This is a genomic window from Amycolatopsis pittospori (assembly GCF_013870525.1).
In the GTDB taxonomy this organism is placed as follows: Bacteria; Actinomycetota; Actinomycetes; order Mycobacteriales; family Pseudonocardiaceae; genus Amycolatopsis; species Amycolatopsis pittospori.
On sequence record NZ_JACBXD010000058.1, the window covers coordinates 1 to 50,032 of the forward strand.

Consider the following 50,032-nt stretch of genomic DNA (forward strand, 5'->3'; position numbering starts at 1 on the left):
GGTCCGCCCGTGGCAGCAGGACCGGCGCGACGAACCCGACGCGACCCGGTTCATCCCGCGCACCCCCGGTGTCCCGATGGGATCGCGCTGGCCGGTCGCCGACCCCGACGTCCTCCGCCCGTACGACCAGCTCGCCACGCAGGTCATGCCGGCGATCAAGGACGCGCCGCTGGTCAAACCGCGGCCGGGGGAGACCGGCGAACAGGACGTCGCCGCCCCGGCGAAGGCGCCGTCGATCGCGAAGGCCAGTGGCCGGATGGCGATCGCGTCGCTGATCAGCCGGATCACCGGCTTCGCCTGGAAGCTGCTGCTGGTCGCGGCCATCGGCGCCAAGGTCGAGAACGACTCGTTCAACGTCGCCAACACGATGCCGAACATCATCTTCGAGCTGCTGATGGGCGGCGTGCTGTCCAGCCTCGTCGTCCCGCTGCTCGTGCGATCGCAGGACGACAAGGACGGCGGCGAGGCGTACACCCAGCGACTGGTCACGGTCGCCGGCACGCTGCTCGTCTTCGGGACGGCCATCGCGGTCTTCGCGGCACCGCTGATCACCAAGCTCTACGTCGACGACAAGGGTCAGGCCAACCCCGAGCTGGTCACCGCGTTCGCGTACCTGCTGCTGCCGCAGATCTTCTTCTACGGCGTGTTCGCGCTGCTCTCGGCGGTGCTGAACGCGAAGAACGTCTTCGGCCCGACGGCCTGGGCGCCGGTGATCAACAACTTCGTCGTCATCTTCACGATCCTCGTGGTCTGGATCATGCCGGGGAACATCTCGACCGATCCGGTGTCGATCACCGACCCGAAGGTGCTGACGCTGGGTCTCGGCGTGACCGCGGGCATCGTGGCGCAGTCGGTGCTGCTGATCCCGCCGCTGCTGCGGTCCGGGTTCAAGTTCAAATGGCGCTGGGGCATCGACAAGCGGATGAAGGAGTTCGGCGGGCTCGCTCTCTGGACCGTCGGCTACGTCGCGGTCAGCCAGGTCGGCTACACGATCACCACCCGCGTCCTGACCAGCGGTTCGCAGGGCGGTGTGACCGCGTACAGCAACGCCTGGCTGCTCTTCCAGCTGCCGTACGGCGTCATCGGCGTCTCGCTGCTGACCGCGATCATGCCGAGGATGAGCCGCGCGGCCGCCGACGGCGACCACAAGAAGCTGATCGGCGACCTCTCCTACGCGTCCCGCATCTCGACGGTGATGCTCGTGCCGATTTCGGCCGTCATGACCGTTGTCGGCGGTTCTGTCGGTATCGCCCTGTTCACCTTGGGCAAGGGCTCGGTCGAGGACGCGTCGCGAATGGGCGAGGCGCTCGCCATCTGCGCGTTCGCGCTGCTGCCGTACGCGCTGGTCATGCTGCAGATGCGGGTGTTCTACGCGATGAAGGACGCGCGGACGCCGGTGCTGATCATGATCGTGATGACCGTGGTCAAGGTGCCGCTGCTCTACCTGTGCCCGGCCCTGCTGTCGCCGGACAACATCGTGCTCGGCGTGATGATGGTCAACGGCCTCACGTTCGTCGTCGGCGCGATCCTCGGTCAGGTGTGGCTGTGGGTGACGCTCGGGAATCTCCGGAGCAAGCGGGTTCTCGGGGTGATCCTCTTCACGCTCGTCGCGAGTGTGCTCGGAGTGGGCGCGGCATGGCTCGCCGGGCAGATCGTCCCCGACTCGTTCGGGCCTACTTTCCAAGCCTGGGTGAAACTTTTCCTGCAGACGGCGGTCGGGATCGTGGTGTCGTTCGGCGTGCTCATGGCCCTGAAGGTCGAGGAATTGAAGCCCGCCACGGCGAGGATCACCCGGTTGATCAAGCGCGGGTAACGATTCACGCACGGATGGCGCGCGTTCACGCGTCGTATTCTGGGTACCCTCGGGGCGGGAGCTACGCGGGAGAGTGCGGTGGATACGAGACGGAGCGAACAGGCAGGGGAGGCGAGCCAGGTGGGCATCCGGGCCCAAGGCGGGTCGCTGGCCCCTGGCCGGGTCGTCGGTGACGGCCGGTATCGCCTGCTCGCACAGTTCGGGGTGGACGAAAGAGCCGCCGCGCACCTTTGGCGTGCCCGCGATGGGCAGCTGAAGCGTGACGTGGCGCTGACCCTGCTGGTCGGTGACCCGGCGGACGCGGAAGCCGCGAGGCTCGCGCGCCGGACACTGGAGCGGGCGGCGCACGCGTCGAAGTTCGGTCATGGCGGGGTCGCGCGCGTCCTCGACGTGCTGAGCCTCGGTAGCGGCGTGACGTCGAGCGAAGGTCTACTCGGGGTCGTCGTGGCGGAATGGACCAAGGGCAGCGACCTGGTCGACCTCGTGTCGCAGCGCCCGGTGGCGCCCGCCGCCGCGGCCCGGATGGTGCAGGCGCTGGCGGAAGCCGTCGACCACGCGCACCAGAACGGTCTCGTCCTCGGCCTCGACCATCCGCAGCGGCTGCGGCTGACCCCGGACGGCGCGCTGAAGCTCGCCTTCCCCGGCCCGCTGCCCGAAGCGACCCTCCGCGACGACGTCAAGGCACTCGGCGCTGTCCTCTACCTGCTGCTGACCGGCCGATGGGCACTGCCCGGCGGGCCCGCCGCGATCCCGGCGGCGCCGCACGCGCCGACCGGACGCGTCATCCCGCCGCGGTCGCTGGTGCCGACCGTCCCGGTCGAACTGTCCTCGCTCGCCGTCCGCACCATCGAGGACGGCGGCCACGGGGGCATCCGCACCAGCGCGGCCATCCTCCGGGTGCTGGACCAGGCCGCCGAGGCCGAGGAACGCACCCAGCTGATCAAGGCCGTCGGCGAGGAAGAAGCCCCCGCCGAATCGGACGGCACGGTCTGGACGACGAAGAAGCCGGTCAAGGACGTCGCGCGGCGCAAGAAGCTGGCGTTCGGCGTGACCGTGCTGGTCGTCGCGACCGTGGTCATCCTGGCCTGGGGCGGGATGATGCTGATCAACCTGTTCCAGGGCGAGTCGAAGTCGAGCGGACCGCAGATCAACGTGGCCCAGCCGTCGTCGTCGCAGGTGGCGCCCCCGCCGGGAGAGCAACCGCCGCCCGCCCAGCCGCCGCCAGCGCCCGCGCTGGGCGCGCCGGTGAAGCCGTCCGCGGTCACCGTCTACAACCCGGGCAGCAAGGGCGACAGCCCCGGCCGCGCCAGGAACGCGACCGACGGCCAGGCCGGCACGTCGTGGAAGACCGACGAGTACGACAAGCAGTTCCCGGTCCTCAAGGACGGCGTCGGGCTGATCGTCACCTTCAAGGACCCCATCAACCTGAGCCAGATCAAGATCGACGCGGGAAGCCCCGGCTCGAAGGTCGAGATCCGCTCGGCGGACAAGAAGAACCCGAAGATCGACGAGACGAAGGTCGTCGGGAACGGGGAGCTCGCCGCCGGCGAATCGACGATCGCTTTGCAGCAGCCGCAACAGGGTCAGTACTTCATCATCTGGATCACACAACTGGGTGAAGATGAGGACGGCAAGTTCGTCACCGAACTCAAAGAGCTGACGTTCCTGCCTGCGGGGTGACGCCGCACACCGGGTCAATGTCTTCGAGGCGCGCGCTATCGTCACCCGCCCGCGCACGTCGCGTTCGAGTGACACGGCCCTGTCAGTAGGCTCTCCCGGGTGACAGCTGCAGCTCCCACGGACGCGGATCTCATAGCGGCGCACGCCGCTGGGGACCCGCACGCGTTCAGTGAACTGGTCCAGCGACATCGAGACCGCATGTGGGCGGTGGCCCTGCGCACCGTGCGGGATCCGGAAGAAGCCGCGGACGCCCTGCAGGACGCCTTCATCTCCGCGTTCCGCGCGGCGGGCAACTTCAGGGCCGAATCGCAGGTCACGACGTGGCTGCACCGCATCGTCGTGAACGCCTGCCTCGACCGTATCCGGCGCCGTCAGGCCAGACCGACCGTCCCGCTGCCCGAGACCGGGCAGTTCAACGAGCCCGCCTCGCCTCGCGACTCCATGTCCGAGCGTGAGACGAGCCTCGTGGTCAAGGAAGCCCTCGACCTGCTTCCCGAAGAGCAACGTGCCCCGATCGTGTTGGTCGACGTCGAGGGATACTCCGTCGCTGAGACGGCGAAGATGCTCGGTATCGCCGAGGGCACGGTCAAGAGCAGGTGTGCTCGAGGTCGCGGAAAGCTCGCGAAGGTTCTCGGACATCTGCGGAACCCCGATGCGATTGCGAACGTCCCAACTCACGAAAGCAAACGAGAGCGCGCTACCCCGAAACGGGGTGCCAGGCGTCCTCAGGGCACGCCGGGTGACGGGGAGGGACGATGACAGACGAGAGCAGGGGGATCGGTGGGACCGTCGGTCCGCCGTGGTCTGTCGATGTGCTCGCCGACCTGCACGCAGGCGTGCTGGACGAGCGGGAGGCGGCCGAACTCTGGCCGCTGGTGAACGCCGACCCCGAAGCACTGGCGATCATCGAAGCACTTGAAGCGACCACGGCCGACCTCGCGGAACTCGCGAACGAGCCGGTCGCACCGATGCCCGCGGAATTCGCGGCACGGATCGACGCGGCGCTGGCCGCCGAGATGCAGACCCGGCAGGCGTCGCCTGGGTTTCCGGGCGCGCCCCAGGGGCAGGCGCAGGTCGCCCCGGTGGTGGACCTCGCGGCTGCACGGCGGCGGCGGAACAAACGGATCGGCTGGGGCGCGGGGATAGCGACCGTTGCCGCGGCGGCCATCGCCGCGGTCGCGATCGTCGTCCCGACTTCGCAGCAGTCGAGCCCGGACGGCGGCGTCGCACAGCCTCCGCCCGCTCCCGTCGGCCCTTCGGTCGGTGGGGACGGCGGCGGTGCCGAAGCACTCGTCGGCAAGGCGATCGGCGTCCGCGACTTCGGTTCGCTGAAGACCGAAGAGCGGCTCGACGTCTGCGTCGAGGCCGCCGGTCTGGATCCCGACGTGCGACCGGAGGGCATCCGGCCGGTCAACGTCGCGGGCAAGGACGGCGTGATGGTGATCTACACCACAGGCAAACTCGCCCAGTTCCGCATAGTGGCCTTCGGTGCCGACTGCGGCCCGGGCAACCCGGCGATCCTGTTCGACAAAATCATCGGACAGAAGTAGCCGGCCGAAACCTCACTGGTCCCTCGCTCCCCACCAGCCTCGATATCGGGGGAGCGGGGGACCTTTGCTATCGCGCTAGGTTTTCTAGCGGCGCTAGAGGTCGGATGTCATGGCTGCCGCAATCGTGGAGAAGTAGCGGCGGTCACCGCCGGGAACACCGCCACCTACGATCGTGTTGAGCCTGGTGAACAGGTCACTACGAGCGGAGGTCCACGGGTGGCTGCCGAGGAGATCAGGAACCTGATCATTGTGGGATCGGGTCCTGCGGGGTACACCGCCGCCGTTTACGCGGCACGAGCACAACTCGAACCGCTGGTGTTCGAGGGCACTCAGTTCGGCGGTGCGTTGATGACGACGACGGAGGTCGAGAACTTCCCCGGCTTCCGCGAAGGCATCCAGGGTCCCGACCTCATGGAAGAGATGCGCGAGCAGGCCAAGCGTTTCGGCGCCGACCTGCGCCAGGAGGACGTCGAGTCCGTCGAGCTGACCGGTGACGTCAAGTACGTCGTCGCGAACGGCAAGCGCTACGCGGCCCGCGCGGTCGTGCTCTCGATGGGTGCCGCGGCCCGCTATCTGAACGTCCCGGGTGAGCAGGAACTGCTCGGCCGCGGTGTTTCGGCCTGTGCGACCTGCGACGGCTTCTTCTTCCGCGACCACGACATCGTGGTCGCCGGCGGCGGCGACTCCGCGATGGAGGAGGCGACCTTCCTGACGAAGTTCGCCAAGTCCGTCACGATCGTCCACCGCCGCGAGGAGTTCCGCGCCTCCCGGATCATGCTGGAGCGGGCCCGCGAGAACGAGAAGATCAAGTGGGCGCTCAACAAGCAGATCACCGGGGTCGAGGGTGAGGGCAAGGTCGAAGGCCTGAAGCTCAAGGACACGGTGACCGGCGAGGAGTCCCAGCTGGACGTCACCGGTTTCTTCGTCGCGATCGGCCACGACCCGCGCAGCGAACTGGTACGCGGCCAGGTCGACCTCGACGAGGACGGTTACGTGGTCACCAAGGGCCGGACGTCCTACACGAACCTGCCCGGCGTTTTCGCGGCCGGCGACCTGGTGGACCGCACCTACCGGCAGGCGATCACCGCCGCCGGTTCGGGCTGCGCCGCCGCGATCGACGCGGAACGATGGCTGGCGGAGCACGCCGGTGTCGAGACCGCTCAGGAGACCCCCGAGCTGGTCGGCGGCGGCTACGGCGCCACCGCCAACTGACCTTCGCAGCATCCCGTTCACCACCCCCAGGAGGAGACACCATGGCCAACACCGTGACGGTGACCGACAAGACCTTCGTCGACGACGTGCTCACGAGCGACAAGCCCGTGCTGGTCGACTTCTGGGCGACCTGGTGCGGCCCGTGCAAGATGGTCGCCCCGGTGCTCGAGGAGATCGCGGCGGAGAACGGCGAAAAGCTGACCATCGCGAAGCTCGACATCGACGCGAACCCGAACACGGCGCGTGACTACCAGGTGATGTCGATCCCGACGCTGATCCTGTTCCAGGGCGGCAAGCCGGTGAAGCAGATCGTGGGCGCCAAGCCGAAGGCCGCGCTGCTCTCGGACCTCGCCGACGTCCTCTGATCTCGCGTTTCACCTGCCGAAACCCGGGGCCTGCCCAGGCTCCGGGTTTCGTCGTTCCGGAGACCGGGTATTTCCGAGGGTCACGGGAACATGATCATGGCCCTCGGACGGGTTCCACGAACGGGGACTTGACGCACCGACCGGGCCTCCGCGCTCACCGAGAGTTCACAGGGCACAATAGAGCACCGGGGTTCTCCCCGCAGAGTTTTCACGCCGTGCACCGAGCTCGATTCGGTGCCCCAAAGGAAGAGCGAGGAGTGCATGCGGGTACTCCGCCGCGGTGACGCCGGACCGGACGTCGCCGAGATCAGGTCCACGCTGGCGGCGATGGAGCTGCTCCCGCCGGTGACCGAATCCGGGGAGTACGAGGTATTCGACACGCCGATGGAGCACGCTGTACGGGCGTTCCAGCAGGGTCGTGGACTCATCACCGACGGTCTGGTGGGTCCCGCGACCTATCAGGCGCTCCGTGGCGCGGGCTTCCACCTCGGCAGCCGCCCGCTCGGCTTCATGTTCTCGGCCCCCTTGCAGGGTGACGACGTCTTCGCTCTTCAGGAGCGGCTGACCGAGCTCGGTTTCGACGCCGGCCGCCCGGACGGGCACTTCGGCGCGCAGACCGAGCGCGCGCTCAAGACCTTCCAGCGCGACATGCGCCTGACCGCCGACGGCATCTGCGGTCCGGCCACCATCCGCGAACTGCACCGCCTTTCGTCGCCGCGTGCCCGCGGCGGCCGCCCGGTCTTCCTGCGCGAGCAGGAGCAGGTGCGCCAGGCCGGTCCCCGGCTGCGCGGCAAGCGCATCGTGATCGACCCGGGCCACGGCGGCGAGGACCTCGGCGTCGTCGCCGGCGAGCTGCGTGAAGCGGACATCGCCTGGGATCTGGCGCGGCGGCTCGAAGGCCGCATGCAGGCCACGGGTATGGAGGCACTGATCTCGCGCGGCCCGAACCAGAGCCCCAGCGAGGGTGAGCGCGCCAAGTTCGCGAACGAGGCGGGCGCCGACCTGTTCCTTTCGCTGCACAACGACAGGAACCCCTCGCCCAAGGCGCAGGGTGTCGCGAGCTTCCATTTCGGCACCGGCAACGGCACCACGTCGACCGTCGGTGAGCTGCTGGCGGGCTTCATCCAGCGCGAGCTGGCCGCCCGGACGGGCATGCTCGACTGCCGCACGCACTACAAGACCTGGGAGATCTTCACCCGCACCCGCTGCCCGGCGGTGCGGATCGAGATCGGCTACCTGACCAACCCCGAGGACAGCCGCAAACTGGCCGACCCGGCTTTCCGCGACGTCGTCGCCGAAGGCATCTTGGTCGCCGTGAAGCGTCTGTACCTCCTCGGCGAAGGCGACCAGCCGACCGGCACGTTCACCTTCGCGGACGTCCTGGCCCACGAACTCGCCAAAGCGGAGTAGCCAGTCCTCCACACCCGCACGCGGGCGCACTTCCCCCTGCCGACGCGCTCGGCACAACCGGTTGTGTGCCCCCTCGCCCGACCACGCCACCCCTAGAGCCGACCGGTGCGCAGCCCCCGCCCTTCCCGGGGGGGCGTCCCCAGGTCCAGCCTACCCATCCACAGATTTTCCACCGCTCCTATCAGCGATCTGTGGATAACTCGGCGGGTTACCCACAGCTGTCCCCAACCCGGGGGATGGCTGCTGCGCGCACCTGAAAACTCTGCTAGAGCGGTGCGGTGAAGGGCGGAGCGGGGACGCTCAGGCGCGACCCAGGCTCGGTTCGGCGGTCGTGATGGAGACCTGGCCGAGCAGCCGCTCAAGGGCCGCCTCGACGTCTTCCTTCCACGAAATCGCCGACCGCAGTTCCAGCCGCAGCCGCGGCCAGCGCGGGTGGGGCCGGACGGTCTTGAACCCGACGCTCTGCAGGAACGCCGCGGGCAGCACGCAGCTGTGCCCGCCGTCCGGGTCGGTCTCGTCGGGCTTGGCGTCGCCGAAGGCCTCGATCGCGCGGACACCGCGTTTGGTCAGATCCTTCGCGACGGCCTGCACCAGCATCCGGCCGAGTCCGCCGCCCTGGAATTCGGGAAGGATCTGGAAGGCGGTGAGCAGCACCGCGTCCGGACCGGGCGGGGAAGTCGGGAAGGCCAGCGACCGTGGCACGGCGTTCGGCGGCGCGTAGAGCACGAAGCCGACGGGCAAGGTGTCGCTGTAGACGATCCGGCCGCAGGAACCCCACTCCAGCAGAACGCTGGAAACCCAGGCTTCCTTTTCGACCTCCGTCGCGCCGTACTCCTCGGCCTGCGCCTTCATATGCGGCGCCAGCTCCCAGTACACGCAGCGGCGGCAGCTCTTGGGCAGATGCTCCAGGTTGTCCAGGGTTACGCCCACGACGCGACGCGACACCGACAACCTCCCTGAACGAACTGACAACCCTACGCAGCCTTGTCCCGAGCAAGGCTCGCCGAAGGGGTCCTGATCGAGGATAGGCCGATGTGATGAACACCGGAAGGCCAGGGCCCCTCAAGGGAGGGTGGTTACACTCGATGGAACTACCAGTCGGTAGCGACTATGTCCACTTCGAAGCACGGGTGAAGCGCCTGATGACCGAGAATCGCCCTGTCCGGCCGCAGACCGGCCGACACAACCTCGACCCGCATCTCGACCGCTACGCAGCTCGTACGGCCGGAATGACTGCTTCCGAGATCAGGGCCTTGTTCGCGGTAGCCAGTCGCCCCGAGGTGGTCTCGCTCGCCGGCGGGATGCCGAACCTCGCCGCGCTCCCGCTGGACACGCTGTCCACACAGGTCGGCGAGCTCATCGCCGAAGAGGGCCTGGTCGCTCTCCAGTACGGCTCCGCGCACGGCGTCCCGACGCTGCGCGAGCAGATCTGCGAAATCATGGCCCTCGAAGGCATCAAGGCCCACCCGGACGACGTCGTCGTGACCGTGGGCTCGCAGATGGGCCTCGACATGGTCACCCGGCTCTTCTGCGACCCGGGCGACGTCGTCATCGCCGAGGGACCGTCGTACGTCGGCGCGCTCGGCTCCTTCGCCGCCTACCAGGCGAACGTCGTCCACGTCGCGATGGACGACCACGGCCTGGTCCCCGAAGGACTGCGCGCCGCGCTCGAAGAAACCAAGAAGTCCGGGCAGCGGGTCAAGTTCCTCTACACGATCCCGAACTTCCACAACCCCGGCGGCGTCACGCTGGCCGTCGAGCGCCGCGCGGAGATCGTGGAGATCTGCCGCGAGAACGACATCCTCATCATCGAGGACAACCCGTACGGCCTGCTCGGCTTCAGCGGACAGACGTACCCCGCGCTGCGCTCGATCGACCCCGACAACGTCGTGTACCTGGGCTCTTTCTCGAAGACCTTCGCCTCCGGCCTGCGGGTCGGCTGGGTCCTCGCGCCGCACGCCGTCCGAGAGAAACTCGTACTCGCCGCCGAGTCCGCGACGCTTTGTCCGCCGACGCTTAACCAGTTGATCGTGTCGCGATACCTCTCGACTCACGACTGGATGGGTCAGATCAAGACCTTCCGCGAGAACTACCGGGAGCGCCGGGACGCGATCCTGTCCGCTCTCGATCAGCACATGCCCGCGGGCTGCACCTGGACCAAACCCGATGGCGGATTCTACGTCTGGATGACCGTCCCCGAAGGCGTGGACACGAAGGCGATGCTGCCGAGAGCCGTCACCGCCCGGGTCGCGTACGCCTCCGGAACCGGTTTCTACGCCGACGGTTTCGGCAGCAGGCAGCTGCGCCTTTCCTACTGCTATCCGACGCCGGAGCGGATCCGCGAAGGCGTCCGGCGGCTCGCCGCGGTGCTCGAGTCCGAAATGGACCTCGCCCGGACCTTCGGTAACGTGGGCCGACGCGAGATCTCGGGACCGCAGAATCCCTCTCCGGACACGGTCTGATCGGCCGACCGTCCGCAACCAGACTTAAGGAGTCCTCGGTGGTCGACCGCACCGTTGCCGTGCTCGCAGGTGGGCTTTCCCACGAACGCGACGTCTCCCTCCGCTCCGGGCGCCGGCTTTCGGCCGCGCTGCGGTCGGAAGGTCTCGTCGTCGAGGAGTGGGACACCGACGCCGGCCTGCTGGAGCGTCTTCGCACCCAGCGCCCCGACGCGGCCGTCGTCGCCCTTCACGGTGGTGAAGGGGAGAACGGCTCGGTCCAGACGGTGCTGGAAATGCTGGACGTGCCCTACGTCGGCACCAGCTCACAGGGCTGCCGCCGCGCGTGGGACAAGCCGACGGCCAAGGCGCTGATCGCCAAGGCGGGTTTCTCCACGCCGGACTGGGTCGTGCTGCCGCACAGCACCTTCCGCGAACTCGGTGCGCAGGCCGTACTGGACGCGATGGTCGAGAAACTGGGCCTGCCGCTGATTCTCAAGCCCGACCAGGGCGGTTCGGCGCTGGGCACCCAGGTCGTCAAGGAAGCCTCGGAACTGCCCGCCGCGATGGTGGGCTGCTTCGCGTACGGCGACACCGTTCTCGCCGAGAGGTTCGTAGACGGCGTTGAGGTGGCCGTGACGGTCATCGAAGGCGAAGACGGTCCCGAAGCCCTTCCCGCGGTGGAGATCGTGCCCGAGAGCGGCGTGTACGACTACACCGCCCGCTACACCGCCGGGCTGACCGATTTCTTCACGCCCGCGCGGATCACCGACGACGCCGCGAAGGCGGTCGGTGAACTGGCCGTCGCCGCGCACAAGCAACTCGGCCTTCGTGACATCTCGCGAACCGACGCCGTGGTCTCCGAAGACGGCACGGTCTACTTCCTCGAAGTGAACCTGTCGCCGGGCCTCACCGAGACCTCGACGGTGCCGATGGCGATCGAGGCCGGCGGCGCGACGCTCGGCTCGGTCTTCGCCGACCTCGTCAGCCGAGCGGTGACCCGGGAAAGCTGATCCCGGCTCGACGAAGGGGACTTGCCCACTGCGGGCGAGTCCCCTTTTCATGCCCGCGGCAGAGCGACGACCTGGAAGGCGTCCTCGTAGATGATCGGGCCCGGATCGTCCGCCCAGACGGTCTCGCAAGGGATCTCATGCGCCTTCAGGATCAGCAGGTAGCCGTCGACGCGCTCGATGAAGATCCGCGCCGTCGGTTTGAACCACGCGGCAGCGCCGGGGTTGAGCGTGGTGTCGTAGACGCTCGGATCGGTATGCGCGGGGTTGATGAAGTTCGCGTCGTACCAATCGTTGTTCGTCCGCCGGAAGGTCTCCTGCTCGACGGTGAGGTGACCGGCACGCGCCAAGCCGTTGACGAGACCGAAGACGCCGGTGAAGGTTCCGCGCTCATTGCGGGTCGGACTCTGGAAACGGACGAAGCTCATCGCCGAGGCCAATCATGCGCCACGCGAGCAGGCGGCCAGATACATCTCTGGATCGGCTTCGACGCGGAGACTTGATCGGCGGCCAGTTTCACGGGAAACATCTCCGAAAGTCCGCCGCGAACGAGAGCGGCCTCCAGGAGCATCCGGGGTGAGTTGCTCGCGACTGCGACCGGGACGGCGGCGGCGGTCAGTTCGACCAACTCACGCGCGCCGGGCTTCGCCTCCGCCGTGGTGTCGGCCGCCGCCGGAAGCGACTTGCCGATCACCGACACCTTCTCGTCCGAACCGAACGGCAGACCTCGCCGCGCGAACCGCGGATTTCGGCCGCCGAAAAGCCTCCGCACACTTGCCCCCAGTTCAAGCACTCAGAGTTATCCCGTGATCATCACTGAGCAATCGTCACCGTGACAAAACGACCCGGTGTAATCACTCATCGGTTTTCGATGTCTGATTTGCCTGATTCGCATCCATCAGCGCGACGATGCGTTCAAGATCGTCAACCGAGCCGAATTCGAGCGTGATCCGCCCCTTGCGGCGACCGAGGTCGACCTTCACGCGGGTGTCGAAGCGGTCCGAAAGCCGGTTCGCCAGATCTTGGAGACCCGGCGCCTGGATCGGTTTGCGGGGAGCGGGCTTCGGCTTGGCCGGCTTCTCGCTCTTCTTGAGCGTGACGGCTTCCTCGGTCGCGCGGACCGACATGCCTTCCGCGATGATCCGCGCGGCCAGCTCTTCCTGACTTTCGGCGTCTTCGAGCGAGAGCAGCGCCCGCGCGTGGCCCGCCGAAAGCACCCCGGCGGCTACCCGTCGCTGGACCGCAAGAGGGAGTTTGAGCAAGCGGATCGTGTTCGTGATGACCGGGCGGCTGCGCCCGATCCGGCCGGCCAGCTCCTCGTGGGTGACCGCGAACTCGTCGAGCAGCTGCTGATAAGCGGCCGCCTCTTCGAGCGGGTTGAGCTGAACGCGGTGGATGTTCTCGAGGAGCGCGTCGCGCAGCATCGCCTCGTCGGCGGTCTGGCGGACGATCGCCGGGATCACCTTCAGTTCCGCCAGCTGCGACGCGCGCAGACGCCGCTCGCCCATGACGAGTTCGTACTCGTCGGTGCCGAGCTCCCGGACCACGATGGGCTGCATGAGTCCGAACTCGCGGATCGAGTGCTCCAGCTCACTGAGCGCGTCCTCGTCGAAGACCTGCCGCGGCTGCTTCGGGTTCGGCTTGATCTGGCTGACCGGAACCTCGCGGTAGACCGCTCCGGCGACCGAGCCGCCGACCGAACCGGCCTCACCGTTGGCCGCGAACCAGCCCTTGTCGTCCGGACCCGCGGGCTTGGGCGGGAGACCGGGAGCGGCTGCGGAGCCGTTCTCGGCCGGGGCCGCAGAGCCCGGTGGCGGGCCGGTGGGGATCAGGGCGGCGAGCCCGCGCCCGAGCCCCCCTCTGCGCTCGCTCATGCCGTACCGCTCCTTTCCTTCATCTCCGCACCCCGTTGTGCGATCTCCTTCGCCGCGTCCACGTAGCTCATCGCGCCACGGGAACCCGGGTCGTACGCGAGGACCGTCTGCCCATAGCCGGGTGCCTCGGACACCTTCACGCTGCGCGGGATGACCGTCTTCAGAACAGTGTCCCCGAAGTGGTTCCGGACCTCGTTCGTCACCTGATCGGCCAGCTTCGTCCGGCCGTCGTACATGGTGAGGAGGATCGTGGAGACGTTCAGTTCACGGTTCAGGTGCTTCTGGACGAGCTCGATATTGCTCAGCAGCTGACCCAGACCTTCGAGCGCGTAGTACTCGCACTGGATCGGGATCAGCACCTCCTGCGCGGCGACCATCGCGTTGACGGTCAGCAGACCGAGCGACGGCGGACAGTCGATGAAGACGTAGTCGACGCCGATCTCGTCGAGGATCTCGGACGACAGCGCCTCCTTGAGCCGCATCTCCCGGGACGCCATCGACACGAGTTCGATCTCGGCACCGGCGAGGTCGATGGTGGCGGGCACGCAGTAGAGGTTCGGTGACTGCTCGCTCTGCGCGGCCGCCTCGGCGAGCGTCACCTCACCGATCAGCACCTCGTAGATCGATGGCGTGCCGGAGCGGTGGTCGATGTCGAGCGCCGTGCTCGCGTTGCCCTGAGGGTCGAGGTCGATCACGAGCGTCTTCAGCCCGTGGACGGCGAGGGCGGCGGCGAGGTTCACCGTGCTCGTCGTCTTACCGACGCCGCCCTTCTGATTGGCGACCGTCAGCACGCGTCGACGGGCCGGTCGGGGGAGCGCACCCTCCTTGGGGTGCAGCACGCTGGCGGCGCGGACAGCCTCTTCGGCGATGGGTGTCCAGCCGAGTTCGTGGCCAGTGCTCGCAGGGTCGGACGGCGGGGGAGTCACCGGTCTCGAGCCTCCTCTGTATTAGACGTTGGAGTCGTTCTGCGTTGTTTCACGTGGAACTGGACTAGCTTCGCCTGCCGCGCGACCGGTTCGGTTTCGGAGGCAGGCGATGGATCACGACGACCGTGCTGGGAACCTCGAGCACCTTTGTGCCGCACTCGAAGACCTCAGGCTCACCGCCGCCGGCCTTCCGGACGGCGACACGATCGCGTTCGATTTCCTCTCCGGCGCTCGCTCCTTTGAGGGCGACCAGAGCACCTTGAGAACGCACGAGCGGGAGACACCAGTTCGCGAGCCGGGCCAATGGGGCGACCGCCCGGGCGGTGACGACATCCGCGCCACCGAGCTCCTCGCGCACCTGCCGCTCCTCCGCGCGCCCGCGGACAACGGTGATGGGGAGTTCCAGCTTGTCGGCAACCTCGGCCAGCCAGTCGACCCGGCGGGCCATCGGTTCGAGCAGAACGATATCCAGGTCCGGTCGGCTGATCGCGAGCGGTACACCCGGAAGCCCCGCGCCCGACCCGACGTCGACCACGCGGGCACCCTCGGGGATCCGTTCGCCGATCACCGCGGAGTTCAGCACGTGCCGTTCCCAGAGCCGGTCGACCTCACGGGGACCGATGAGCCCACGCTCGACACCGTGGAGCTCCAGAAGCTCGACGTAGCCGGCGGCTTGCTCGAGGCGGTCTCCGAACACCTCCGCCGCCGCACTCCGTACCGATGCGGCGACCCCGTCCAAGCCCACACTCGCTCCCTCAACCTCGACGCCGTTTCACGTGAAACGCGCTCAACCGATTGTCCATGACGGCGACCGCAAAGCGGGGAGACAGACCGAAGTTGTGGACAACTCCACTCGTCGTTCGCGCGTTTCACGTGAAACGCCACGCGTGTAATTCGCTTCGCGAGCCAAGTCAGGAGCGCCACAGGTTCGGGAGGACACGTAACTGGATTCCGGCGGCTTCGTGGAGAGCGAACAGATCACCGACCAGTTCAGGTGGCGCCAGCGGCTCGACCGTCCGGCTCGAAACCTGCGCGTGGGGCACGGGCTCGCCGAACGGATTTCACCGCGTCGAGCCAGTGGTACTCGACGGCGTGTACCCGCTCCCCGCCGCCGGGGCCAAGGAACCTCGTCTGGTCTTGCTCCGTGGTTCGGCTCTCCACTCAGGCCAACGCCCGCGGGAACCAGGTAATCCGGCGTCCGTTCCGCGTCCACCGCCAGACGTATGCCTCGGGTTGCCGGGCCGACTCAGCCCGGTGCGGGACGAAGCGGGTGATCGAAGGATCCTCCGAGGAGTGGAGCACCCCTCACCTCTCGCTACACCCGAACACAAAGAAGCGGCCCGCCGGAAGACCGGCGGGCCGCTTCTCTCAAGAGGACTGTCAGGCGGGGAAGATGACGACCCGGCGCTTCGGGTCCTCTCCTTCGCTCTCGCTCTTGACCCCGTCGACGGAGGCGACCGCGTCGTGCACGACCTTCCGCTCGAACGGGCTCATCGGCTGCAGCCGGACACGCTCGCCGGACGACACCACGGTCTCGGCGGTGGAGCGACCGAGTTCGCGAAGCTCCTCGCGACGGTCCGCACGCCAGCTCGCGATGTCCAGCATCAGGCGGCTCCGCGAACCGGTCTCCTGCTGGACCGCCAGCCGGGTCAGCTCCTGCAGCGCTTCGAGCACGGTGCCGCGCGGGCCGACCAGCTTCTCCAGATCCTCGCCACCGTCGATGCTGACGATCGCGCGGCCCGCCTCGACATCGAGGTCGATGTCGCCGTCGTAGTCCAGAAGGTCGAGCAGCCGCTCGAGGTAGTCGCCGGCGATGTCGCCCTCCTTCACGAGGACGTCGTCGTCGACACCTCCCTTGCGACCGGTCTCTTCAGCGGCGTCCGTTTCCTCGGCCGCGCTGTTCTCCTCGGCGTCGATCGTGTCGATCGTCTCCGCCATTCTTAGTCTCCTCTCCAGCCCGGATCAGCGTCAGCGACGCTTCCGGCCCGATTTCTTAGTCGAGTCCGAGATGAGACCGGGCACGTCCGTGCCGTTCTCCTTCGAGCCGTTCGTCGACGGCTCGGCTGACGCGTTGGTGGCGTCCTTCTTCTCTTCGGCGGACGAACCGGTCTGGGCGAAGCCGTGGGGCGAGCCGGCCTTGCGAACCTGGCCGCCACCGGACTGCTGCTTGTTCCGCTTCTGCTGGACGGGCTTCTGGCCGGGGCGCGGCGCGGTCGGCTTCTGGCCCGGCTTCGGGCCGAGGTTGGCGCGCTTCTCCTTCTCGGCTTCCTTGCGGGCCTCTTCTTCCTTGTCGATCTTCGTGTAGACGAGGCGCTGCTGCATCAGGGTCCAGCCGTTGTTGGCGAGCCAGTAGAAGAGCAGACCGATCGGGAACAGGGCACCGAAGACGAGGACACCGAGCGGGAAGATGTACATCGTCAGCTTGTTCATCATCGCGGTCTGCGGGGTGGCCGACTCGGGGTTCTGGCGCTGGACCGAGTGACGCGCGGTGAGGTGCGTGGCGATGCTGGCGACGATCATCAGCGGGATGGCGACCGGGGCGACGTGCCAGTGGAAACCGGCGGCGGTGTTGCCGCCGCTGACCATGTCGACACCGGTGTAGATGGCCTCGCCGAGGTTGGTGCCGAACAGCTTCGCGTTGACGTACGACTCGACACCGGCCTGGTCGAAGAAGTAGTTCTCGGTCTTCGGGCCACCGTACGGATTGATGGTGAACATCCGCAGGACGTGGTTCAGACCGATGAAGACCGGGATCTGCAGCAGCATCGGCAGGCAGCTGCCCAGCGGGTTGACGCCGTGCTCCTTCTGGAGCTTCTGCATCTCCATCGCCTGGCGCTGCCGGTCGTTGGAGTACTTCTTCTGGATCTTCTTCATTTCCGGCGCGAAGTCCTGCATCTTCTTCATCGACCGGACCTGGTTCACGAACGGCTTGAACATGATGCCGCGGACCGTGAACGTCAGGAAGATGATCGCCAGAACCCAGGAGACCGCGTTCGCCTCACCGAACACGAGCCCGAAGACCTTGTGCCAACACCACAAGATGAAGGACACGGGGTAGTAGATGAAGTCGAGCACTGAGCTACTCCTCGATCGGTGTTTCAGGTCGGCGGTGGCGCCACGAGAACGTCTCGGGTACCGGGTCGCGGCCGGGCATGGTCCACGGGCCACAGCGCAGCAGGCGCCGGACCGCGAGGTAGGTACCGCGGCCGGCGCCGTGCCGGGTCAGTGCCTCTACGGCGTACGCGCTACAGCTCGGGTAGAACCGGCACGCCGGAGGAAGGAAGGGGGATATCGCCTTGCGATACAGCTTGATGGGCAGGAGCAGGACCCAGGCCACCGGGCCCGGCCGGGCTTCGTCGGTGGTCTCGTTCTCGGTGGCTCGCATGCCGTTACACCGCTGATCCGTTGTCGGGGGGTCGCGCCTGGCGGGACTTCCCCGCGACGGCGGAAGACCCGGAGAGCCCGAGGCGCCGCAGAGACGCGTCGAGGTCCGAGCCGAGTTCCGCGCTGGACGCGTCCGCGGCCGGAGGTAGTGCCCGTATCACCAACGAGCTCCCCGGCGGCAGTGTTCCGATCCTGGCGGAAACGAGATGCCTCAACCTGCGGGAGACCCGGTGGCGCACCACCGAATTCCCGACGGCCTTGCTCACCACAAAACCCGCCCGCGCCGCTTCGGCGGCATCGGACGGGTCCGTGGACAACGCATGGACGACGAGGCGGCGCCTGCCTGCCTTGGCCCCACGCCGCATCACGGCACGGAAATCCTCACTGCGCCGCAAACGCGCGGCGGCCGGCAGCACGACGTCCCTCGACGGCGGCCGGATCAGGCGGACAGCGCGCCGCGGCCCTTGCGACGGCGAGCCGCCAGGATGGCCCGGCCGGCGCGGGTCCGCATCCGAAGCCGGAACCCGTGGACCCGGGCGCGTCGGCGGTTGTTCGGCTGGAAGGTGCGCTTACCCTTGCTCACGACTTACTTCTCCTGTTTCATCGGCCGCCGGGAGCGGTTCGACCCGTTCCTGGCGTGTCGTGCTGACGCACGGCAGTCTGTGGTGTCTCCTACCAACGTGTGGCCTCGTCACGTCGAGCGACGACAACGTGGGCACGCGAAACGCCCCCGCTGTATACGGGAGACCTTACGAGGGTACGCACTCATCTCGCGGGTCCGGCAGGCACCCCCTCGACCACGCACCGCGACCGGCGTGAAGAGTGATCACAGGCAACGCGAAGGTACCGAATGGCAACACGCCGTACACCGTGAAATGCTTGCGCGTGAGGATGCCTTGTGGCAGCGGGCGAGGCTTGTTAGCGTGCCTCTCCCGGACTTTCGCCGAGGTGGAACGGCTTAGGCGCCCGGGTGTCCTTGGGATGTGGAGGCGTCCCGTCGGCCTACGTTGAGCCCGCAGGTGGCGTCGCCGCGGGCCGCCGTACATTAGTGCACAGCTGTGGACAACTATGTGGATATTTGCTGTGCGCATGCGCTGATCGGGCCATGATGAAGCTCGCCCCGGGGGAATCGGGCGGCAGCCGCACGCACCGATGAGGGGAGGGGAGTCAGGCAGGTGTCCGAGCACCAGCACAATCTTGGCGTCATCTGGGAGCAGGTCGTTCGTGAACTGTCCGACGGCACCCTCTCTCCGCAGCAGCGCGCCTGGATGCGGGTGACGCGCCCGATCGGGCTGCTCGACGGCACCGCATTGCTCGCCGCTCCCAGCGACTTCGCGAAGGAAGCGATCGAACGCGCCCTTCGCGGAGCCATCACTGAAGCCCTTTCGCGTCGGCTCGGCCGCGCGGTCTCGCTCGCGGTGAAGGTCGACAGCACCGAGACGCACACCTCGATGCAGCCGCCCGCGCCCGACCATCGTTATGACGCGTCACCCGGCCGGGTGGAAAACGGTTCCGGCCCGGCTGCCGGGCCGCCTCCGCTGCCCGACGGCGACGGCATGCTGTCCCCGAACAGGCCGCGGCCCGAGCCGCCGAAGCCACGGCCGCCGAGGCAGCCGGTGGACAACAGCCTCAACGACGGCGACGACAGTGACGAAGAAGTCGACGAAGAGGGCGAAGCTCTCGCCGCCGTGACCGAGATCTGGCCGACGTTCTCCGGCCAGCCGATCGCTGGGCAGCCCTACACCGCGCCGGCGCAGCCGCAGACGTCGAAGACGAAGCTCAACGAGAAGTACACGTTCGACACCTTCGTCATCGGTGCGTCGAACCGCTTCGCGCACGCGGCCGCCGTCGCGGTCGCCGAAGCGCCGGCCCGCGCGTACAACCCGTTGTTCATCTGGGGAGAGTCCGGACTCGGGAAGACCCACCTGCTGCACGCCGTCGGGCACTACGCCCAGCGGCTGTTCCCCGGTATGCGCGTGCGGTACGTGTCGACCGAAGAGTTCACCAACGACTTCATCAACTCGCTGCGAGACGACCGCAAGGTCGCGTTCCAGCGCCGCTACCGCGACATCGACATCCTGCTCGTCGACGACATCCAGTTCCTGGAAGGAAAAGAAGGTACGCAGGAAGAGTTCTTCCACACCTTCAACACCCTCCACAACGCGAACAAGCAGATCGTCGTCTCCTCCGACCGCCCACCGAAGCGCCTCGAAACGCTGGAAGACCGGCTGCGCACGCGGTTCGAGTGGGGTCTCATCACCGACATCCAGCCGCCCGAGCTCGAAACCCGGATCGCGATCCTTCGCAAGAAGGCCGCCCAGGACAGGCTCGCGGTACCCGGCGAGGTCCTGGAGTTCATCGCCTCGCGCGTCGAGGCGAACATCCGGGAGCTCGAAGGCGCGCTCATCCGTGTCACCGCCTTCGCGTCGCTGAACCAGCAGCCGGTCGACGTCGGCCTCGCCGAGATCGTGCTCCGGGACCTCATCCCGGATTCGCACGCGCCGGAGATCACCGCGCCGACCATCATGGGTGTCACTTCGGAGTTCTTCGACGTGACGCTCGACGACCTCTGCGGGCCCGGCAAGACGAAGGCGCTCGCGACCGCGCGGCAGATCGCGATGTACCTCTGCCGCGAGCTGACGGACATGTCGCTGCCGAAGATCGGGCAGACCTTCGGTGGCCGCGACCATACGACGGTCATGCACGCGGACAAGAAGATCCGCAAGGAGATGGCCGAACGACGGCGTATCTATGACCAGGTCCAGGAGCTCACCTCCAGGATCAAGCAGCGCGCTCGGCAGTAATCCCTTAGCACACAAGGCTTTCAGGGGCTCTCACCGTCCAGGTGGGAGCCCCTTCTTCATGCCCTCTTCCCGCTCGTGCGGCCGTCCACATCGGTCAGAAGGCCGTTAAGCGCCGCGAAGACTGGGTACCCAAGGAACATGACGTACGCCCGCGAAGGACGCGAAGCGCTCCTACGCGAGCGAAGGATTTCCCTTGTGCACAAAGGGAATCCACACCCTGTGAGTACTTTGTGCACAACTTCCGCGAGCTCCGCACCAGCGACGATCGGGTTTCCGTCCACATCGCACTCACAGGCAATCCACAGCATTTCCACACCATGATCCACACGCTGTCCCCAGGTTGTTCACATTCTGTGCACAAGGATTACCCAGGCTGCTCGGATCACTCTCCAGGGCGATTCCGGTCACCAACCGGACCCACAGCCCCTGGGTACAAATCGCCTCACATCTGGGGATAACCATGGGGACAACTGTGGATGAATGTGGACAGCTCGGGCCCCGCCCGAAACCATCCACCGACGCCCCGAGTTGTCCACCGGTCGCACACACAGGCCGTCCACACGCCCGGACGGCCCGCCACCTGCGCGAACGAGGCTTGTCCACACAATCCACAACGCCTATTACTACTGCTGTCTTTTGTTCTTCTTAAGAAGGGAATAAAACAAAAACAGGCGAAGGACGAATCTGGGGACAGCCGACGAACCGTGTCGTCTTGTCGACAAAAGCAAGGGGAGGCCGAGGTGACGTGGACCCCGGGGACGGCCTAACGTGGGTCCCTGCACCTGGTCCACGCGTCGACGTGCGTTCGCGTCCTCGCTGGGACCGGAACACACCTGCGAGGCACCCGGCCATCGCGCTCTCCGGCCGCGGTGACCCGTTGAGCTTTCGAGCCGTCAGGGGCTCGGCTGTCGAAAGGAAGCGCGCATGAAGATCCGCGTCGAGCGTGACGGGCTGGCCGACGCCGTCGCGTGGGTGGCGAGAAGCCTCCCGTCGCGGCCTCCGGTCCCGGTTCTGGGCGGTGTCCTGCTCGATGCGGGATCCGACGGGACGAGTGACGCACTCACCGTCTCCGGATTCGACTACGAGGTCTCCGCCACGGTCGGGGTCCCGGCCACGATCGCCGACGGCGGCCGCCTGCTGGTCTCCGGTCGTCTGCTGGCCGACATCACGAAGGCGCTGCCCGCGCAGCCCGTCGAGATCTCGGTCGACGGCGCCCGCGCGACCATCACCTGCGGATCCGCGCGCTTCTCCCTGCCGACCATGCCGGTCGAGGACTACCCGCAGCTCCCGTCCCAGCCCGCCTTCGCCGGCGAACTCACCGGCGACGCCTTCGGCCAGGCCGTCACGCAGGTCGTCGTCGCCGCGGGCAAGGACGACACACTCCCGATGCTGACCGGTATGCGGCTGGAGATCTCCGGCTCCTCGCTGACCCTGGTCGCCACCGACCGCTTCCGGCTCGCCATGCGCGAGTTCACCTGGGAGCCGGCCGAGGGCCTGTCCGACGCGGCCGTGCTCGTCCCGGCGCGCACGCTCGCCGAAGCCGCGAAGACGCTCGGTGCCAGCGGCGCCAAGATCCGGCTCGCGCTCGCCAGCGGTGAGGGCCTCCTCGGCCTCTCCGGCTCCGGCCGCTACACGACGACCCGTCTGCTCGACGCGGAATTCCCGCCGTACCGGCAGCTGCTGCCGGCGCAGCACACGTCGCGCGCGGTCATCGAGGTCTCCGCGCTCGCCGAGTCGATCAAGCGGGTTTCGCTGGTCGCCGAGCGTGGCACCCAGGTACGTCTGGAGTTCAACGACGGCTCGCTGCGGCTGTCCGCCGGTGGCGACGACGAAGGTTCGGCCGAGGAAGAGCTTCAGGTCGACTACGAGGGTGAGCCGGTGACCATCGCGTTCAACCCGGGTTACCTCGTCGACGGTCTCGGCGCGCTGAACGCCAACCGCGCGGAGCTGACCTTCACCACGCCGAACCGGCCGGCGCTGATCAAGCCCGCCGACGAAGAGGGCAACGTCGTCCCCGGCTACCTGTACCTCCTGATGCCGGTCCGCCTCCCGGGCTGACCGGCCGTCGTTTCTGTTTCGCACCAAAGGGGATCTTCATGGCTCAGCTGGGACTCATCGGCCTCGGCAAAATGGGGTTCAACATGCGTGAGCGGCTGCGTGCGGCCGGTCACGAGGTGGTCGGCTACGACCGCAACCCGGACGTCACCGACTCCACCTCGCTCGAGGACATGGTGTCCAAACTGGACGGTCCGCGGATCGTCTGGATCATGGTGCCCGCCGGTGAACCCACCCGGCAGACCGTCGCGGAGCTCGGCAACCTGCTGTCGGAGGGTGACCTCGTCATCGACGGCGGCAACTCGAAGTACACCGACGACAAGATCAACGGCGACCTGCTCGCGGCCAAGCAGATCGGTTACCTCGACTGCGGGGTTTCCGGTGGCGTGTGGGGCAAGGACAACGGCTACGGCCTGATGGTCGGCGGAGCGGCTTCGGACGTCGAGAAGGCCATGCCGATCTTCGACGCGCTTCGCCCCGAGGGTCCGCGCGAAGAAGGCTTCTCGCACGCCGGCGCCGTCGGCTCCGGGCACTACGCGAAGATGATTCACAACGGCATCGAGTACGGCATGATGCAGGCCTTCGCCGAAGGCTTCGAGCTGCTCGAAGCCGCGAAGGTCGTCGAGAACGTGCCCGCGGTGATCAAGGGCTGGCAGCGGGGGACCGTTGTCCGCTCGTGGCTGCTCGACCTGCTCGTCCGCGCACTCGACGAGGACCCGGAGCTGGACGACCTCGAGGGCTACGTCGAGGATTCCGGCGAAGGCCGGTGGACCCTCGAAGAGGCGATCAACAACGCCGTCCCGGCGCCGGTCATCTCGGCCGCGCTGTTCGCGCGATTCGCCTCCCGCCAGGAGGACTCCGCCGCCATGCGCGCCGTCGCCGCACTGCGCAACCAGTTCGGCGGCCACTCCGTGAAGAAGGTCGGCGGCTAGGCGGGTTGTACCTCAGACATCTCCAGGTCACCGACTTCCGGTCCTGGCCTCTCGCCGATCTCGCGCTCGAACCCGGCCCCACCGTCCTCGTCGGACAGAACGGCCGCGGCAAGACGAACCTCCTGGAGGCGATCGGCTACATCGCGACGCTGGGTTCGCACCGGGTCGCGACCGACGCGCCCCTGGTGCGGCACGGTTGCGAACGCGCGCTGATCAGGGTCGCGGTGGTCAACGACGACCGCGAACTGACGGTCGAGCTGGAGATCACCCCCGGCAAGGCGAATCGCGCGCGGGTCAACCGCGGCGCGGTCGGCAAACCGAGGGACGTACTCGGGATCCTGCGCACGGTGCTGTTCTCCCCGGAGGACCTCGCCCTCGTGCGCGGGGATCCCGGGGAGCGCCGCCGCTTCATGGACGAACTCCTCGTGCTTCGCGCGCCTCGGTACGCCGGGGTCCGCGCGGACTACGAGAAGGTGCTGAAGCAGCGGAACGCCCTGCTCAAGACAGCGGGTAGACGGCGTACGGGGCGCGAAGACCCGTACGCGTTGTCGACGCTCGACGTCTGGGACGACCATCTCGCGGTGGCCGGGGCGGCCTTGCTGGCGGCCCGGCTCAACCTCATCGCGGACCTCGCGCCGTACACGGCCGCCGCGTACATGGGGGTCGCGCCCGACTCGAGGCCGGCGAAGATCGCCTACAAGTCGAGCCTGGGCGAAGCGATGCCGGAAGGCTACGGCGTTCCGGACGGTCCTCGCGCGGACGAAGCGGTACTCAAGGAAGTGCTGGTCGAGGCGCTGGGCCGGTCCCGGAACCTGGAGCTGGAGCGCGGGGTGAGCATGGTCGGCCCACACCGGGACGAGCTCGAGCTCATCCTCGGCGAAGCACCGGCCAAGGGCTACGCGAGCCATGGGGAGTCCTGGTCGTTCGCCCTCGCACTGCGTCTGGGAAGCTACGAGCTCCTGCGTGGCGAGGCCGGGGAACCGGTGCTTCTCCTGGATGATGTGTTCGCCGAGCTGGACCGGCGTCGCCGGGCCCGGCTGGCGGAGGTGGCGGCAGGCGCCGAGCAGGTGCTGGTGACCGCCGCCGTGGACGAGGACGTACCCGCCGAACTGGCCGGGCACCGGTTCCTCGTGGCCGATGGTGAGATCAACCGAGGGTGATCCCTGGAGCGGACACCCCGGGTGATCGGCGCCACAGCAGTTGCCCACCGATCTGGGGACAAACCTGTGGACAGTGTGGATAACACCGTGAACGCGTTATCGCCCCGCGTGACCAAGGGGCCTGAAAAGCGGCTTGACACCCCCCGTGCGGGCGGTAACCCGGGCGAGGGAGGCCTGTTCGACACGCAGGGTGACAAGCCCTCTGCACCGAACGGCGCAACCGATACCGAAGGCAAAGAGGCGACTACCGGCCGTGATCTCGCCCATGCCGCGCTGGAGGCCGCGAAGGCCAAAGCGAAGGCGCGCGGAGTTGAACCGGGTGTACGCCGCGGCCGTATCTCCGGAGGAGGGGCCGGTGCGAACGGTCAGAGCCCGCGACGTCGTCGCTGGTCAGGGCCGGGTGCCGACACGCGCGACCCGCAGCCGCTCGGCAGGCTCGCCTCGCGGATCGCGGTCGACCGCGGCTGGAACACGCGGCTGGCCAACGGCCAGGTCTTCGGGAACTGGGCGCGACTTGTGGGTGACGAGGTCGCCGAACACGCCCAGCCGGTGGCCCTGAAGGACGGCGAGCTGACCGTCCGCGCCAGTTCGACGGCGTGGGCGACGCAGTTGCGCCTGCTCCAGGGTCAGTTGCTGACGAAGATCGCGGCCGGCGTCGGGCACGGCGTGGTGAAGCGGATGCGGATTCAGGGACCGACGGCGCCGAGCTGGCGGAAAGGGCCGCGGCACGTCCCGGGACGTGGTCCGCGTGACACGTACGGCTGATCCGAGTTGCGCTTCGCGGCAACTGTGCCACCAGCGCCCCGAGAACGCGCTCAGAGTGCTTCGCGAACGTCAAGACTCTTCTTCGAACGAATTAGCGCGTCTGTGAGCAAATCAGGGGTGTCCTTGCCGCATGTCAGCGGACGCGGCCAAGTACACTGGCCACGAGCGAGCTTCCGCTCGGGGTAGACGAGGAGAATCAACGCCTGTGACCGAGAACAAGAGCGAGTACAACGCGTCGTCGATCACGGTGCTCGAAGGTCTCGAAGCCGTCCGCAAGCGTCCCGGTATGTACATCGGTTCAACCGGTGAACGCGGCCTCCACCACCTCGTCCAAGAGGTGGTCGACAACTCCGTCGACGAGGCGATGGCCGGTTACGCCACCAAGGTCGAGGTTACCCTGCTGGCCGACGGTGGGGTGCGCGTCGTCGACGACGGCCGCGGCATCCCGGTCGACATGCACCCCAAGGAGAAGAAGCCGACCCTCGAGGTCGTGCTCACCGTGCTTCACGCGGGCGGCAAGTTCGACAGCGACTCCTACGCGGTCTCCGGTGGTCTTCACGGCGTCGGCGTCTCCGTGGTGAACGCGCTCTCGACCAAGCTGATCGCCGAAGTCAAACGCGGCGGACACAGCTGGCGGCAGGTGTACACCGACCAGATCCCCGGCGAGCTGGAGGATCTCGGCCCCGCCGACGACACCGGAACGACGATCACCTTCTGGGCAGACGGCGACATCTTCGAGACCACGACGTACAACTTCGAGACGATCTCCCGGCGTCTTCAGGAGATGGCCTTCCTCAACAAGGGCCTGACCCTTTCGCTGCGCGACGAGCGCGTCGCCGACGAAGAGACCGAAGCGGACGCTTCAGGCCAGGCGGCGCGGGTCAAGGAGAAGACCTACTGCTACCCGGGCGGTCTCGAAGACTTCGTCAAGCACATCAACGGCAGCAAGGACCCGATCCACGCCTCCGTGATCTCCTTCGAGGCCAAGGGCACCGGCCTCGAGGTCGAGGTCGCCATGCAGTGGAACAACGGCTTCACGCCGTCGGTGTACACCTTCGCCAACACGATCAACACGCACGAGGGCGGCACGCACGAAGAGGGCTTCCGCGCCGCGCTCACCCGCGTCGTCAACGCGTACGCGCGCGAGAAGAAGCTGCTCAAGGAGAAGGACGCCAACCTCTCCGGTGACGACGTGCGCGAGGGGCTCGCCGCGATCGTCTCGATCAAGCTCTCCGAGCCGCAGTTCGAAGGCCAGACCAAGACCAAGCTGGGCAACAGCGAGGCCAAGACGTTCGTGCAGCAGACCTCGAACGAATGGCTGGGCGACTGGTTCGAGCGCAACCCCACCGAGGCGAAGACGATCATCAACAAGTCGATCTCCTCGGCACAGGCGCGGATGGCCGCCCGCAAGGCGCGCGACCTGGTCCGCCGCAAGGGCGCGCTGGAGATCGGCGGGCTGCCCGGCAAGCTCAAGGACTGCCGTTCGACCAACCCGTCGGAATGCGAGCTCTACATCGTCGAGGGTGACTCGGCGGGCGGTTCGGCCAAGGAAGGCCGCGACTCGATGTACCAGGCGATCCTGCCGATCCGAGGCAAGATCATCAACGTCGAGAAGGCCCGTATCGACCGCGTCCTCAAGAACACCGAGGTCCAGTCGCTGATCACCGCGCTCGGCACCGGCATCCACGAAGAGTTCGACCTCGAGAAGCTGCGCTACCACAAGATCGTGCTGATGGCCGACGCCGACGTCGACGGCCAGCACATCACCACGCTGCTGCTCACCTTCCTGTTCCGGTTCATGCCGCCGCTGATCGAGCACGGACACGTGTTCCTCTCGCGGCCGCCGCTGTACAAGATCAAGTGGCCGCGGCAGGAGCCGGAGTACGCCTACTCCGACAGGGAACGCGACGCCGTCATCCAGGCGGGTGTCGAGGCCGGCCGGAAGCTGCCGAAGGACGACGCGATCCAGCGCTACAAGGGTCTCGGTGAGATGAACGCCGAGGAGCTGTGGGAGACCACGATGGACCCGGCGAACCGGCTGCTCGGCCAGGTCACCCTGGACGACGCCGCGCAGGCCGACGATCTGTTCTCCGTCCTGATGGGCGAGGACGTCGAAGCGCGCCGTTCCTTCATCACGCGTAACGCCAAGGACGTGCGTTTTCTTGATGTGTAGAGCCTGGACGTCTAGGTAGTTCCCCTTTCTTTTGTCCCTTCAGGACTGCTCCCACGAGAAGGACCTCATGACGGAAACCTTGCCGCCGGCTCCGGACCACGACCGGATCGAACCGGTCGACATCCAGCAGGAGATGCAGCGCTCCTACATCGACTACGCGATGAGCGTCATCGTGTCGCGGGCGCTGCCGGACGTGCGGGACGGCCTCAAGCCGGTGCACCGCCGCGTGCTGTACTCGATGTTCGACTCCGGCTTCCGCCCCGACCGCGGGTACAACAAGTGCTCCCGCGTCGTCGGCGACGTGATGGGCAACTACCACCCGCACGGTGACTCCGCGATCTACGACGCGCTGGTGCGGCTCGCGCAGCCGTGGTCGCTGCGGTATCCGCTGATCGACGGCCAGGGCAACTTCGGTTCGTCGGGCAACGACCCCGCCGCCGCCATGCGGTACACCGAGTCCCGGCTGGCGCATCTCGCGATGCACATGCTGCAGGACATCGAAGAAGAGACCGTCGACTTCTCCGACAACTACGACGGCCGCACCCAGGAGCCCGACGTTCTTCCGTCGCGGTTCCCGAACCTTCTGGTCAACGGTGGTTCCGGGATCGCGGTCGGGATGGCGACGAACATCCCGCCGCACAACCTGCGCGAGGTCGCCGACGGCGTCAAATGGGCGCTGGAGAACTACGAGGCGAGCGACGACGAACTACTCGCCGCGCTGCTGGTCCGCATCAAGGGGCCGGACTTCCCGACCAAGGCGATGATCCTCGGCAACTCCGGGATCGAGGACGCGTACCGCACCGGCCGCGGTTCCGTGCGCATGCGCGCGGTCGTCGAGGTCGAAGAGGACGCCAAGGGCCGCACCATCCTCGTCGTGTCCGAGCTGCCGTACCAGGTCAACCCGGACAACCTGGTCGAGAACATCGCGAACCTGGTCCGCGACGGCAAGCTCACCGGCATCGCCGACATCGCCGACGAGTCCAACAGCCGCAGCGGGATGCGGATCGTCGTCACGATCAAACGTGACGCGGTCGCGAAGGTCGTGCTGAACAACCTCTACAAGCACACCCAGCTGCAGCAGAACTTCGGGGTCAACATGCTGGCCCTGGTCGACGGCGTGCCCCGCACGCTGCGGCTCGACCAGATGATCCGGCACTACGTGAAGCACCAGGTCGACGTCATCGTCCGCCGGACCCGCTTCCGGTTGCGCAAGGCCGAAGAGCGCGCCCACATCCTGCGTGGTCTGGTCAAGGCGCTGGACATGCTCGACGAGGTCATCGCCCTGATCCGGCGGTCGCCCTCGGCCGAAGAGGCCCGCCCCGCGCTGATGAGCCTGCTCGACGTCGACGAGATCCAGGCGACCGCGATCCTCGACATGCAGCTCCGCCGCCTCGCCGCACTGGAGCGGCAGCGGATCGTCGACACCCTGGCCGAGATCGAACTCGAGATCGCCGACCTGAAGGACATCCTCGAGAAGCCCGAGCGTCAGCGCTCGATCATCGCCGAGGAACTGCAGGAGATCGTCGACAAGTACGGTGACGACCGGCGCACCAAGATCATCCCGTTCGACGGCGAGGTCTCGGTCGAAGACCTCATCGCGGTCGAGGACGTCGTCGTCACCATCACCCGCACGGGTTACGCCAAGCGGACGAAAACCGATCTGTACCGATCGCAGAAGCGTGGCGGCAAGGGCGTCCAGGGCGCGACCCTGAAACAGGACGACATCGTCCAGCACTTCTTCGTCTGCTCGACGCACGACTGGATCCTGTTCTTCACGAACAAGGGCCGCGTCTACCGCGCCAAGGCGTACGACCTGCCCGAGGCCAACCGCAACGCGCGCGGCCAGCACGTCGCGAACCTCCTCGCGTTCCAGCCGGACGAGAAGATCGCCCAGGTCATCGAGATCCCGAACTACGAGGTCTCGCCGTACCTGGTGCTCGCGACCCGCCGCGGCCTGGTGAAAAAGACCAAGCTCACCGACTTCGACTCCAACCGCGCCGGCGGCCTCATCGCCGTCAACCTCCGCGAAGGGGACGAACTGGTCGGCGCCGTGCTCGCCGCCGCCGAAGACGACCTGCTGCTCGTGTCCGCGGAAGGCCAGTCGATCCGCTTCCACGCCACCGACGAAGCCCTGCGCCCCATGGGCCGCGCGACGTCCGGTGTCCTCGGCATGCGGTTCAACGACGGCGACGAACTGCTCGGCATCAACGTCGTCCAGCCGGACAGGTTCCTCCTCGTCGCCACCGACGGCGGCTACGCCAAGCGCACCCCGACCGACGACTACCCGGTCCAAGGACGGGGCGGCAAGGGTGTGCTCACCATTCAGCACGACCGGAAACGTGGCAGGCTGGTGGGAGCGGTCATCGTCGACGCCGAGGACGAGCTTTACGCGATCACCTCCAGCGGCGGAGTCATCCGGACTTCGGCCGGGCAGGTGCGCAAGGCCGGCAGGCAGACGAAGGGAGTGCGACTGATGAATCTCGACGAAGGAACCACTCTTCTCGCGGTCGCACGCAACGCGGACGAGCCCTCAGACGTCGCCACTGCAGGCGGTGCTGAAGGAGAAGAAGACACGCCGGCGTCGGAGCAGTGAGCGACGCCCCACGTACTGGGTAAGGACTGACACCTCGTGACACCATCCGAGAAGCCCGAAGCAGGCGGCGCGCAGGCGGGTTCGTCGAGCCCGCCTTGGCAACGCGACAGCGCCGGGGAGGTCGAAGGCTCCAGCGAGCAGACGATCTCCGTGTCTTCGGTCGCCACCGAAGACGTGGCCTACTCGGAACCGAAGCAGGACGCGACGACCGACTACCACGGTGTCAGCGGCACGGCCGCGAAAAGGCTGTTCGGCGATGGCGGAGAGGGCGACAAGCCCGCCTCCTCCGCCATCCCGTCCGCCTCCCGCACCCGCGCCGCCCCCACCGCACTCCGCCGCCCCGGCCGCGGACCGCGTCGCGCCAGCCTGCAGATCAAACGGTTCGACCCCTGGTCGGTACTGAAACTGTCCCTCGTCCTCGGCGTCGCACTGTTCTTCGTGTGGCTCGTCGCCGTCGGCGTCCTCTACACCGTCCTCGACGGCATGGGCGTTTGGGACAAACTCAACGGGACCTACTCGTCGCTCGTCGGCGGCGAAGGAGCCGACGCCCCGGCAGACCCGTTGATCAGCGCAGGCCGCGTTTTCGGCATCGCCGCCATCCTCGGCGCCATCAACATCGTGCTGATCTCGGCACTCGCCACCGTCAGCGCGTTCATCTACAACGTCTCCGCCGACCTGGCCGGAGGCCTCGAAGTAACGCTGTCCGAACGAGAGTGACCCGGTTGCGGGACGCCGAAAGGCGTCCTGTAATCTTCTCCTCGTTCGGGCCCATAGCTCAGGCGGTTAGAGCGCTTCGCTGATAACGAAGAGGTCCCAGGTTCAAGTCCTGGTGGGCCCACCCGATTGCCCGGTCTGTGTTCGCGGAAAGGGCGAACCCGGATCGGGCGTTTGTCGTTTCTGGGGTCGAACCCCCAGGCCCCCGCCAGGGAGGGCTTCGCCCCCCTGGACCCCCCGGCGTTGGGTGCGTGGCCGTGGATCCTCGCGTTGGTGGTTGGCGCCTGGTGTCTGGTGGGTCACTCGCGGGAAGGGGGCGTGGTGTGTCGGCGTTGTGGGGAGTGTCGGTGTGTGGTGTTCCGGGCTCACCCCAGCGTTAAGAGGGGCGCGGCGCGCCGGCCTGAAGAGCCCTGCCGGACTTCTCTTCCCGGCAGGGCTTTCGTCATCCGTTGGTTCCACGTGGAACCTGTGGGGGACGTGGGCGGCGGGCGTCGGCTGTCGGGGGTGCAGTAGCATCGGTGGGTAAGCGGAGCAACTCGGCGGAGAAGAGGGGGCTTCTGATGAAGAAGCTGTTGGCACTCGCGGTCATCGCGGGCGGCGTGCTGTTCGTGATCAAGCGCAACAAGGCAGCCAAGGCCGAGGCCGACCTCTGGCGTGAGGCCACCGCGCCGACCGAGCGTCCGCTCGGCGCCGTTTCCACGAACGGAAGCGCCCCGGCCAAGGCCGCGGACGCGTCCCGCAACAACTGAGCTTTCCGCAGGCGGCTATCATGATCGCCTGCGATTCGGGGCTGTAGCTCAATTGGTAGAGCACCGCCTTTGCAAGGCGGGGGTCAGGGGTTCGATTCCCCTCAGCTCCACACGCGACAACGGCTTGACCCGAGGGTTCCCTCGGGTCAAGCCCTTGTCATTTCAAGCGGTTTTATCGCCGACCAGTTCTGGAATTGCCACCTAAGCGGCACTTTTCCGGGCGTAATCTCCTCTCGTGGAGGAGTTCCCGGATCCGACCGGTCCGCCTTACCGCTACGAGTACCCGCTACCCGAGCAGGCGAAGGCCGAGCATCGGCGCGCCGTGGAGCACTTTCAGCGGAAGCTCGATCAGTGGGATGGCGCCGTGACGGCCCCTGCCCAAATGTGCGTGTTCCTGGCCGCACTGTGGATGGCCTTTGATGACGATTACCTGCCGGGGTGGGTGTTGATCCTCTCGTTGGTCGCCTGCGGCGTGTTGCAGCTGGCCTTGGGCTGCCGGATCAGTGTGCTGTCCCGTGAGAGGGACAAGCACGCGAACCTGCTGAAGGCATACGGTGTTCTGGCCCCCGGCACCGAAAGAGCGGTGCTGCCCGCACAGTCGAAGGATTTCGACAAGATGCACGAGGTACTCGGCAAACCGCTTTCCCCCGAAGAGTCGTCGCCTCAGCCGACACCGCGAAAGCCCGACCAGACCCTCTACGACGAGACGCCCAGAAACGGGAATCCGTACAGCGGGACGATCCGGCTCAGTCCGCCTCAGCCACGCCGCGAACTCGAGCAATAGCAGAACTCCAAGCGCAGTGATGTTCGTCACCGATCACGGATCGCCATGTCGGGCTCCCAGCCAAGTCAACGCTGCTTACATGGGAGTGGAATTCCGGACAGCGAGGTGAAATCATGATCGGTTTCGATACCGACCTCGACGACCTCAGGGCGTCGAGCAAAGAACTGGGGAAGGCCGCCGACATCGTCAGTGCCACCCACACCGGCGTGGGTGGGCAGGACGTGCCCGCTCCCGATCCTGTCACGGGTGGCCTTCTTCCCGGCATGTTCGCGCCGGACACCGCTTTCGGGAAGTCCTTGGGCATGCGCGGGGTTTCGGCGGCCTACGAGGAACACCGCCAGGCCGTCGAGAAGATGCTCGCGCAGTTGTATCGCAGCACGCAGGACGCGAGCCAAGCGCTGGCGAGGGTCGCCGAGCTGTACGAGTCCGTCGACGAGGACAACAAGCAGCGGCTGAACCGCGCGGCGTACGGGGAACAGGGGTAGCGGCGAAGATGGACGGGTACTTCAACGCGCTGGACGTGGAAACCGCCGACGAAGAAGAAGGCGGTAACACCAAACTCCTCGAAGGCATCACCGACGACCTCACCGAGGGGGCCGCAAAGGCCTACACGGCGATCGACCTGCTGTTCAAGCCGTTGTGGGGCCCCGAGCTGGACCTCAGCGGCGGGCGTAAGGAGCAGGTCCGCGACTTCTTCCTGGAGTTCTCCGAGGCCGAGCTCAACGGATCCGAGACCAGCCTGCAGCCCATGATCGAGGCGTACGAACGTCTTTGGAACGCCTTCCAGGACACGAAGGCACCGCTCGACCGGTCTCTGGTCCTGCTTCTCAAGTGGCGCGGCGAAGGAGCCGAGGCCGCCAAGAGCTACATCCAGGGGCTGATCAACACCTATTCCCGAGTGGGCACCAAACTCACCATCCTGGAAGCCGACATCGTGGCCGCCCGGGATGCCATCGCGACCGCGCGGGCCGACCTGAGCACGCTTTCCGCGTCTTTCCTGACCGCCGCGGAAAAGTATCAGGACGACCAGGAACGGCAAGACGAATCCGCCTTGGGGAAGGCGTTCGCGGCGGCTTTCGCCGCCGCTGTCACGGCCTTGCTCGTGGCGGCCGTCCCACCGGCCGGCGCTCTCACCGCGGCGACGTTCTTCACCACCGCGAACGCGGTCCAGGTCGCCGGCGCCGCGGCCGGTGCCGGTATCGCCACCGCGGTCTCCGAGAACTACTCGATCGTCGGGGACAGCCCCGAAAGCATCTACAACAGCTATCACGACGGCGTGGTCAACATCCGGGAAGGCATGTTCCGCGCGACGGAGTCGCTGATCTCGAAGATCGACGTCGAGATCAACAATCTGCCGATCGTCCCCGAGCCGCCGGACGTCAGCCCGGGCGAGACCTTCGACCCCGGCAACTTCGAAACGGAGAACACGGACAAGGGAACGGAAAAGCGGGTCCGGGACAGGGAAGTCGACATCTCGAACGACGGCAAGTTCCAGCAGCCGCCGATGGAGTTGTCGCCGCTACCGGTCGATTAACGGACGTGGGGGTCTCCGGTACGGGAGATCCCCACTGCTCAAGGAGTGCTCGTGGCCGACAAACCGGCACCCAAGAAACCGGCCGCCGACCGGCAGGCGATGCTCGAGGCGCTGGCCACCCTGTCGGTGGACGCGTCCTCGCCGGACGGTGCCGTCTCCGTTTCGGTCAACACCGACGGCGTGATGACGCGGCTCAGGGTGAGTGACGCCGTTTCGCGGCTGTCGCCCGCCGAGATCGCGGACACCGTCATGCGGACTTACCAGGAAGCGCAGCAGGAATCCGCGAAGCGCAGTGCGGAGCTGATGGCGCCGATCGGCAACGCCGGTTACATCACGGACAGGCTCCGCTGGCGGCGTGGGTTCACCCCTTCGCTCCAGGAGACCGGGGAAACCGCCGCACCGGCCTCCCCGGTCTCGCGCCGGACACCGGCGGGCGCGGAGAACGTGGTGCTCAAGGACCGTTCGGAGGAACCGGCCGGATCGGCCCAGGACGAGGGGGCCGAACCGGCGGAATCCGACGACCAGTACTACGAGCAAGGCCTGCGGTACCGGCCTTCCTGGTAGCGGGTCAGGCTCGGACCTTCGACGCCAGCCAGGCGAAGGTCCACCGGTAGAAGCTCTGCGAGGCCAGGCTGGTGTTGATCGAGTGACCGCTGCCGCGCACGATCTTGTCGGCGCCGCAATCGCCGTTCCCGCACACCAGCGTGTCGTGCTCGCCGAGCACGTACGCCGTCGGAACCTTCGGTGCCGATCGCTTCATCGCGTTGGGCCCCACCGAGCGGAGTTCGGCCGAGGCCAGCGTGTCCTTCAGGGCTTCTTCCACCGGAATGATCGCCGGGTCGTATGTGCCGGGGTGGTGGAAGGCTTGCGCGCGAGCGCCTGGACGGGTCGTGAGGTAGCCGGGAGCCCACGGTCGCCCGGCGAACTTCGGGTCCAGCTCGGCCGGGTAGAACGGCGACGCCGCCTTGTCCTGTCCGCCGGGCCGGTCACGCGGGATGCCGCTGACGATCACGGCGTCGACGCCGCCTCGTTCGGCGGCCCGTTCCGCGACGAGCCCGCCCATCGAGTGTCCATTGAGGACGATTGTGCGGAACCGCGGCCGTAACTGCCGGACGACCTGGTGGACGGCCTCTCCGCCGGCGGCGAAGTCGAGTGTCTCCGGATTCGGGTGGCTACTGCGGCCGTAGCCGAGCCTGTCGAGATTCAGTGTCGCGTAGCCCGCCCGGGTCGCACTGTCCACATAGGAGTATCGGCGCGACTGGAACGGCCAGTCCCAGTAGGCGCGGTCGTAGGTGCCGCCGTGCAGCAGCACCTGCAACGGAGTGCGGGCGGTGAGCCCGCCGCGGACGCAGAGTTCGCCCGCGATCGTCTGCCGTTCGCCGTTCACCTGGACCGAGAACCGCTGTTCGGCGCAGCGCGCCGGTCGTTCCGTGGCGACCGCCGTCGTCGTGCCCAGCAGGGAAAGGACCGCGGCCAGCGAGGCCGCTTTCGCAGTGGTTTTCATGGGGAAAGCGTCGGCCCGGAGCCGGGGTCGCGTCGTCGTACGGCCGTGGAGATCGACGGCTACGTCAGACGCGCACCATCCCGCTTTGATAGGCGAACACCACCAGTTGCGCGCGGTCGCGGGCGTACACCTTGGCCATCGCACGGCTGACATGCGTCCGGACCGTCGCCGCGCTGATCACGAACTCCCGCGCGATCTCCTCGTTCGACATCCCCCGCGCGACCCGCAGGACGACTTCGTGTTCCCGTTCGGTGAACGCCGAACCGTCGCCCCGCGGCTTCGAAGGCGACGGCCGCGCGGCGAACTCCGCGATCAGCCGCCGGGTGACACTCGGCGAGAGGAGCGCGTCGCCGGCGGCGACCACCCGGACGGCTTCGATGAGATCCGCGGGCCTGGTGTGTTTGAGCAGGAATCCGCTGGCGCCCGCGCGTAAGGCGTCGAAGACGTATTCGTCCAGGTCGAAGGTGGTCAGCATGAGGACGCGGACGCCGGACAACCGTTCGTCGGCCACGATCCGCCGGGTCGCCTCGATCCCGTCGAGACCCGGCATGCGGATGTCCATCAGCACCACGTCCGGCACGGTCTCCGCGACCACGGCCACCGCCGCGTCGCCGTCGTCCGCTTCACCCACGACGGTGATTCCCGCTTCGACTCGCAGCAGCGCGGCGAATCCGGAGCGGACGAGCACCTGGTCGTCGGCCAGCACCACCCTGATCACGGCCATCGCGCGCTCACCCGGAACCTTCCGTCTTCACGGCGCGCGGTCAGCGTTCCGCCGGTCGCCTGGGCACGTTCACCCATTCCCTTGATCCCGGCGCCGGGGACAGCCGGGCCAGGAGCGTGGACTTCGTTGATCACGTCGAGCCGCAGGCCGTCTTCGCTCGCCTTCACCGTCACACCGGCGCTGGAAGCCCCGTGTTTCGCGGCGTTCGTCAGTGACTCCTGGACGATCCGGTAGACCGCGCCGCCGATCGGCTGCCCGATTCCGGGAGCGTCGAGGTCCAGCGTGACGTCCAGGCCCGCCTGGTTCGTCGACGCGACCAGCTCGGCAAGATCCGCGAGACCCGGTGTCGGCCGGAGCGGGGCGGAGTCGTCGCGCAACAGCCGCACCATCGCGTTCAGTTCGTCCAGGATCGTGCCGCTCACCGTGCGGACGACCTCGAGCGCTTCCTTCGCGACTTCGGGATGTTCGTCGATCACGTGCCGGGCCATGCCTGACTGGACGTTGATGACGGCCATCGCGTGACCGACGCTGTCATGCAGGTCTCGCGCGATCCGCAGTCGCTCGCCCAGGACGCGATCGCGTTCGGCCTGCTCTGCGGCCACTGCCCGCTCACGACGTCCTCGAAGAGCGTCGGCCGCGAAGACCGCTACGCCCGCCCATCCGACGAAGACGAGATCGATGACGCCCGCCCCACCGGTCACGAGGTTCGCGCCTACGACGATCGCCGCCATACCGCCCGCGACGCCGTACGCGAGCCTTCTCGGGCGAAGGATCCCGAGAGCGGACAGCGGCACGAGACCGGCGAACAGCACCGGACCGTCCGGATAGCCGAACCCCAGGTAGAGCAGGAGCGCAAACGCTTCCGCCGCGGCCACCGCGGCCGGCCATCGCCGGACACCGGCGAGGGCGAGACAGGCGAGCGCGACGACCGCGAACCCGAACGCGTCGACCGGACGTTCCCCATGGCCGGGTTCGAGATTCGCCGTGCCGACGACGAGCGACACGGTCACCGCGAGCCAAGCGACGACGGACCCGAACCTGATCAGCCACTTCACCGGCCCAGTCTGCCGAAACGGCCCCACGGGCACGTCCACGTTCCGTGGATTCCGCGTACGTTAGATGTGCAGCAGTCGATCGTCCAACCGGGTCAGGTAGTCGCGGCCGAACTCGCCGTTCTCCAGGTCGCGCCACAACACCGGCGGCAGATCCTGCTCGACTTCGGGAGAACGTGACGCGGCGGCCAGCGCGATGGTCGCCGCGGTGTCGACGTCGCCGGTGAACGCGACACAGGTGTGGAGCATCCGCGCGAGTCCGCCGCCGTCGGCGAGCACGGTGAGCGCCGCGCGGACGCTCATCCAGCCCCGCGGCCCGATCTTGCCGGACCACGGCCGCGACCAGCCGCCGTGTCCGACGTCCTCGGGCAGCACCCCGTCGATCCACCGCGCGACTTCGGCGAGCGGGCCCAGGCGATGGTGGCAGTAGTGGACGGCGAGCGCCGCAGCCTGGGCCGCGGCGATCCCGGCCGGGGTGTCGTGCGTGACCCTGGCCTGCAGTTTCGCGTGATAGAGGACGTCGTCGACGGTCGGCAGGACGCCGATCGGGCCGGCGCGCATGGCCGCCCCGCTCTTGTCGCTCTGCGGCTGGAGCCGGCGCAGCAGTTCCTCGCCGTCCCGGACTTCGCTGAGCAACTGGTGAAAGCGTGGCGCGTAGCCGTCGTGCGGATCGCGGTGATAGGCGCGCACGAAGTGTTCGGCGAGCAGCAGCGGCGTCCAGCGGAGTCCCGAGACGAGCAGTTCGGCGATCGCGATCGTCATCTGCGTGTCGTCGGTGTAGCGGCCCGCCGGAACGCCGAGGTAGCCCGGATGCGGCACGTAGCCGGTCAGCGTGTTGTTCTCGGCGACGAAGCTCGGGTACGCGTGCTCGAACGAGCCGCCGTACGCGTCGCCGATGGCCAGCTCGACCAGCATCGGACTCCTTCAGGCTGTCAGACGTGCCGTTTCCGAAGGGAGTTTGCCGTAGGTCTCGCGGTACAAACCGGAAAACCGGCCGAGATGCGTGAAACCCCAGCGCAGCGCGACGTCGGTGACGGTGCCTTCGGCGCGCCCTTGTGCGATCGCGACCAGGTCCTGATGCACGTGGTCGAGCCGGACGCGGCGGAGGTACTCCATCGGCGTCAGCCCCAGTTCGGTGCGAAACGCCAGCTGTAGCGCGCGGACGCTGATCCGCGCGGCCGCCGCGAGCTCGCCGATCGACACCGGTTCGGCCGCGTGCTCCTCGCAGTAGGTCACCGCGCGCCGGATCGCGCTCGACTGCGGTCGTGGGCGTTCTTCGCCGAGGTCTCCGGACAGCGAATGCGGCTGCGTGTCGAGCAGACCGTGCAGCAGCAGCTTCTCGAAATGCGCGGCGGCCAGCGGCGAGCGGTCGAACAGTCCGGACGCGGCTGTCTCGCTGAAGGTGTGGAGCAGGGTGATCCACTGGCCCATTCCGGACGCCTCGATGACCGCCGGTTCGAAATGCAGCGTCGACGTCGGCAGCTCGCCGAGCCGCTCGCGCATCGCGTCCGCCACCAGCTGCTTGCCGAGGCGGAGCATCAGGATGTCGGGGTGCTCGTACGTGGTCTGGAAGCAGGTTTCCGGTCCGGTCACGACATGCCGCGACGCCACGCTCTCCCGGCCGATCACGAACTCGTTCCGGCCGTTGAGGGTCACGACGACCGTGTACGCGTCGGAGGTCTCTTCGCCTTGCAGGACGGCGTCGGAGTTCAACGTCAGCTCGTAGACCGAGAGGCCGTTCGGGTCGATCCCGGGGATGCGCAGGCCGCTGAGCTGGGAGATGTCGAAGAATCCGGTGGGCTTCGGGGTGTGCAGCTTGACCGTGTCCGGTGCGAGGAACGCCTGGAAGGTGTGTTCGAGCTCGTCGAAATCGTCGCCGGTGACCACCGTCGACGCGATCGGAGAGCCTTCCGAGAACCGCTTGCGCACTTGTCGATTATCCAGAATTCGGCCAATCGGGGCACCTGAGAACAAAGTGGATCATGCTATCGGCTCATGCCGCCAGGCTGCGCCGTGCCACTGGATGCCCATACCTTGGAGGTATGGCGACCGACAAGCTGCGCGCGTGGTGGGCATATCGGCAAGGTCTGGACGGATCGCTGCACGGGGCCTCGGCGGCCGACGTGCTGGAACGGTCCGGCTGGATGCGTTCGGTCGGCGGATCGGCGCCCTATCTCGGGCTGTTCGCCCGAGCCCGCCTCGATCGCGAAACGGTCGACGCGGACGTCGCGCGGCTCGCCATCCACGAGCTTCCCTCGGCTCGTGGCTGCACGTACGTCCTGCCCGCCGCCGATTTCGAACTCGGCTTGACGGTCGGCGCAGGGGCGCCTGCGGGCGAACTCGCGGCCGCGGAGAAGTATCTCGGCGTCACGCAGGCGGAGATCGAGCAGCTGTGCGTCGCCGTCGCCGACCTGCTGGAAGGCTCCGCCGAACCGCTCACGCCGTCCGCGATCAAGGACGCCGCCGGCGCCGCGGTGCGTAACCTCGGCGAGGCGGGCCGCAAACGCGGCACCACGACGACGTTGCCGCTCGCACTCGGTCTGCTCCAGGTTCGCGGTGACATCCGGCGGGTGCCGGTCAACGGACGGCTGGACCAGCAGCGCTACGGCTACGTGCGCTGGACGCCGTCCCCGCGCGGCGGACTGTCCGATATGGACACCGCGCAGACCGAACTGGCCCGGCGGTACTTCTCGTGGGCGGCCCCGGCGTCGCTCAAGCATTTCCGCTGGTTCTCCGGATTCACCGCGGCGAACGCCAAAAAAGCGGTGGCACCACTGGAACTCGTGCAGCTCGAAGGTACGGATCTCTTGATGCCCAAGGATCTCGCGGATGAATTCGCCACGTTCACCGTACCGTCCGAGCCGTCGTACGCACTGCTCGCCGGGATCGACGGCATCCATCTGCTGCACCGCGAGCTGTCCCGCCTGCTCGACGAGGACGACGCCGCACGTCCGGTACCGGGCGGCCGGGCAGGGGAGACCCTGGGCGGGCAGCCTGATCCGCCGACCCATCTGATCGTCGACCGAGGCCGCTTCGCCGGGCTTTGGGAGTTCGACACCGAGACGAACAAGATCGTCTACAAGGTCTTCGGCGAGGAAGACGCCGCACTGCGCGAAACGGTCGCGGAAACCGAGGAGTTCGTCCGCGACCGGCTGGGCGACGCCCGGAGCTTCAGCCTGGATTCACCGAAGAGCCGGGCGTCACGAGTGGCCGACCTCAGGAATTCTCGGGGCTGACCTGGCAGGACAGTTTCGCGCGGTTCGGTCCGGCGGGACTCACCTCGCCGCCGGTGTTCGGGAAGTTGTCGCGCCTGCCGCCGTCGGAATGCGCGAGGCAAAGCCGTCCGTCCGGCAGTACGACCGGGCTGGTCGGGAACTCCAGAGGCCCGCCGTTGCGCAGTTTCGTGGCGGGGTCGGCGGGGTTGCGCAGGAACTCGCGAACCCGCTCGCCGCGAGTGACCACGACGACCGCGTTGCGTTCGTTGACCGCCGCCCAGACGTTGCCCGCGCGGTCGAGCGCGATCCCGTCCGCGCCTTCGAGATACGGATGCTGGACCAGGATGTTGTCCAGGCACACCGTGTTCGGCGCGAACGCGCTGTCGCATCCGGTGCGTGCGGCGGGCTTGCCGTCGCGATCGAACGGCACCCGCCACAGCGCGCCGCGAGCGGTGTCGGCGACCAGCAGCGCGCCGTCGGAACCGAACGCGAGACCGTTCGCGACCAGATGCTGTGAGCCTTCGAGGTTCGCCGCGGACCGGCCGTTCGGGGTGATGTTCACCGTCGCGGGCGGCGCCGACCGGACGTCCCGGCCGAGTCCGCCGACGCCGTTCACCGCGTTGACGTCGCTGATCAGCGGCTGGACGCGAAACTGTTCCACCGGAACGCCGTCGCTGCCCGCGCGCCAGACGCGGCCTTGGCCGGTGGTGCCGTCGGAGATCCACAGGCCGCCGTGCCGGTCGAACGCGAGTCCGTTCGCGCCGGGGACACCGCTGACCGAAACCGTGGCGGCCGGCGGATTCGTGGCGTCGGGGACGAAGGAGACGATGGTGTCGGCGTTGGCGACGAAGAGTCTGCCGGTGCGATCGAACGCGAGACCGGCGGGATTGCACGGCGCGGGGATCGTGCCGACGACCGTGCTCGGACCGCCCGCCGCCGGGACGCGGTAGACCGGGCACGGCGTGCCGCCCCGGGCGGGGGAGTAGAGATTCCCCTTGTTGTCGCTGGTCAGGCCTTCGAGGCCGAGTGGAGCGGTGAGGACCGTCTTGAATTCGGCGGGACCGTTCAGCGGGGTGCGGGCCGGTTCACCGGCGGAAGCGGCGCTCAGCAGGCCCACGGAAAAAGCGGCGGTGGCGAGCAGGACGAGGGTTCGGCGCATCTGGTGCCTCCGAAATGTCGGGATTCCCTCGTACTGCTCACCACCGCGTGGCGTCAAGCTCCTGCTTCGTTTATCAGGATGTCGACAGCTTCGTCGTTGCGAGCGGTCTGCTCCGGGATCACCGAAGCGGGCGGGTAGAAGCCGTCGATCCCGCCGTCCTTCGGGTACATCTCGAAGGTGTAGCTGAGGATCTTGTGCTTGCCCCACGCCCAGTCGTTGACGTCGCCATCGGTGACGTACAGATCGCTGGACTGCTCCGGCGTGTAACCGTTGGTGGCGGCCATCTTCTTACCGACGTCCGCGAAGCGCTTCGCCTCTTCTTCGGACAGTCCCGTGTCGGTCTCGTCCTTCGTGTAGCCGTACGGCCAGAGCACGAGTTCCGAGAAGGTGTGGAAGTCGATGTGCGCCTTGATCTGCTGCGCACCGCCGACCACCCGGGAGTTCATGAACTCCGCGACCGCCTTGGTCTCGGGCTCGGAGAACGCCGACGGACCGTGGTAGTCCTCGGCGGACGGGCTGTTGCTCGACCCGCCGCAGCAGTTCCACTTGTAGTCCCAGTTGCGGTTCGGGTCGGTGCCGATCGCGTTGCTGCCGGGCACGGGCTGCCGCGTCTTGCGCCAGCCCTGGTAGTCGCCGCCCGAGATGTCGTATTCGGATCCGTCCGGGTTGACGTTAGGGACCACGTAGATCTCGTGCTCGTCGACCATCTTCTTGATGGCCGGGTCGCTGGCGTACCCGCTGGTGAAGCGCTGCACGATCCGCAGGCACATCTCCGTGGTGAGGTGCTCGCGCGCGTGCTGGTTGCAGGTGAACAGGACCTCGGGCTCGTTCTCGTCCGTGCCCGCGTTGTCGCTGATCTTCAGCAGGTTGAGCTCACGGCCCTCGTACGACTTGCCGACGCTGGAAAGCGTCGCGATGTCGCTGTGATCCTTCGCGGCTTTCTGCAGCTCAGCGGTCGTTTCGGCGTAGGTGTGGTACGCCTCGTCGCCCGGCGGGAAGTCACCCGCGACAGCTGCGGTACCCGCCCGATCGCTCCGTTGTTTCAGCATGCGGTCGAAGTCGCCGAGCGGCTTCAGCGTGAACCCGTTCGCCCGCAGGCTCGCGGCCTGGCCGGGCGTGGCGACCACGGTCAGCGCGCCTCCGCGCGAGCCCGCGACGTCGACACCGGTGCGGGCGACGGCGGTGCGCTGGGCCGCGTTCGCGGCGCCTTCCACCGAATACAGCCCTCTCGCCGGGTCGCCGGTCTGGGCGTTCGCGACAGGCGTCGTGGCGGCCAGCAGGGCGAGCCCTGTGGCGGCCAAGGCGCCCCAAATGCGACGGCGTGTGGACATTTCGCCTCCGAACGATCTGGGGACCAGGTGCCGTTCACCGTCGCCGAAGTGAATCATCCACGACAACCCGACGATCGTCGTTCCCAGTTACCGTTTACGGCCAGAGACGTTCTTTGAGCCACGTGTCGTTCGCGCGCCGATAGCGGAGACGCTTGTGCCGCCGGTCATGGCTGGCCTGCCAAAACTCCACTTCGGACGGCGTCACGAGATAGCGCGTCCACGTTTCCGGTGCCACGCCGGGATTCCGCTCGACCCACTGCCGTGCTTCCTCGGCCGCGCGTTCGAGATCGGCCGGATCTTCGAGCACCTGGGACTGTCTGCCGATGAAGGCCTCCACCCGGGACGCCGGCGGGCGTGCGGTGAAATCGGCTTCGGACACGTCGGGCTCCGCAGGCGCGACCGGGCCTCGCAGCCGGATCTGACGGCCGCGTCCCGGCCAGAAGAACGTCAGCGCGGCGTGCGGATTCTTCGCCAGCTGAACGCCTTTCGGGCTTTCGGAACTCGTCGCGACCGCCCACGTGTCGCCCTCGACGTCCTTGAGGATCACGACCCGCGCGTCCGGTACACCATCGGCGTCCACAGTGGACAGAGTGACGGCATGTGGCGCCAGTACGTGTTCCCCGGCCTCATCGAGCCATTCGAGGAACAGTTCGCGGGGAGTGCCGGGTGCGGTCTCCGGCTCGAATTCCGGCAGCTCCTCCGGAAACGACGGCCAGCCGCGCAACGTGCGCTTCACCGGTCAGTACCCCGGCGGGCGCTGGCCGTGCGGCGGATATCCGGGCGCGGGCGGCGGATAGTGCGGCGGATGCTGACCCGGCGGCGGTCCCTGCGCGGGCGGCGGGCCGACCGGCGGGTACTGGTGCGCGGGCGGCGGCTGCTGCGGCTGCCAGCCGGGAGGAGGCTGCTGCCCGGGCGGCGGGCCCTGCGGAGGTCCCGGCGGCAGCGGTGCCATCGGTGGCTGCTGGCCCTGCGACTGCGCCCACTGAACCTGCTGATAGACCTCGGCCGGCTGCGGGAAGCAGAACGTCAGCTTCGCGTTGACCGAACCCTGGACCGCCGCGCCCCAGATCTTCCCGCCGACGAACGCGTACATCTGCGCCGCCGAAACGTCCACGGCCACCATGCGCGTCTCGCCGCCGAACTGGTTCCCGGACTTCGCCGACGCGGCCTGCGCGGCGTCCGGATACACCCGGTCACCGATCAGCCCGGCGATGACCACCGAAGCGGCCGTCCAGCCGACAGTGCCCATCACGTTCGCACGCGCGTGCTGCGTCGCCAGACCGGTGAAGTCGTACAACGCGGGCGCGGTCACCTCCGGGATCGCCGCGGCGACCACGCAGTAGTTCATCGTCGACATCATCACGGATTCGGTGAACAGGCCCACCACGGCCGCGCTCGGGCCGATCTGGACCGTGTTCAGCCGGCCACCGCTGCGCTGGATGCGTTCTGCCACCGCACCCAGGTACTGCTCCTTGGTGAGCACCGATGCCTCCTGAAGACTCCTCAGCACCGCCATCGTCGCATGAACAGGACGGATGGTTGCGGCGACGCGGTGATCCGATCTGCTTCACTGGACGCCACTATGCGACGTCTTCTGATCTTGCCGCTCGTCGTGCCCTTCCTGGCGGCCTGTGGGCCGACGGAGCAGGCGCCGTCCGCGGCGAACCCGCCCGCGCCATCGAGTACCCCGGCGCCCCAGGTCCCGCCCGCGCCGGAACCCACCGGCAAAGGTCCCTGCCCGTACCTCGGCACCGAATTCGTCTCGGACGCCAACGGGCAGAAGGTCTCCAAGGTCAAGACGTCGGCGGACCAGCCGCATCCGACCTGTTTCTTCTACGCGCTCAGCGGGAAACTGCAGCTCACGGTACGCGTCTACGTCGGAGAACCCGCTGTCGCGAAGGCGATCGTCGATCAAGCGGCACCCATCGACACGTCCAACCCGGCCGACGAACCGGCGGGCTGGAAAGGCGGCTACCAACCCTCCGGGGACGGTGCCGTCTACGCCGTCGCGAAGGGCGGGAACGCGGTAGTTGTGACCACCAACCAGAAGCAGAGCATCAAAGCACGTACGGTGGCGAAGGAGGCTATCGGTGAGCTGCAGCTCTAGGTAGTGGTATCCACACGTCAGAGTGAAGTTGATCTTGTACTACCCTGTGCCGCACGCGCGAGGGTTCGCGGGACCCAGCGCAAACGCCAGATCCGGCGGAGGCCGCCTTGCGGTGTGGCTCGGCGGCACAAAAGATCATTTCTCCCCATAAGACAAAAGGACAGGTTTCGTGGCTGACACCCTCAAGGAAATCTTGCTCGACTCCACCCGTCGCCCGGCGGTCGTGAGCGACTTCGAAGGTCTCGTCGACGCCGAGGTTTCGGACAAGGGCGGCGTTTCGGGTGCCGTCGTGAAGACCGGCTTCGCGGCCGTCAAGAAGATCAAGCCGGGCATCATCCCCTCCGCCGTCGACGCCCTGCTCGACGACTTCACCGGTGCCCTCGAGCCGTTCTACGGTGACTACAAGGCCAAGGGCGGCAACGACTTCGGCGCCTACCTGGTCGGCCGCGGCGACGAGGCCGCCGACGCGCTCCTGTCGGTCACCGACGCGCGCGCCGACAAGAGCAGCCGCGACAGCATCAAGAAGGTCTACTCGAAGCTGCGCCCGAACGGCAAGAAGAACGTCGAGGAGGCCCTTCCCCGCCTCGGCCAGCTGATCGACAAGCACGCTGCTGCTGTTTAATCGCGCAGCGCGATCTAATCGCGCGCTGACGTAAACGCGCCGAAGGGGCGCCCGTTCGCTTTCAACGTTCTGTTGGAGCGGAGGGCGCCCCTTCATCGCGTTTACGTGGGCCTTCGGCCCAAGGGAGGGCGCGCGACCGGTGAAGTCTCGCCGTCGCGCTGGCGCGCTTTCGGCGAGACGGGTCCGCCGGTCGCCTCGTTGGGTGCGCTGGTCTTTGGCAACAAGACGCGAAGACGATCTTCGGCATTGAAACGATCTTCGGCACCAAGACGTGAAAGGGCCGTCCAGTGGCTTTGTGAGTCACTGGACGGCCCTTGGCGACAAGCAGAAGACGAGGGTGGGCGTCAGTTCTTCTTGTCGGCGGAGCTGGTTGAAGCCTGGTGCCCGTTCTTCGGGGCGCCGGGCTTCGGTGCCGCCGGCTTGGCCGGAGCCGAACCCGAAGCCGGACCGGAAGCGGCAGGCTTCGCGGGGGCGGGCTTCGGAGCGGCCGCGGCCGGAGCGGCCGGCTTGGCGGGCGGAGCGGGCGGTGCCTTCGGCGGAGCAGGCGCGACCGGCGGCTCCTGCTTGGAACGCAACGCGTAGGCGGCACCGGCACCGACCACGGCGATACCGAGGACCCACGGCCAGCGACGACGCTTGCGCGTCCCCTTGGCAGCGGCCTTCGCCTCGACGAGGGCGGCGCGGAAGTCCTTCTTCGCGGCCTTGAAGTCCTTCTTGCCGCGACGCTTCGACTCACCGGCGGACTTGGCGGCCTGGATGGCCGCCTTACGCGCCTTGCGGCCCGGCTTACGCAGCTCGGACAGCCTGGCCAAGGCCTCCTTGCGAGCGGCCTTCGAGCTGCGCTTGAGCTCCTTGCGGGTCAGTTCGGTCTTCTTCGCGAGCTTCTTGCGCGCGCGACGGCCGGACTTGGCGATCTCACCGGCGCTTTCGGAGAGCTTCTGTTCGGCGAGCTCAACGGCGTGGGCGGCGTCCTTGCCCGCCTCCGCGGCACGTTTACGCAGGCCGAGCGCGCCGGCCTTGGCCGACTCACTCACCGGATCTGCGGCCCGGGTCATGGCCTTCACCTCATCAATCGTTTTGATTCTGCTTCGTTGCTTGTAACCTATCGTGCCCCTTTTCCCCAGATCTTGCCGCAGATGGCACGATGAAGCTCGTGACTGAAAGCAAGGGATCCCTCATTGGTGGCGCGCTGAAGGCCACTCTGCACACCAACCAGGGTGACATCCACCTGAACCTGTTCCCCGACCACGCGCCGAAAACGGTCGCGAACTTCGTCGGGCTGGCGGAGGGCAGCAAGGAGTACACCCAGCCCAACGCGCAGGGCACGAACTCGGGCCCGTTCTACAACGGGTCGATCTTCCACCGCGTGATCGACGGTTTCATGCTGCAGGGCGGCGACCCGACCGGCACCGGCCGCGGTGGCCCCGGCTACAAGTTCGGCGACGAGTTCCACCCGGAGCTCCAGTTCTCCAAGCCGTACCTGCTGGCCATGGCCAACGCCGGACCCGGCACCAACGGCTCGCAGTTCTTCATCACCGTCGCGCCGACGACCCACCTGAACTTCAAGCACACGATCTTCGGTGAGGTCGCCGACCAGGCGTCCCGCGAGGTCGTCGACGCGATCGGGCGCACCGCGACCGGCCCGGCCGACCGGCCGCTGCAGGACGTCGTCATCGAGAAGGTCAGCATCAACCGCGAAGGCTGACAACAGCGGCCGAGCGGCCTGTTACGGGGGATTTCGGTAGGTTGGTGGCATCGTGAGCCAACCACCGAATCCCCAGTACCAGCAGGCCGCCCTGCCCGGCTGCTGGTGGCACCCGAACCGGCCGACCGGGCTGAGCTGTTCGCGTTGCGAGCGTCCGGCGTGCCCGGATTGCCTGCGTGAGGCCTCCGTGGGCTTCCAGTGCACCGACTGCGTGCAGGCGGGCCGGCAGCAGGACCGCGTCCAGCAGAAGCAGTACCGCGACGCCGGCTACGGCGCGCGCACCATCACCGGCGCCCGGCAACCTCGCTCCGCCGTCGCGACGCCGGTGCTCCTGGCGCTCAACGTCGTCATCTTCTTCATCACGGTCGCCCAGGCCGGCAGCCTCTCGAACAACAACTTCTCGGAGCTCTTCCAGCTCGGCGAACTATGGAACCCGGCGACGCTGGCGGCGAACGAGTGGTGGCGGATCATCACGTCGGGCTTCCTGCAGTTCGGCCTGCTGCACATCGCGGGCAACGCGTTCTCGCTGTGGTTCGTCGGCCGCCCGCTGGAGACCGCTCTCGGCCGCGGCCCGTTCATCGCCCTCTACTTCATCTCGATGCTCGGCGGTTCGGCCGCGAACCTGGTGTTCAGCGATCTCGACGCCGTCCCCGTGGTGGGAGCGTCCGGCGCCATCTTCGGGCTCATCGGCGCCTACGCGGTCATCGTCATCAAGCTCAGGCTCAATCCGACCTGGCTGCTCGTCATGCTGGCGCTGAACGTCTTCATCACGTTCCAGGTGCCCGGTATCTCGATCCTCGGCCACGCGGGCGGGTTCGCCGCCGGCCTCCTGGTGACGTTCGCGCTGCTCTACGCGCCGGAGAAGAACCGGCTCAAATGGCAGATCGGCGGGCTCGCGATCGTGGCCGTCGCGCTGATCGGACTCATCGCCTGGAAGGACTCGCAGACGATTTCCGCGAGCTGTGAACTCGCGACGGACCGCGGCCGGGTCACCTACGTCTGCTACCCGGAGTAAAACTCGTTCCCCCAAGTGGGTTATGCGATTACCCGGTGGAGAAGCAACATAACTGGGTACCTTCAAGTTGATAGGCAACATCGTCAACTTGGGGGTTGAGATGAAAATTCGCAAAGCAGCAGCTCTCGCCGCCGTCGCTGTGATGGCGTCGGCGCTGGCTCCGGCGGTCGCACAGGCCGAAGAAGGGGCTGTGGCCGCCGAGACCTGCCAGACCTACACCAAGCGCTACTTCCTCGGCTCGGGCAGCGCGATCACGCTGCGTGTCGCCTACGTGGACGCGGCGCTGAAGATCTGTTTCGGCGATCCCGGTGTCACTTCCGCGGTCGCGACCCAGACCGTCGGGACGACGGGGCCGGGCGCGGCGAGCGGCTGGGAGGTCACCGCGGGCGGGGCCATCGTGGAGGACCAGCGGCCGCGGCACGTCAAGGCGAAGTTCAGCGGGTCGCTGCGGACCTGCGTCGTCAAGATCAACCCGATCTGCTCGCCGGCGTCGCCGTACGAGATCTTCGGGGAGTACGCGCCGCCCGCGGTGGGACCGGCCGTTCCAGGCTGGTCCCACGGTCCGAACGGCGACGTCCACTACTACGACAACGCCTGACCCTTCAGGGCGGTGAGGACGTCCAGGACGTCCCTGGGGTCCTCACCGAGGTCGATCCGGCCGAACACCAGCAGGTGTTCGCCGGATTCGATCTCGAGGGTCAGACTGTCCCGGCCGAGCCTGCGCGTGGTGCGCAGCTGGAACCGGGCCTCGGTCCAGGGATACCGGTGCGGTCCGCCCACGGTCCTGGCGAGGATTCCTTCGGGCCCGGCGGCGAGCCGGGGCCGGAGCAGCGTGCCGTGGAGCGCGAGGGCCCCCACGGCGAGCATGGCCATGCCGATGAGCACGGTGCCGCCGACGTCGCCGTCGAGGGCCACCCAGACCGCTCCTGCCAGCAGCAACAGGGCGACCACCCAGGCCACTACCACAGCGTTCTGCCGAGGCGCCCAGGAGGTGGGGTAGTTATCCACAGGGGTTATCCACACTGGGGATGAGTCACACCGGTGTAATTCGGCGTCAAGCCGCCAACCGGGGTAATGCTCACCGCCACCGCATGGTCATCAGCAGCCCGGCGATCATCAGCACGAAGCCGATGGCGAAGTTCGTGTTGCCCAGATCCGCCATGAAGGGGATCTTGTCGCCCGCGATGTAGTTCACGACCAGCCACATCAGGCCGATCAGCATGAGGCCGAACATCACGATCTTGTAGAACAGGTTCGACGGGCCCGCGGCCTTGACCTTCACCGGCGTGCGGCGGTCGGTCGGCGGGGTGTACGCCGTCTTCTTACGGACCTTGGACTTCGGCATCGTGTTCCTCGCGTACTGTTCGGCATTCCTGGTGGCGATGACCCGCTTTCGGGTGCGCAACCAGCGCCACGTGCACACGTTAACGTAAACGAGCGCCGCTGGGCACCGTCCGGGACCGGTCGATTTCCCGCACTGTGACAATGCTGTCACACACGGTTCGGCAGTGGCTTGGTTCGAGAGACTGAGGAGCTTGCGTGGCTGAGCGGGAAGAGCCGGGCGGGGACCGTCGGCGGTACTCCGAAGGAACGCCCGGGGCGGGCCGTCCGGCCCCCCGGCGTAGGCCGGAGGATGCAACCGCGGCGCGTCGAAGCCCGGGAGAGGCGCCTGT

At 67.5% G+C, this 50,032-nt stretch carries 51 protein-coding genes, 2 tRNA genes and 1 pseudogene; 30 read left to right on the plus strand and 24 right to left on the minus strand.

Going from position 1 to position 50,032, the window contains the following annotated elements:
- The 7 genes from murJ to H5J31_RS27465 form a co-directional block, all read left to right on the plus strand.
- Positions 1–1,813, plus strand: a 1,813-nt coding sequence (gene murJ, locus H5J31_RS27435) for a murein biosynthesis integral membrane protein MurJ (protein WP_236005416.1), incomplete at its 5' end; no start/stop codon positions are given.
- 120 nt (positions 1,814–1,933) lie between these two features.
- A complete protein-coding gene (locus H5J31_RS27440; protein ID WP_181775586.1) occupies positions 1,934–3,493 on the plus strand; it encodes a protein kinase family protein in 1,560 nt (519 codons plus the stop codon).
- A gap of 99 nt (positions 3,494–3,592) precedes the next feature.
- Positions 3,593–4,252, plus strand: coding sequence for an RNA polymerase sigma factor SigM (sigM, locus tag H5J31_RS27445; RefSeq protein ID WP_181775543.1), 660 nt, complete (start codon positions 3,593–3,595; stop codon positions 4,250–4,252).
- Positions 4,249–5,043 carry a hypothetical protein gene (locus tag H5J31_RS27450; protein ID WP_181775544.1) on the plus strand — a complete coding sequence of 265 codons (795 nt, stop codon included), beginning with the start codon at positions 4,249–4,251 and terminating at the stop codon, positions 5,041–5,043. The genes sigM and H5J31_RS27450 overlap by 4 nt, the downstream gene beginning before the upstream one ends.
- 216 nt (positions 5,044–5,259) lie before the next feature.
- Complete coding sequence (gene trxB / locus H5J31_RS27455; RefSeq protein WP_181775545.1) at positions 5,260–6,255, plus strand: thioredoxin-disulfide reductase; 996 nt, start codon at positions 5,260–5,262, stop codon at positions 6,253–6,255.
- A 41-nt stretch (positions 6,256–6,296) separates the two neighbouring features.
- Positions 6,297–6,620: a thioredoxin gene (gene trxA, locus H5J31_RS27460; protein WP_181775546.1), complete on the plus strand. Its 324-nt coding sequence runs from the start codon at positions 6,297–6,299 to the stop codon at positions 6,618–6,620.
- A 261-nt stretch (positions 6,621–6,881) separates the two neighbouring features.
- Positions 6,882–8,030 carry an N-acetylmuramoyl-L-alanine amidase gene (locus tag H5J31_RS27465; protein ID WP_181775547.1) on the plus strand — a complete coding sequence of 383 codons (1,149 nt, stop codon included), beginning with the start codon at positions 6,882–6,884 and terminating at the stop codon, positions 8,028–8,030.
- A 300-nt stretch (positions 8,031–8,330) separates the two neighbouring features.
- Here the strand turns inward: H5J31_RS27465 and H5J31_RS27470 are convergent, their stop codons facing one another.
- The gene (locus tag H5J31_RS27470) at positions 8,331–8,975 is read right to left on the minus strand and encodes a GNAT family N-acetyltransferase (protein ID WP_181775548.1); all 645 of its coding nucleotides are present in this window, start codon (positions 8,973–8,975) and stop codon (positions 8,331–8,333) included.
- A 197-nt stretch (positions 8,976–9,172) separates the two neighbouring features.
- Between H5J31_RS27470 and H5J31_RS27475 the strand changes: the two genes are divergently transcribed.
- On the plus strand, positions 9,173–10,492 hold the full coding sequence (locus tag H5J31_RS27475; protein ID WP_181775549.1) for an aminotransferase-like domain-containing protein: 1,320 nt from the start codon (positions 9,173–9,175) through the stop codon (positions 10,490–10,492).
- A gap of 38 nt (positions 10,493–10,530) precedes the next feature.
- Positions 10,531–11,481 carry a D-alanine--D-alanine ligase family protein gene (locus H5J31_RS27480; protein WP_181775550.1) on the plus strand — a complete coding sequence of 317 codons (951 nt, stop codon included), beginning with the start codon at positions 10,531–10,533 and terminating at the stop codon, positions 11,479–11,481.
- A 47-nt stretch (positions 11,482–11,528) separates the two neighbouring features.
- Here the strand turns inward: H5J31_RS27480 and H5J31_RS27485 are convergent, their stop codons facing one another.
- The 11 genes and pseudogenes from H5J31_RS27485 to rpmH form a co-directional block, all read right to left on the minus strand.
- Entirely contained in the window at positions 11,529–11,906 is a 378-nt protein-coding gene (locus tag H5J31_RS27485) for a hypothetical protein (protein ID WP_181775551.1), read from the minus strand.
- Positions 11,903–12,250 carry an HAD family hydrolase gene (locus H5J31_RS27490; protein WP_236005417.1) on the minus strand — a complete coding sequence of 116 codons (348 nt, stop codon included), beginning with the start codon at positions 12,248–12,250 and terminating at the stop codon, positions 11,903–11,905. Before H5J31_RS27490 ends, H5J31_RS27485 begins: the two co-directional genes overlap by 4 nt.
- 82 nt (positions 12,251–12,332) lie before the next feature.
- On the minus strand, positions 12,333–13,352 hold the full coding sequence (locus H5J31_RS27495; protein ID WP_181775552.1) for a ParB/RepB/Spo0J family partition protein: 1,020 nt from the start codon (positions 13,350–13,352) through the stop codon (positions 12,333–12,335).
- A complete protein-coding gene (locus H5J31_RS27500) occupies positions 13,349–14,278 on the minus strand; it encodes a ParA family protein (RefSeq protein ID WP_181775553.1) in 930 nt (309 codons plus the stop codon). The genes H5J31_RS27495 and H5J31_RS27500 overlap by 4 nt, the downstream gene beginning before the upstream one ends.
- 64 nt (positions 14,279–14,342) lie before the next feature.
- Positions 14,343–15,023, minus strand: coding sequence for a 16S rRNA (guanine(527)-N(7))-methyltransferase RsmG (gene rsmG, locus H5J31_RS27505; RefSeq protein ID WP_181775554.1), 681 nt, complete (start codon positions 15,021–15,023; stop codon positions 14,343–14,345).
- 166 nt (positions 15,024–15,189) lie between these two features.
- Positions 15,190–15,580: pseudogene (locus H5J31_RS40460) on the minus strand (DUF6886 family protein).
- 78 nt (positions 15,581–15,658) lie between these two features.
- On the minus strand, positions 15,659–16,216 hold the full coding sequence (locus H5J31_RS27510) for a Jag family protein (RefSeq protein WP_181775555.1): 558 nt from the start codon (positions 16,214–16,216) through the stop codon (positions 15,659–15,661).
- A 30-nt stretch (positions 16,217–16,246) separates the two neighbouring features.
- Positions 16,247–17,353, minus strand: a complete 1,107-nt coding sequence (yidC, locus tag H5J31_RS27515) for a membrane protein insertase YidC (protein ID WP_181775556.1) — start codon at positions 17,351–17,353, stop codon at positions 16,247–16,249.
- 4 nt (positions 17,354–17,357) lie between these two features.
- Complete coding sequence (yidD, locus tag H5J31_RS27520) at positions 17,358–17,663, minus strand: membrane protein insertion efficiency factor YidD (protein ID WP_181775557.1); 306 nt, start codon at positions 17,661–17,663, stop codon at positions 17,358–17,360.
- A 4-nt stretch (positions 17,664–17,667) separates the two neighbouring features.
- Positions 17,668–18,078: a ribonuclease P protein component gene (gene rnpA, locus H5J31_RS27525; protein ID WP_181775558.1), complete on the minus strand. Its 411-nt coding sequence runs from the start codon at positions 18,076–18,078 to the stop codon at positions 17,668–17,670.
- A gap of 23 nt (positions 18,079–18,101) precedes the next feature.
- On the minus strand, positions 18,102–18,245 hold the full coding sequence (gene rpmH, locus H5J31_RS27530; protein WP_005154511.1) for a 50S ribosomal protein L34: 144 nt from the start codon (positions 18,243–18,245) through the stop codon (positions 18,102–18,104).
- A 592-nt stretch (positions 18,246–18,837) separates the two neighbouring features.
- Here rpmH and dnaA point away from each other — a divergent pair.
- The 15 genes from dnaA to H5J31_RS27605 all read left to right on the plus strand — a co-directional run bounded on the left by dnaA (position 18,838) and on the right by H5J31_RS27605 (position 34,489).
- Complete coding sequence (dnaA, locus tag H5J31_RS27535) at positions 18,838–20,466, plus strand: chromosomal replication initiator protein DnaA (protein ID WP_181775559.1); 1,629 nt, start codon at positions 18,838–18,840, stop codon at positions 20,464–20,466.
- Positions 20,467–21,390: 924 nt separating this feature from the next.
- Positions 21,391–22,524 carry a DNA polymerase III subunit beta gene (gene dnaN, locus H5J31_RS27540; protein WP_181775560.1) on the plus strand — a complete coding sequence of 378 codons (1,134 nt, stop codon included), beginning with the start codon at positions 21,391–21,393 and terminating at the stop codon, positions 22,522–22,524.
- A gap of 38 nt (positions 22,525–22,562) precedes the next feature.
- Positions 22,563–23,453, plus strand: coding sequence for a phosphogluconate dehydrogenase (NAD(+)-dependent, decarboxylating) (gene gnd, locus H5J31_RS27545; protein WP_181775561.1), 891 nt, complete (start codon positions 22,563–22,565; stop codon positions 23,451–23,453).
- A gap of 5 nt (positions 23,454–23,458) precedes the next feature.
- Entirely contained in the window at positions 23,459–24,613 is a 1,155-nt protein-coding gene (gene recF / locus H5J31_RS27550; RefSeq protein ID WP_181775562.1) for a DNA replication/repair protein RecF, read from the plus strand.
- Between the two features lie 273 nt (positions 24,614–24,886).
- Positions 24,887–25,378, plus strand: a complete 492-nt coding sequence (locus tag H5J31_RS27555; RefSeq protein WP_181775587.1) for a DciA family protein — start codon at positions 24,887–24,889, stop codon at positions 25,376–25,378.
- A 205-nt stretch (positions 25,379–25,583) separates the two neighbouring features.
- Positions 25,584–27,551 (plus strand): DNA topoisomerase (ATP-hydrolyzing) subunit B, encoded by a 1,968-nt coding sequence (gene gyrB / locus H5J31_RS27560; RefSeq protein WP_181775563.1) that lies wholly within the window; start codon positions 25,584–25,586, stop codon positions 27,549–27,551.
- Positions 27,552–27,618: 67 nt separating this feature from the next.
- Positions 27,619–30,144, plus strand: a complete 2,526-nt coding sequence (gene gyrA, locus H5J31_RS27565; protein WP_181775564.1) for a DNA gyrase subunit A — start codon at positions 27,619–27,621, stop codon at positions 30,142–30,144.
- Between the two features lie 36 nt (positions 30,145–30,180).
- Positions 30,181–30,861 carry a DUF3566 domain-containing protein gene (locus tag H5J31_RS27570; protein ID WP_181775565.1) on the plus strand — a complete coding sequence of 227 codons (681 nt, stop codon included), beginning with the start codon at positions 30,181–30,183 and terminating at the stop codon, positions 30,859–30,861.
- Between the two features lie 47 nt (positions 30,862–30,908).
- Positions 30,909–30,982, plus strand: a tRNA-Ile gene (locus H5J31_RS27575).
- A 436-nt stretch (positions 30,983–31,418) separates the two neighbouring features.
- Positions 31,419–31,607, plus strand: a complete 189-nt coding sequence (locus H5J31_RS27580) for a DLW-39 family protein (protein WP_037308710.1) — start codon at positions 31,419–31,421, stop codon at positions 31,605–31,607.
- Between the two features lie 37 nt (positions 31,608–31,644).
- Positions 31,645–31,717, plus strand: a tRNA-Ala gene (locus tag H5J31_RS27585).
- A 125-nt stretch (positions 31,718–31,842) separates the two neighbouring features.
- On the plus strand, positions 31,843–32,391 hold the full coding sequence (locus H5J31_RS27590) for a hypothetical protein (protein ID WP_181775566.1): 549 nt from the start codon (positions 31,843–31,845) through the stop codon (positions 32,389–32,391).
- A 113-nt stretch (positions 32,392–32,504) separates the two neighbouring features.
- Positions 32,505–32,876, plus strand: a complete 372-nt coding sequence (locus H5J31_RS27595) for a hypothetical protein (protein WP_181775567.1) — start codon at positions 32,505–32,507, stop codon at positions 32,874–32,876.
- A gap of 8 nt (positions 32,877–32,884) precedes the next feature.
- Complete coding sequence (locus H5J31_RS27600; RefSeq protein ID WP_181775568.1) at positions 32,885–33,925, plus strand: hypothetical protein; 1,041 nt, start codon at positions 32,885–32,887, stop codon at positions 33,923–33,925.
- A 51-nt stretch (positions 33,926–33,976) separates the two neighbouring features.
- A complete protein-coding gene (locus H5J31_RS27605; protein WP_328701635.1) occupies positions 33,977–34,489 on the plus strand; it encodes a YbaB/EbfC family nucleoid-associated protein in 513 nt (170 codons plus the stop codon).
- 4 nt (positions 34,490–34,493) lie between these two features.
- Here the strand turns inward: H5J31_RS27605 and H5J31_RS27610 are convergent, their stop codons facing one another.
- The 5 genes from H5J31_RS27610 to H5J31_RS27630 form a co-directional block, all read right to left on the minus strand.
- Positions 34,494–35,429: an alpha/beta fold hydrolase gene (locus H5J31_RS27610; RefSeq protein ID WP_181775569.1), complete on the minus strand. Its 936-nt coding sequence runs from the start codon at positions 35,427–35,429 to the stop codon at positions 34,494–34,496.
- 64 nt (positions 35,430–35,493) lie between these two features.
- Entirely contained in the window at positions 35,494–36,153 is a 660-nt protein-coding gene (locus tag H5J31_RS27615) for a response regulator (RefSeq protein WP_181775570.1), read from the minus strand.
- The gene (locus H5J31_RS27620; protein WP_181775571.1) at positions 36,144–37,208 is read right to left on the minus strand and encodes a sensor histidine kinase; all 1,065 of its coding nucleotides are present in this window, start codon (positions 37,206–37,208) and stop codon (positions 36,144–36,146) included. The genes H5J31_RS27615 and H5J31_RS27620 overlap by 10 nt, the downstream gene beginning before the upstream one ends.
- A 60-nt stretch (positions 37,209–37,268) precedes the next feature.
- Entirely contained in the window at positions 37,269–38,120 is an 852-nt protein-coding gene (locus tag H5J31_RS27625; RefSeq protein ID WP_181775572.1) for an ADP-ribosylglycohydrolase family protein, read from the minus strand.
- A gap of 9 nt (positions 38,121–38,129) precedes the next feature.
- Entirely contained in the window at positions 38,130–39,134 is a 1,005-nt protein-coding gene (locus tag H5J31_RS27630; protein ID WP_181775573.1) for a helix-turn-helix transcriptional regulator, read from the minus strand.
- Between the two features lie 113 nt (positions 39,135–39,247).
- On the opposite strand from H5J31_RS27630, the gene H5J31_RS27635 reads away from it, so the two are divergent.
- Positions 39,248–40,441: a DNA glycosylase AlkZ-like family protein gene (locus tag H5J31_RS27635; RefSeq protein WP_181775574.1), complete on the plus strand. Its 1,194-nt coding sequence runs from the start codon at positions 39,248–39,250 to the stop codon at positions 40,439–40,441.
- On the opposite strand, the gene H5J31_RS27640 is transcribed toward H5J31_RS27635, so the two are convergent.
- The 4 genes from H5J31_RS27640 to H5J31_RS27655 all read right to left on the minus strand — a co-directional run bounded on the left by H5J31_RS27640 (position 40,422) and on the right by H5J31_RS27655 (position 44,393).
- Positions 40,422–41,579, minus strand: coding sequence for an SMP-30/gluconolactonase/LRE family protein (locus H5J31_RS27640; protein ID WP_181775575.1), 1,158 nt, complete (start codon positions 41,577–41,579; stop codon positions 40,422–40,424). The genes H5J31_RS27635 and H5J31_RS27640 overlap by 20 nt on opposite strands.
- Positions 41,580–41,632: 53 nt before the next feature.
- Positions 41,633–42,910: a M14 family metallopeptidase gene (locus H5J31_RS27645; protein WP_181775576.1), complete on the minus strand. Its 1,278-nt coding sequence runs from the start codon at positions 42,908–42,910 to the stop codon at positions 41,633–41,635.
- A gap of 94 nt (positions 42,911–43,004) precedes the next feature.
- The gene (locus tag H5J31_RS27650; protein ID WP_181775577.1) at positions 43,005–43,646 is read right to left on the minus strand and encodes a pyridoxine/pyridoxamine 5'-phosphate oxidase; all 642 of its coding nucleotides are present in this window, start codon (positions 43,644–43,646) and stop codon (positions 43,005–43,007) included.
- 3 nt (positions 43,647–43,649) lie between these two features.
- On the minus strand, positions 43,650–44,393 hold the full coding sequence (locus H5J31_RS27655) for a hypothetical protein (protein WP_181775578.1): 744 nt from the start codon (positions 44,391–44,393) through the stop codon (positions 43,650–43,652).
- A gap of 99 nt (positions 44,394–44,492) precedes the next feature.
- Here H5J31_RS27655 and H5J31_RS27660 point away from each other — a divergent pair, with 99 nt between their 5' ends.
- Positions 44,493–45,017, plus strand: a complete 525-nt coding sequence (locus tag H5J31_RS27660; protein ID WP_181775579.1) for a DUF2020 domain-containing protein — start codon at positions 44,493–44,495, stop codon at positions 45,015–45,017.
- A 169-nt stretch (positions 45,018–45,186) separates the two neighbouring features.
- Positions 45,187–45,639, plus strand: a complete 453-nt coding sequence (locus H5J31_RS27665; RefSeq protein WP_005154537.1) for a DUF6918 family protein — start codon at positions 45,187–45,189, stop codon at positions 45,637–45,639.
- Positions 45,640–45,983: 344 nt separating this feature from the next.
- Here H5J31_RS27665 and H5J31_RS27670 read toward each other — a convergent pair whose 3' ends face one another.
- Positions 45,984–46,694 (minus strand): hypothetical protein, encoded by a 711-nt coding sequence (locus H5J31_RS27670; protein ID WP_181775580.1) that lies wholly within the window; start codon positions 46,692–46,694, stop codon positions 45,984–45,986.
- Positions 46,695–46,783: 89 nt separating this feature from the next.
- On the opposite strand from H5J31_RS27670, the gene H5J31_RS27675 reads away from it, so the two are divergent.
- The 3 genes from H5J31_RS27675 (at position 46,784) to H5J31_RS27685 (ending at position 48,957) form a co-directional block, all read left to right on the plus strand.
- On the plus strand, positions 46,784–47,344 hold the full coding sequence (locus tag H5J31_RS27675; RefSeq protein WP_181775581.1) for a peptidylprolyl isomerase: 561 nt from the start codon (positions 46,784–46,786) through the stop codon (positions 47,342–47,344).
- 52 nt (positions 47,345–47,396) lie between these two features.
- The gene (locus H5J31_RS27680; RefSeq protein ID WP_181775582.1) at positions 47,397–48,359 is read left to right on the plus strand and encodes a rhomboid family intramembrane serine protease; all 963 of its coding nucleotides are present in this window, start codon (positions 47,397–47,399) and stop codon (positions 48,357–48,359) included.
- Between the two features lie 100 nt (positions 48,360–48,459).
- Complete coding sequence (locus H5J31_RS27685) at positions 48,460–48,957, plus strand: hypothetical protein (protein ID WP_181775583.1); 498 nt, start codon at positions 48,460–48,462, stop codon at positions 48,955–48,957.
- Here H5J31_RS27685 and H5J31_RS27690 read toward each other — a convergent pair.
- Positions 48,942–49,319 (minus strand): PH domain-containing protein, encoded by a 378-nt coding sequence (locus tag H5J31_RS27690; protein WP_181775584.1) that lies wholly within the window; start codon positions 49,317–49,319, stop codon positions 48,942–48,944. The genes H5J31_RS27685 and H5J31_RS27690 overlap by 16 nt on opposite strands.
- A 118-nt stretch (positions 49,320–49,437) precedes the next feature.
- A complete protein-coding gene (gene crgA / locus H5J31_RS27695) occupies positions 49,438–49,704 on the minus strand; it encodes a cell division protein CrgA (protein WP_034322048.1) in 267 nt (88 codons plus the stop codon).
- Positions 49,705–50,032: the final 328 nt, after the last annotated feature.

Coding starts and splice junctions, on each gene's coding strand:
- H5J31_RS27450 (WP_181775544.1), top strand. CDS start 4,249: ATGACAGACGAGAGCAGGGGGATCGGTGGGACCGTCGGTCCGCCGTGG.
- trxA (WP_181775546.1), top strand. CDS start 6,297: ATGGCCAACACCGTGACGGTGACCGACAAGACCTTCGTCGACGACGTG.
- H5J31_RS27465 (WP_181775547.1), top strand. CDS start 6,882: ATGCGGGTACTCCGCCGCGGTGACGCCGGACCGGACGTCGCCGAGATC.
- H5J31_RS27475 (WP_181775549.1), top strand. CDS start 9,173: ATGACCGAGAATCGCCCTGTCCGGCCGCAGACCGGCCGACACAACCTC.
- H5J31_RS27485 (WP_181775551.1), bottom strand. CDS start 11,906: ATGAGCTTCGTCCGTTTCCAGAGTCCGACCCGCAATGAGCGCGGAACC.
- H5J31_RS27495 (WP_181775552.1), bottom strand. CDS start 13,352: ATGAGCGAGCGCAGAGGGGGGCTCGGGCGCGGGCTCGCCGCCCTGATC.
- H5J31_RS27510 (WP_181775555.1), bottom strand. CDS start 16,216: ATGGCGGAGACGATCGACACGATCGACGCCGAGGAGAACAGCGCGGCC.
- yidD (WP_181775557.1), bottom strand. CDS start 17,663: ATGCGAGCCACCGAGAACGAGACCACCGACGAAGCCCGGCCGGGCCCG.
- dnaN (WP_181775560.1), top strand. CDS start 21,391: ATGAAGATCCGCGTCGAGCGTGACGGGCTGGCCGACGCCGTCGCGTGG.
- gnd (WP_181775561.1), top strand. CDS start 22,563: ATGGCTCAGCTGGGACTCATCGGCCTCGGCAAAATGGGGTTCAACATG.
- gyrA (WP_181775564.1), top strand. CDS start 27,619: ATGACGGAAACCTTGCCGCCGGCTCCGGACCACGACCGGATCGAACCG.
- H5J31_RS27580 (WP_037308710.1), top strand. CDS start 31,419: ATGAAGAAGCTGTTGGCACTCGCGGTCATCGCGGGCGGCGTGCTGTTC.
- H5J31_RS27595 (WP_181775567.1), top strand. CDS start 32,505: ATGATCGGTTTCGATACCGACCTCGACGACCTCAGGGCGTCGAGCAAA.
- H5J31_RS27600 (WP_181775568.1), top strand. CDS start 32,885: ATGGACGGGTACTTCAACGCGCTGGACGTGGAAACCGCCGACGAAGAA.
- H5J31_RS27610 (WP_181775569.1), bottom strand. CDS start 35,429: ATGAAAACCACTGCGAAAGCGGCCTCGCTGGCCGCGGTCCTTTCCCTG.
- H5J31_RS27615 (WP_181775570.1), bottom strand. CDS start 36,153: ATGGCCGTGATCAGGGTGGTGCTGGCCGACGACCAGGTGCTCGTCCGC.
- H5J31_RS27625 (WP_181775572.1), bottom strand. CDS start 38,120: ATGCTGGTCGAGCTGGCCATCGGCGACGCGTACGGCGGCTCGTTCGAG.
- H5J31_RS27635 (WP_181775574.1), top strand. CDS start 39,248: ATGGCGACCGACAAGCTGCGCGCGTGGTGGGCATATCGGCAAGGTCTG.
- H5J31_RS27640 (WP_181775575.1), bottom strand. CDS start 41,579: ATGCGCCGAACCCTCGTCCTGCTCGCCACCGCCGCTTTTTCCGTGGGC.
- H5J31_RS27645 (WP_181775576.1), bottom strand. CDS start 42,910: ATGTCCACACGCCGTCGCATTTGGGGCGCCTTGGCCGCCACAGGGCTC.
- H5J31_RS27660 (WP_181775579.1), top strand. CDS start 44,493: ATGCGACGTCTTCTGATCTTGCCGCTCGTCGTGCCCTTCCTGGCGGCC.
- H5J31_RS27670 (WP_181775580.1), bottom strand. CDS start 46,694: ATGACCCGGGCCGCAGATCCGGTGAGTGAGTCGGCCAAGGCCGGCGCG.
- H5J31_RS27675 (WP_181775581.1), top strand. CDS start 46,784: ATGAAGCTCGTGACTGAAAGCAAGGGATCCCTCATTGGTGGCGCGCTG.
- H5J31_RS27685 (WP_181775583.1), top strand. CDS start 48,460: ATGAAAATTCGCAAAGCAGCAGCTCTCGCCGCCGTCGCTGTGATGGCG.
- crgA (WP_034322048.1), bottom strand. CDS start 49,704: ATGCCGAAGTCCAAGGTCCGTAAGAAGACGGCGTACACCCCGCCGACC.